The organism is Pseudomonas sp. BN415 (assembly GCF_029871195.1).
GTDB classification, from domain to species: domain Bacteria; phylum Pseudomonadota; class Gammaproteobacteria; order Pseudomonadales; family Pseudomonadaceae; genus Metapseudomonas; species Metapseudomonas resinovorans.
In genome coordinates this window covers 1-56,409 of sequence record NZ_SSOK01000005.1, presented here as the reverse complement: position 1 = coordinate 56,409, position 56,409 = coordinate 1, and the positions used below count along the sequence as shown (strand labels likewise).

Below are 56,409 nucleotides of genomic sequence, written 5' to 3'. Positions count from 1 at the left end.
CCAGCGCCGAGCAGGTTGTAACCGACAATGAGAAGCAGGCACTGCTGGCTCATCTCAAGAGCAGCCACGGCGAGCGCGTAGAAGAACCGCGCAAGATTACCCTGCAGCGCAAGACCACCACCACGCTGAGGGTTGCCGGCAGCAAGACCATCAACGTCGAAGTACGTAAGAAGAAAACGTACGTCAAACGTAGCCCCGACGAGATCGAGGCAGAGCGTCAGCGCGAGCTCGAAGAGCAGCGCGTGGCGGAGGACGCTGCTCGCCTGAAGGCCGAAGAAGAAGCACGTCTGCGCGCCGAAGAAAGTGCCCGTCGCGAAGCTGATGCGCGTGCGAAGGACGCCGTTGATCCTGCCAAGGCCGATGCCCCGGTTGCGGCTGCCGAGCCTGTTGCCACTCCGGCGACTGCCCCGGTAACTGCTCAGGTCGGTGCTGCTGCACCGGCGGCTGCTGCTGCCGCTGATCGCAAGAAGGAAGCGCCGCGTCCGGAGCGCGCTCGCGACGAGGATGATCGCCGCGACCGCAAGCACGCACAGCACCGTCCTTCTCTCAAGGAAAAGGAAAAGGTTCCGGCTCCCCGCGTTGCCCCGCGCAGTACCGAGGAGGAAAGCGATTCCTTCGGTCGTCGCGGTGGACGTGGCGGCAAATCCAAGCTGAAAAAGCGCAACCAACATGGGTTCCAGAGCCCAACAGGACCTATCGTGCGTGAAGTCAGCATTGGCGAGACCATTACAGTGGCCGAACTGGCCGCTCAGATGGCCGTCAAGGGTGCCGAAGTCGTCAAGTTCATGTTCAAGATGGGCACTCCCGTGACCATCAACCAGGTGCTCGATCGCGAGACCGCTCAACTGATCGCCGAAGAACTCGGCCACAAGGTCAAGCTGGTCAATGAGAACGCCCTGGAAGATCAACTGGCTGCGTCCCTGAAGTTTGAAGGCGAGGTGCTGACGCGTGCGCCGGTCGTGACCGTCATGGGTCACGTAGACCACGGCAAGACTTCGCTGCTGGACTACATCCGCCGTACCAAGGTGGCCAGCGGTGAAGCCGGCGGCATCACCCAGCACATCGGTGCTTACCACGTCGAAACCGATCGTGGCATGGTGACCTTCCTCGACACACCGGGCCACGCTGCGTTTACCGCTATGCGTGCTCGTGGCGCCAAGGCTACTGACATCGTCATCCTGGTGGTCGCGGCTGACGACGGCGTGATGCCGCAGACCATCGAAGCGGTGCAGCACGCGAAAGCGGCTGGTGTACCGATCGTGGTAGCGGTCAACAAGATGGACAAGCCCGAAGCCAACCCGGACAACATCAAGAACGGCCTGGCCGCGCTGGATGTGATCCCGGAAGAGTGGGGCGGCGATACGCAGTTCGTACCTGTGTCGGCCAAGGCGGGTACGGGTGTCGACGAGCTGCTTGAAGCCGTACTGCTGCAGGCTGAAGTACTGGAACTCACTGCAACTCCGTCGGCCCCTGGCCGTGGCGTTGTGGTCGAGTCTCGTCTGGACAAGGGCCGTGGCCCGGTGGCTACCGTATTGGTCCAGGATGGTACCCTGCGTCAGGGCGACATGGTTCTCTGCGGCGTCAACTATGGCCGCGTCCGCGCCATGCTCGACGAGAATGGCAAACCGGTGAAAGAAGCTGGCCCGTCCATCCCGGTCGAGATCCTCGGCCTGGACGGTACGCCGGACGCCGGTGACGACCTGACCGTGGTCGCTGACGAGAAGAAGGCCCGCGAAGTTGCCCTGTTCCGTCAAGGCAAGTTCCGCGAAGTCAAACTCGCGCGCCAGCAGTCCTCCAAGCTGGAGAACATCTTCGAGAACATGGGGCAGGACGAGAAGAAGACCCTCAACATCGTGCTCAAGTCCGATGTGCGTGGTTCTCTCGAAGCCCTTCAGGGCGCCCTGGCCGACATCGGCAACGAGGAAGTTCAGGTGCGTGTGGTCGGTGGCGGTGTCGGTGGTATCACCGAGAGCGACGCCAACCTGGCGCTGGCGTCCAACGCCGTGCTGTTCGGCTTCAACGTGCGTGCTGATGCCGGCGCGCGCAAGATCGTCGAGCAGGAAGGTCTGGACCTGCGCTACTACAACATCATCTACGACATCATCGAAGACGTTAAGAAAGCACTGTCCGGCATGCTGGGCAGCGAGGTTCGGGAGAACATCCTGGGTATCGCCGAGGTGCGCGACGTGTTCCGCTCGCCGAAGTTCGGTGCGGTTGCCGGCTGCATGGTTACCGAGGGTCTGGTACACCGCAACCGTCCGATCCGCGTTCTGCGCGACGATGTAGTGATCTTCGAAGGCGAACTGGAGTCCCTGCGCCGCTTCAAGGACGATGTGTCCGAGGTGCGTGCCGGCATGGAGTGCGGTATCGCCGTGAAGAGCTACAACGACGTCAAGGTCGGCGACAAGATCGAAGTCTTCGAGAAGGTCCAGGTGGCGCGCACGCTGTAAGTGTCGCGCTTGCCACAAGCCGGGAGCCAGGAGCTGGAAGCCATCGCTTTCTACTCCTGGCTTTTGGCTTTTTAAGTGTTCATGAGTGATACGAAATGGCTAAAGACTACAGCCGTACCCAACGCATCGGTGATCAGATGCAGCGTGAACTGGCGCTGCTGATTCAGCGTGAGATCAAGGACCCGCGCTTGGGTCTGGTGACCATTACTGCGGTGGACGTGAGCCGCGACCTGTCCCACGCCAAGGTGTTCATCACCGTGATGGGCCAGGACGACAATGCCGAGAAGGTCGAGTTGAACCGCGACATCCTCCAGGATGCCGCCGGTTTCCTGCGCATGCAGCTGGGCAAGGCCATGAAGCTGCGCAGCGTACCGCAACTGCACTTCCACTACGACGCCAGCATCCGTCGCGGTGCTGAGCTGTCGGCGCTGATCGAGCGCGCTGTGGCGGAAGATCGCAAGCACCCGGGCAACGACGAGGAGTAATGGCGTGGCCCAGGTAAAACGAATCCGCCGTAACATCAGCGGCGTGCTGATCCTCGACAAGCCGCGCGGCATGAGTTCCAACGCTGCGCTGCAGAAAGTGCGCTGGCTGCTCAATGCCGAGAAGGCCGGTCATACCGGCAGTCTCGACCCGCTCGCGACCGGCGTTCTGCCGTTGTGCTTCGGAGAGGCGACGAAGTTCTCCCAGTACCTGCTGGATGCCGACAAGGGTTACGAAACCCTGGCTCAACTAGGGGTCACTACCTCCACGGGCGATGCCGAGGGTGAAGTGATCGAGCGTCGCGAGGTGACCGTCGGTCGCGGGGATATCGAAGCGCAATTGCCGCGTTTTCGTGGCGAAATCAAGCAGATACCACCGATGTACTCGGCTCTGAAGAAGGACGGTCAACCGTTGTACAAGCTGGCGCGTGCTGGCGAAGTAGTGGAGCGCGAGGCGCGTTCTGTTACTATTGCGCGCCTGGATTTGCTGGCGTGCGAGAATAGCCAGGCAAGATTGGCCGTAGCCTGCAGCAAGGGCACCTATATCCGTACCCTGGTCGAGGATCTCGGCCAGGCCCTGGGATGCGGAGCCCACGTAGCAGAACTGCGCCGGACCCAGGCAGGCCCCTTCGGGTTGGACCAGGCGATCAGTCTGGAGACACTGGAGAAGGCCCACGCCGAAGGCGGCAACGAGGCACTGGACCAGTTCCTCCTGCCGGTCGACAGCGGATTGGAACACTGGCCGCTGATCCAGCTGACAGAGCACAGCGCCTACTACTGGCTTCACGGTCAGCCGGTGCGGGCTCCGGAAGCGCCGAAGTTCGGCATGATGCGAGTGCAGGATCATACCGGTCGCTTCATCGGTATCGGTGAAGTGAGCGATGACGGGCGCGTAGCGCCGCGTCGACTGATTCGGTCGGAATGACCGATCCGAGGATGGCTGTTAATAGGCACGGTCAATCCTCTTTTTTGAACACGGGACACAGGTCCCGGCCTATTACTCTCAGAGGAAGCCCATCATGGCACTGAGCGTTACTGAAAAAGCCCAGATCGTTAACGAGTACAAGCAAGCTGAAGGCGATACCGGTTCTCCGGAAGTGCAGGTTGCCCTGCTGACCGCCAACATCAACAAGCTGCAGGATCACTTCAAGGCCAACGGCAAAGACCACCACTCCCGTCGTGGTCTGATCCGCATGGTTAACCAGCGCCGCAAGCTGCTGGACTACCTGAAGGGTAAGGACACCACTCGTTACAGCGCCCTGATCGGTCGTCTGGGTCTGCGTCGCTAAGCGACACAGATGAGCTGGAAGCTGGAAAACCGGAAGCTGGACATCGTTCCAGCTTTCGGCTTTCCAGCTTCTGGTTTTTTAGGGGATTGAAACGGGTCCGACTCCCGACACTCCCACCATTTCCCCCAAGGCAACACAGAGAAGGAAAACACCGTGAACCCGGTAATCAAGAAGTTCCAGTTCGGTCAATCGACCGTTACCCTCGAGACTGGCCGTATCGCCCGTCAAGCCTCCGGTGCCGTTCTGGTCACCATGGACGAAGATGTCACCGTACTGGTGACTGTGGTTGGCGCCAAGCAAGCCGACCCGGGCAAGGGTTTCTTCCCGCTGTCCGTCCACTACCAAGAGAAAACCTACGCTGCCGGCCGTATACCCGGTGGTTTCTTCAAGCGTGAAGGCCGTCCTTCCGAGAAGGAAACCCTGACCTCGCGCCTGATCGACCGTCCGATCCGCCCGCTGTTCCCGGAAGGTTTCCTGAACGAAGTGCAGGTCATCTGCACCGTGGTTTCCACCAACAAGAAGACCGATCCGGATATCGCCGCCATGATCGGTACCTCTGCCGCCCTGGCCATCTCCGGCATCCCGTTCAGCGGCCCGATCGGCGCCGCTCGCGTGGCCTACCACGAAGAGACCGGCTACCTGCTGAACCCGAACTACGAGCAGCTGAAAGCCTCTGCCCTGGACATGGTCGTTGCCGGTACCGAAGACGCCGTGCTGATGGTTGAGTCCGAAGCGCAAGAGCTGACCGAAGACCAGATGCTGGGCGCCGTGCTGTTCGCCCACCAGGAATTCCAGTCCGTGATCAACGCGGTCAAGGAGTTTGCTGCCGAAGCCGGCAAGCCGACCTGGAACTGGAGCGCTCCTGCCGAGAACACCGCCCTGCTCAGCGCCATCAAGGCCGAGTTTGGCGAAGCCATCTCCCAGGCTTACACCATCACCATCAAGCAGGATCGCTACAACCGCCTGGACGAGCTGCGTGACCAGGTCATCGCCCGTTTCGTTGGCGAGGAAGACGGTCAGTTCCCGGCTGGTGAAGTGAAGGATGCCTTCGGCCTGCTGGAATACCGCACCGTTCGCGAGAACATCGTCAACGGCAAGCCGCGTATCGACGGCCGTGACACCCGCACCGTACGTCCGCTGAAGATCGAAGTCGGCGTGCTGGACAAAACCCACGGTTCCGCCCTGTTCACCCGCGGCGAAACCCAGGCCCTGGTCGTTGCCACCCTTGGCACCGCCCGCGATGCACAGCTGCTGGACACCCTGGAAGGCGAGCGCAAGGACGCCTTCATGCTGCACTACAACTTCCCGCCCTTCTCGGTGGGTGAGTGCGGCCGTATGGGCAGCGCCGGTCGCCGTGAAATCGGCCACGGTCGTCTGGCCCGTCGTGGCGTTTCCGCCATGCTGCCGAAAGGCGACGAGTTCCCCTATACCATCCGCGTGGTTTCCGAGATCACCGAATCCAACGGTTCCAGCTCCATGGCTTCCGTCTGCGGCGCCTCCCTGGCCCTAATGGACGCCGGTGTGCCGATGAAGGCCCCGGTTGCCGGTATCGCCATGGGTCTGGTCAAGGAAGGCGACAAGTTTGCCGTCCTGACCGACATCCTCGGTGACGAAGACCACCTGGGCGACATGGACTTCAAGGTAGCCGGTACCGCCAAGGGCGTGACCGCGCTGCAGATGGACATCAAGATCAACGGCATTACCGAAGAGATCATGGAGATCGCCCTGGAGCAGGCTCTGGAAGCGCGCCTGAACATCCTCGGCCAGATGAACCAGATCATTGCCCAGTCCCGCAGCGAGCTGTCGGCCAACGCTCCGACCATGATCGCGATGAAGATCGACACCGACAAGATTCGTGACGTCATCGGCAAGGGCGGCGCCACCATCCGTTCGATCTGCGAAGAGACCAAGGCCTCCATCGACATCGAAGACGATGGCAGCGTGAAGATCTTCGGCGAGACCAAGGAAGCTGCCGAGGCTGCGCGTCAGCGCGTTCTGGGCATCACCGCTGAAGCCGAAATCGGCAAGGTGTACGTCGGCAAGGTCGAGCGCATCGTTGACTTCGGTGCCTTTGTAAACATCCTGCCGGGCAAGGACGGTCTGGTGCACATCTCGCAGATCAGCGACAAGCGCATCGACAAGGTAACCGACGTGCTGCAGGAAGGCCAGGAAGTCAAAGTCCTGGTTCTCGACGTCGACAACCGCGGTCGAATCAAGCTGTCGATGAAGGACGTGGAAGCTGCCGAGGCTTCCGGCGTCTGATAACCGCCAGCCGATAAAAGAGAGGGCCCCTTGCGGGCCCTCTTTTTTTGCCAGGAGAATGGCGAACCGCCATCGTACCTGGAACAGTCATGGACAAGACGCTCTGCCAGTACCACCCCGCCCAACCCTCGACGTGGCACTGTGTGCCCTGTCAGCGTCATTTTGGCGACTGCTGCATCCCACTCAATGCCGACGCCCCGGATGACAGCCCGGCGTGTCCGCTATGTCGTAGTCAGTTGACCTTCCTCGGCGCTGCCAATACTGCCCAGCCCTTCTGGGAGCGTCTGCCTCAATTCTTCGGCTATGGCATGCAGGCGGGACCGCTGGCGTTCAGCGCGCTACTGGCCCTGGCCGGCCTGTTCATGCCGCGCTCGCTCATTCTCTGGGTTGCCCTGTTGAGTGTCGCCACCAAGTACTTCCACAGTGTCATCGAGGCCAGTAGCGAAGGCGAGCGCGAGGCGCCGAGCCTGATCAGTGCCTTCAGCGGCGAAGGCTTCTCGCTGTTCTTCAAGCAGATGCTGGTGTTCGCCATCGCCTTCGGTGCGCTCTGGCTGGCCGCGGACTTCAACAGCGAGACCCTGTTCTGGGTGGTGAACATCGCTATCGTCCTGCTGCTGCCGGCCAGCATCATCCGTTTGGCGTTGAGCAAGGAACTGGGGGCGGCGCTGAGTCCCGACCAGGTCGGCGAGGTGATCAAGGCGATGGGCTGGCGTTACCTTATTCTCTGCGCCTTCCTCTTCATCCTCTGGCAGTCTCCCGGCTATGTGGCCTGGATGCTTTCCAGCGGTCTGCCCAAGGTGGTGCTGATGCCCATCGCCACGTTCCTGTTCGGTTACTTCGGCGTGGTGATGTGCAGCATGATGGGCTACGCCGTGTTCCAGTATCAGGGCGCCCTAGGTTTCGCAATTGCTGAAGAAGGCACCCAGCAGGGACTGCCGGAGAACGAATGGCGCCGTCGCAAGGCCCTGGCCGATGCCGAGATTCGCCTGAAGGAAGGACAGAGCGACGGCGCCCTGGAAACGCTCGCCAACGCGCTGCACCGCGATCCTGATGACCTGCGTCTGAATGAGCGCTACCACCAACTGCTGTTTGGCTTGGGTGCCCAAGAGCGTTGCCTGCGCCACCTGGATCATTATCTGCCCCTGGCCGCCCGGCAGACTCCGGCCCTGGCCGCCACCGCGGTGCTCAATGCCCGCCAATTCAAGGCCGACTTCCTGCCGGCTGACGCCCTGGTCTGCGAGCAGGTCGCCGCGGCGCTGCTGGATCGCCACAAAGTGCGCGAGGGCCTGAGCCTGCTGCGCAATCTCCACCAGCGCTTCCCTGATTACCCGCACATCCCTCGCGCTTACTTGCTCGCGGCCCGTGGCTTCGCTGAGGGCCTGGGGCAATTGGAGCCTGCGCAGAAGCTGCTGGCCTATGTCCGCGCGCGGTATCCCGCCTCGCCGCTGGTCGACCAGATCAGTGCGCTAGAAACCACCATTGCGCGGTTGAGCAGCTCTGGCTGAGGATTCGGGCTTCATCGTGCAGTCTGCAAGGCGAGCGGGGAGCGAACTTGCAGACTGCATGCAGGTTGATCCTGATTGATGAGCTTATGCCTTTGTTTTTATAGGGTTTTTCTGTTCTTAGGAAGCTGGCACAGGCCTTGCGACATTCTTGGTGACCCTGCAGTCGGGAGTTTGCTGCAGATGTTCCGAAGAAGAGAGGAGACCTACCTCATGAAACAGTCTTTCACCCAGTGGACCTTTGCCGCTGTCACTGCTGCCGCCCTGAGCCTGCCGTTCGCGGCCGGCGTCCACGCAGAAACCAGCGGTCACACGATGTTGGCAGCCAGCGAGACCATGCAGAAAGCCGAAGAGGCGGTCTCCGATACCTGGATCACCAGCAAGGTCAAATCCACCTTCCTGGCCGACAAGAACCTCAGCGGCATGGATATCAAGGTTGAAACCAACCAGGGCGTGGTCGCGCTGTCCGCGACGGTGAAGACCGATGCCGAGCGTGATCTGGCCATCGAGACGACCAAGAACATCAAAGGCGTCACCGCGGTTTCCGCCGACGGCCTGAAGTCCGCCGAGTAATTCCGGGTAGATCGGGTAGGAAGACAAGGCCCCGCAGTTGCGGGGCCTTGTCGTTGGCTGCGATTAGCGCGCCAGGTGCTGCTGGTAGAGGGCCAACTGGCGGGTCTGTTCCGCTTCGGGGAAGGCTTTGCGCAGGTACTGGCCCAGCTCGCTCACGCCGCGCAGGTCCTGGCGCTGCCCCAGTTGCTTGGCCAGTTGCAGCGTCAGGCTTGGGAGCTGAGACGGCACTGGGCTTGCCTGGCAAAGCCGGCGCCAGGGCGCCAGGGCGCGGGTGCTGTCGCCGGCCTTGATCAGTCGCTGCAGTAGGTGCAGGAGCACGGCGGGGTGCTGCAGCAGGCGTTGTTGCGGGTCGGCGACATCGTCCGCCAGTTTCTGCAGCAGCGGCAGAGCGGCGGTCTGCTCCGGCAGGTTGAACAGCTGCTTCAGTACGGCAGTCAGCAGCGGCTTGTCCTGGCGGCTCTTGGCCAGCGGATAGAGGCGTTCCAGCAGTGGCAGCCGGCCGGGATAGCGTTGCAACAGGTCAAGACCACGGGGGGCGGCCTGATCAAGGGCGAAGCGACTGATCAGTTGATCCAGAGCGGCGAGCTCTCGCTTGAAGGGGGCGTCCGGGTCTTCCTTGTTCAGGTAGACCTTGTCGACTTTGATCAAGCCCGCCAGGTGTAACAACCAGGTGGCGAGGAAGCCGAAGGCGAGGCCTCCGAGGTGGGCGTAGTAGTTCACGTGATCGTCGGCCGACAGCACGCCATACAGCTCCTTGCCGAGCCAGGCGGGCAGTATCCACAGGGCGGGCGCCTTGAAGTAACCGATCAAAGGGCCGAGCCAGTAGAAGAACCTGATCTTGCGCAGGCCGTAGATGCCGATGGTCATGCCCATCAAGCCTGAGACCGCCCCCGAGGCGCCGATACCTGCTACCCAGACCGGGTCCAGGGCCCACCAGAGCAGGTGCGAGGCGAGGCCGCTGGCCAGGTAGAGGCCGAGGTAGACCCAGCGCCCCAGGGCCGCTTCCAGCGCGAAGCCGCAGATGAACAGGAAGATCATGTTGCCCAACAGGTGATCGAAGCTGCCATGCAGGAACATCGCGCCGAACAGTCCTTGAACGCTGAACTTGTTGGGGATGAAGCCGAAGCGCTGGGCGCTGATTCTGTCCCGTGCCGCCTCGGCCTTCTGTCGCGCCTGCTGCCAGTCAGGGTCAGCTTGATAGGCCGGGGAGCGGTGCAGCCAGTCCTCGAACTCCAGGTCGCGGAGGATGATGGTCGCGAGGTCCTGGCGGCGCATGGCGTCGATGGCGCGGCGCTGGTCCGCGTCGAACTTCTCGCGTTCCACCAGGTGATCGACGAACAGGGCGCGCTCTCGATTGAGCAAGCCGCCATCCAGATAGAGCTGCTGCGCCTCTTGTCCCCGCGCCTGGTCGCCGCCCTGGTAGACGATGTAGATCAGCGTATTGAGCAGGATCAGCAGCAGGGTGATGACCGGCGGTCGTCGCCAGTCCAGGGGTTGATCGGCAGGGAGAATGATCATCGCGCGCGCCTCAGTCGCGCTTGCTATCGATCTGGTTGAGGCGGCCGCCAACGAATCTCAGGTAGTAGTACATGCCGTTGCTGGGACCGTAGACCCATTCTTCCGTCTGCATCTCCTGGCGTCCGCTGCTGGTTTCCGTGTAGCCAATAAAGCTGCGCGAAGCGGGGTCGCCGCACTTGCGCTGGACCTCGACGCTACGGTCGCCGACGCTGACCAGTTTGCTTTCGCAGCGGAAGGTGCTGGCATTGGCCTCTGAGGCCAGGAGAAGGGCGGTTGCGAAGAGGCAAACGAGGGCTTTCATTTGGCGGGCATCCTGTCCTGAGGTAAACAGCCGAAGAGCCTAGCATCCAGTCTGAGAGCCTGTCAGTTGCTCCGTTTACTGCTGATATTGCGCAGGCGATTACCCTCGAAACGGAGGAACTGGTACATCCCGTTGCGCGGCCCGTAGATCCACTCTTCCACTCGCACCTCGTTGCGCATGTTGTACCTGTCGACCACCTCCCGGAAGCCCAGGTCTGCGCGGCTGACTGGCTCGCCGCACTTTTCCAGTACTTCGCTGGTCGTGTCGTCAAGGCTGATGAGGTTGCTGTTGCAGCGCAGGGTGGACGATGCCTGGGCGTTGCCCAGTGCCAGCAGCAGGGGTAGCCAGAGCAGGGGGCGGGGTTTCACGGGGATGTCCGAGTTGGTGGAGGTGTTTAAAGCCTACACCGGGTGGCCTTGTGGCGTCAGCGGCTGCGCCGTGTTTCGATGCGCACCAGGCGATTGCCCTCGAAGGTGAGGATGCTGAGCATGCCGTTGTTGGGTCCGTAGACCCACTCTTCCACGCTGAACTCGCGTCGGTCGTAGGAGCCCAGGGTGTAACCGACCAGGTCGCGATGCACCGGCTCGCCGCACTTCTGTAGGACTTCGAAGGTGCGGTCGCCGATGCTGATCAGCTTGCTGCCGCAGCGCATGGTCTCGGCCCCGGCCGGTGTGGCCAGGACGAGCGCCAGCAGGGCGAACGGCAGCGTGCGCATGGGGCCTCCTATTCACTGTCCAGATGCAGGGGCGAGATCACCTCTCCAGCCTGGTTGGGCTCCACCAGGCTGACGTCCAGCAGGAAGATGCGGTCGTCTGCGAGGCCGCCGCGATCCACCAGGTAATCCTTGATGCTGGCGGCGCGAGCTTGGCCCAACTGGCGGAGCAGCAAATCGCTCTGGGCCCAGGAAACCAGCACGGCCTCGCGCAGTTTGGCGGCGCGCTGGTCGCTGTCCAGGTCTTTCCACTCGGCCGGCGGCTGCTGCTTCAGGCGGGTGCGGTAGATACCTTCCAGCATAGGCGCCTTCTCGTCTTCCGGGACTTCGATCTGGCTGGCCTCGGTCGGAACCTTGTCGCCCCGGCGCTGGGCGATCTTGTAGTAGGTGCTCTGGAACTCCCGATTCAGGCGTTGCTCCGCCAGCAGGGGACCGTCGACGGTCTTGGCGCTGGCGCCTTCCACTTCCAGGCGCAGGGTTGGACGCTTTTTCAACGCGTCGGCCAGGGTATCCAGCGACTTCTGTGCCTCGGCGTCCAGCTCGCTGCTGCCGGCCGGGAAGGGCACCTGGCCGAGGTCTTCGCTGCTGCCGCCCACCAGCCCGGCGACAAAGTTGAACGGCGCCTGCACAGCGCGCAGCACCAGGTTGCGCAGGGTCTGCCAGACGATCGGGGCGACGCTGAATTGCGGATCGTTGAGGTTACCGGCCACTGGAAGCGAGATATCGATCTTGCCTTCGGTGTCCTTGAGCAGGGCCACAGCCAGGCGCACCGGCAGGTCGACTGCGTCGGGGCTGGAGACCTGCTCACCGAGCTGCAGCTGTTCCAGTACCAGATGGTTCTCGGCCTTCAACTGACCCTTCTCGATCTGGTAGTGCAGGTCCAGGTTCAACCTGCCCTTGCGGATGCGGTAGCCGGCGAACTTGCCGGAATAGGGCGTCAGGGTGGTCAGCTCTACACGCTTGAAGCTGGTGGCGATGTCGAGGCTGTCCAGCGGGTCGAAGGGGTTCAGGCTGCCCTTGATGGTCACTGGCGCATAGCGGTCCACTTTGCCGTTCACCGCTACCTTGGCGGGCTTGGGATTACGGTTGTCGAGGGTGCCGATTTCGCCATTGAGCTGCTGGATGGCGGTGGCGAAGTTCGGCGTCAGGCTGAAGTCGGCGAAGTTCGCCGAGCCGTCCTTGATGTCGATGCCACCGATACGAATACCCAGGGGCTTGCCGGCGGGTTCCGGTTTGGTGGGGGCGGTGGCTTGGGCGCCGGCTTCGGTAGGTTGCTTGATCACCAGGTCGCTGGCGTTGGTGGTCAGGTCTTCGTTGATGATGAAGCGCGCGTAGGGCTGGTTCAGGCTCACCTTGTCGATGTTCAGGCTGTCGCCATGCTGGTAGTTGAGGCCATCCACCAGCAGCTGCTGCCATCTGACGAAATCGCGTTCCTTGATCGTATCCAGGGTATGCAGCTGGTTGACCAGCGCCCGGCCGGTGATGCCCAGGGCCAGCGGCTCGGTGCTCTTGAGGTCGACGTTGACGTCGCTGTCGAGCATGCCGCTGCGCAGTTCCAGGCGCACGAAGGGGCTGAGGTAGGCCTGTGCGACCCGCAAATCGACGTCGCGGGTCTGCACCTGCAGCTTGGCAGTGGTCGGTTTGAGCTGGACCTGGCCAACCGCCTGCACCTTGCCCTGCTTGCCGAGTCCGGTGTCGAGGCTGAGGTTGAAGGGTGTTTCGCCGCGACTGTCGAAGTCCTTGAGGTCGAGGTTCAGCGGGCCGAGTTCCAGTTGTACCGGGTCCTTGGGTACTCGGTCGGCGAGATGGACCTTGTAGCCGCGCAGCTGGGTTTCACGCAATTTCACTACCCAGGGTTTGCCGGGTTCGTCCTTGGACTCGGCCTGGTCAGGTGCGGGCTTCTCTTCGGCCTTGGGCGCGGGCTTGGCCTCGCTGGCGAAGAGCTTCTGCCAATCGAGCTGGCCATCCGATTCTCGGGCAGCCCAGGTCTCCAGATTCTGGCTGTGGATCTTGCCGATCAGCACTTCCTGCTTGACCAGGTCCAGGGAGCTGTCGCTGACCTCCAGCACTTCCAGGTTGACCAGTGGGCGGTTGTCCGGCGCCTTGATGGCGAAGGGCGCGACCTTGATCCAGATCTTGTCCAGATTCAGCTGGGTGCCCTCGGCCAGGCTCAGCCTGTAGTCGGTGGACAGGCTCATGATGCCTTTATCCAGGACCAGGGGCACGGCGTCGCGAACATAGGGCCAGAAGGCCTTCATCTTCCCGTCAGTAATCTTCAGCTGGCCGCTGGAGGAAAATGGCACCAGGCTGATCTGGCCCTGCCAGTCGACACGACCGCCGTAGGGACCGGTGGCCACGAGCGACATTTCGGCATTGTCGTCGGGCAGGGTACTGAGGTTGTGCAACTCAAGGTTGAGGGAGTCGTAGACGAATTCGATCGGCTCGCTCGGGCGCTGGTCTTCGAAGTGCAGGCCGCCTTCGCTCAGCTCGATGCGGTCGATTCGCAACGGAAAGGGATCGCCCGCGGGCTCTTCTGGCTTGGGTTCGCTGGGCGGCAGCTTGAACAGCTGGGCCAGGTTGAGCGTCCCATCCTTGGCAAACAGCACCTCGGTGGTGGACTTGTCCAGCTCCACATCCGCCAGGTGCAGGGCATTGGACCAGAGGCTGTCCAGTTGCAGGTTGGCGTAGAGGCGCTCGAAGCCGAGATGCTCGGTCTTGTCGTCGCCGATGTGCAGGCCCCAGAGCGTCAGCTCCAGGCTGAAGGGGTTGAGCTGGATGCGTTCCAGCCGCGCGGGGACGGTGGCGTATTGGGCCAGTTGCTGGTTGGCCACCCGAAGGGCGATCCCCGGGATGATCAGAAAACCAAGCAGACTGTAGAGGGCTACGACGATCAGCAGGGCGCAGGCGGCCCGTTTCAATCCTTTGTACATGAGGCGTCAACTATCCCGGCAAAGAGTGCCTTGGATTATGGCACGGCCTCAGGGTTCCGCCTGACGGTTGGCTCTCGTTGTCGCACAGCCTTCAGAGTTGAAGAACCAGGGTCTTGAGCGGTGGGCGGCCATCGCTTGAGGGGAAGTCGGAAGCGGGTGCCAACTGCTGGCAATCGCGTACCGGTCGACCCAGTTTGCTGGCACAGCGCAGCACTTGCTCGCGCCAGTCCTCCATGGCCACTCTGGCCAGGTTGTTGCTGCACACCAGCACGCCATTCTCGGCGGTCGCCAGCAGGGCAGGCTTGAGCAGGCTCTGGTAGTCGCGTAGCAGGTCCACGGTACCGAAGGCGCTCTTGGCCCAGGCCGGCGGATCGAGGAACACCAGGTCGAACTGGCGCTGTTCCAGGCGTATGTAGCTGGGCAGGCGCTGGCCGTGGCGGCGGGCGATGGGCTGTCCGGCCAATTGGCGGATGGCAGGGAAGTAATCGGACTGGATGAAGTGCATGGGCGCCAGCTCCGGGTTCAGCGCACCATTCTCGCGGCCGACGGCCAGATTGCCCTCGGCAAAGTCCAGGTTCCAGACCTCGTTGGCGCCACCGGCGGCCGCACACAGGCCGACGCCACAGGTGTAGGCGAAGAGGTTGAGTACTGATTTCCCGGCGCTGTTGTCCTTGACCCAGCCTCGGGCGTTGCGCAGGTCGAGGAATAGCAGCGGGTCCTGGCCGGGATGGCGGCCGCGTACCCGATAGTTCAGTCCCCATTCGCGACCCACCAGGTCTTCCAGGGCTGCGGCGTCAGCCTGGTACACCGGGTCCCGGCGGTCGACGCGCGAATTGCCTTGGGAGCGGTCGTTGTAGACCAGCATCAGTTTCTCGCCGAGGAACGCGTCCACCTCGGCGGCCAGTGCTAACAGCGGCTCGCGTTCCAGTGACTGGTGGAAGCTCTGCACCATCAGCTGCGGGCCGTAGCGGTCGACGGTCAGGCCGGGGGCGCCTTCCTGGCTGCCATGGAACAGCCGGTAGCAGTCGGTGCCTTGGGCATGGAGTTCGGCCAGCAGAGGCTGACGGGCGTCGAGGGCGGCGCGCAGCGCCTGGGAGAGAGCGGAGGACATGCGCGGCGTCTCGCAAAAAGGGGCGCGCAGTTTAACAAAGCGAGTCTGCCGTGGCGCGGTGCCGGTCGAAGCGGATTGTCGCCCGACCCACCGCTAGCGGGGCGGCAGCCCCATGCGGCGGCGCGCGCGATGGACGGCACCATTGCGCATGGCCCAGCGCAGCAGCGGTGCCACCTGCCAGACCAGATCGCGTACCACGCGCCGCTGCCAGGGGTGCTGGTGCAGGCCGAGCATGGCGTTGGCCCAGTCCGGCAGCAGGTCGATTCCCGCCTGCATCATCAGGACGCCGAACGGCTTGGCCATGGCGCTGGGTGCCGGGGCACCGAGAAGGAGGCGCACCACTTCCAGGCTGCGCTCGTCGCAGAGTAGCTGTGGACGCATGGCGTCCAGGTAGTCCGCTACTTCCTGGCGGGACTTCGGTACCTCTTCGGCGCCCAGACGCTCGGCGACAAGGGCGATCTCGGCGTAGTAGCGGTCCTGGTCTTCGCCCGAGAGGTGTGGGTTGAGGTAGCGCAGGTGAGCCTTGAGAAAGCAGCTGACCTCGGCCACGTGGACCCAGGTCAGCAGGGCCGGGTCGCTGGCAGCGTAGGGCCGGCCGTCAGGGGTGGTGCCGACCACCTGCAAGTGGATGGTGCGCACCTTGTCAATCAGCCAGTCGGCGTCCTTGACCGTGCCAAAGGTGGTGCCGGAGATGAATTGGCCGGTGCGGCGCAGGCGACCGAGCATGTCCTCGCGAAAATTGGAGTGGTCCCAGACACCGGAGAGCGCCAAGGGGTGCAGCATCTGCAGAAGCAGCGCGCTGATGCCGCCGATCATCATCGAAGTGAAGTCGCCATGGACTTTCCAGGTCACCGAGTCTGGGCCGAACAGGCCAGGGTCGCCCTTGGGGTTCTCGAAGTCGAGCTGGCCGAGGGCGAGGCCGGTGAGGCCGGTGATCTGGCTTTCGATGCGGCGGCGAATGAATTCCATGGGAGAAGCGTTTCCAAGCGAAAGGCGCCAGCCCCCCGGAGGAGCTGGCGCCATGGCGGGTCTTACGGGTTCAGGCGCTTGTCGATCAGGCTCTGCACCACCGACGGGTCGGCCAGGGTGGAGGTGTCGCCGAGATTGTCCAGCTCATTGCAGGCAATCTTGCGCAGGATGCGGCGCATGATCTTGCCCGAGCGGGTCTTCGGCAAGCCCGGCGCCCACTGGATCAGCTCGGGCTTGGCGAAGCTGCCGATTTCCTTGCTGACCAGGGCCAGCAGTTCTTTCTTCAGCGCTTCGGAGGGTTCCAGACCCTTCATCGGCGTGACAAAGGCGTAGATGCCCTGGCCTTTGAGGTCATGCGGGTAACCCACCACGGCAGCCTCGGCTACGGCGTCGTGCAGCACCAGCGCGCTCTCCACCTCGGCCGTGCCGATGCGGTGGCCGGAGACGTTGATCACGTCATCCACGCGGCCGGTGATCCAGTAGTAACCGTCTTCGTCACGTCGGGCACCGTCGCCGGTGAAGTAATAGCCGGGGTAGGCGGAGAAATAGGTATCGATCATCCGCTTGTGGTCGCCATAGACGCTGCGAATCTGGCTCGGCCAACTGGCCTTGATCGCCAGGACGCCGCTTCCGGGGCCGTCGATCTCCTTGCCTTTCTCGTCCAGCAGCGCGGGCTGCACACCGAAGAACGGGCGGGTGGCCGAACCGGGTTTCAGCATCGTGGCGCCGGGCAGCGGGGTGATGAGGATGCTGCCGGTCTCGGTCTGCCACCAGGTGTCGACGATGGGACAGCGTTTGTCGCCAACCACGTTGTAGTACCACTCCCAGGCTTCCGGGTTGATCGGCTCGCCGACACTGCCGAGCAGGCGCAGGCTGGTACGGGCGGTCTTCCTCACCGGGTCTTCGCCTTCTCGCATCAGTGCGCGGATGGCGGTGGGGGCGGTGTAGAAGATGTTCACCTGGTGCTTGTCGATCACCTGCCAGAAGCGAGAGGCGTCCGGGTAGTTGGGTACGCCTTCGAACATCAGGGTGGTGGCGGCGTTGGCCAGGGGGCCGTAGACGATGTAGCTGTGACCGGTGACCCAGCCCACGTCCGCGGTGCACCAGTAGATGTCGCCATCGTGATAGTCGAACACGTACTTGTGGGTCATCGCCGCACCCAGCAGGTAGCCGCCGGTGGTGTGCAGCACGCCCTTGGGTTTGCCGGTGGAGCCGGATGTGTAGAGGATGAACAGCGGGTCTTCGGCGTCCATCCATTCCGGCGGGCAGTCTTCGCTGGCCCCGTGCAGGGCCTCGTGATACCAGAGGTCGCGTCCTTCGGCCCAGTCAATCGTGCCCTGGGTTCGCTGGACCACCAACACCGAGGACACTTTCGGACAATCCTTCAGGGCCTTGTCGACGTTCTGCTTCAGCGGGACGTACTTGCCACCGCGTACGCCTTCATCGGCGGTGATCACGGTGCGGCAGTCGGCGTCGAGGATGCGGTCGCGCAGGGCGTCAGGGGAGAAACCGCCGAACACCACCGAATGCACCGCGCCGATACGTGCGCAGGCGAGCATGGCGTAGGCCGCTTCAGGAATCATCGGCATGTAGATGCAGACCCGGTCGCCTTTCTTCACGCCACGACTCTTCAGGACGTTGGCCAGGCGTGCGACATGGCTGTGCAGCTTGCGGTAGGTGATGTGCGCGGACTCGCTGGGGTTGTCGCCTTCCCAGATGATGGCGACCTGTTCGCCGCGCCGCTCCAGGTGGCGATCGATGCAGTTGTAGGCGACGTTCAACTTACCGCCTTTGAACCACTCGGCTTCGCCCTTCTTCAGGTCGCTGTGATGCAGTTGCTCCCAGGGCTTGAACCAGGTGAGAAAGCTGGTTGCCTGCTCGCCCCAGAACAACTCGGGCTGCTCGATGGACTGCTGGTAGAGACGCAGGTAGGCATCGTTGTCGATAAGGGCGTGCTTGCGCACGGCATCTGGCACGGGGTGAAGGCTGATCTCGTACATGGCGGGGTCCTTGTTGTTGTGTAGCCGCGATGGCGACAAGGGTGCATCCAAGCCGTCACCGGGTTCAAGGGTGTCCACTGAGATTTGAACCCGAGGCCCGCCGGATCGTTCAGCGCTGCGGATACTCGAACTGGGTGGCCCCCCTGGCAGCCTCGCTGGCGACGAAGGCGGTGAGAACCGGGGCGTCGCGGTGGTGCAGGACGGAAAAGACCAGGTTCGGTAGTGCAATAACCTGCGCCCGGCGTTTGCTCCGGAGATGGGGCTAACGCCTTGCGCCTACCGACAGCGGTTCTGTCGGTAGGCGCAAGGGTTGGGGCCTACCTGCGGTCCGGTCAGGGTGGGCCTCCTGTGGGGTGACGATCAGCCGCGATGGCGCGCGCGGAAGAAGTCGATCAGGCCCTGGGTAGAGCCGTCTTCGGCTTGGGCTTCGTCCTGGCCCGTGAGGCGCGAATAGACGGCCTTGCCAAGTTCCTTGCCCAGTTCCACGCCCCATTGGTCGAAGGCGTTGACGCCCCAGAGCACACTCTGCACGTAGACCTTGTGCTCGTACATGGCGATCAGTGCACCCAGGCGGCGCGGGCTGATGCGCTCCACCACCAGGGTGTTGCTCGGGCGGTTGCCGGGCACCACCTTATGCGGCGCCAGGCGCTGCACCTCGTCTTCCGGCAGGCCCTTGGCGCGCAGTTCGGCTTCGGCCTCATCGCGCGACTTGCCGAGCATCAGGGCCTGGCTCTGAGACAGGCAGTTGGCGAACAGCCACTGATGGTGGTCGGCCACCGGGTTGTAACTGGACACGGGGACGATGAAGTCCGCCGGGATCAGTTGAGTGCCTTGATGCAGCAACTGGTGATAGGCGTGCTGGCCGTTGCAGCCGACTCCGCCCCAGATCACCGGGCCAGTGCCAGCGGTCACCGGGGTGCCGTCCTGGCGCACGCTCTTGCCGTTGGATTCCATGTCCAACTGTTGCAGGTGATCGGTGAAGTTACGCAGGTAATAGTCGTACGGCAGGATCGCGTGGCTGTGTGCGCCCCAGAAGTCGCCATACCAGACACCGAGCAAGCCAAGGATCACCGGGATGTTGCGGTCAAAGGGCGTGCTCTGGAAGTGCTGGTCCATGCTGTAGGCGCCGGACAGCAGCTCCTTGAAGTTGGAGATGCCAATGGACATGGCGATCGGCAGGCCGATGGCGGACCAGAGCGAGTAGCGACCGCCGACCCAATCCCACATGGGGAAGATGTTCTCTTCGCGAATACCAAAGGCGATAGCCGCTTCCTTGTTGCTGGATACGGCGATGAAGTGCCGGTACAGCTCTTCCTCGCTGCCGCCCTGGGCCAGGTACCAGGCGCGCGCGGCCTGGGCGTTCTTCAGGGTTTCCAGGGTGCCGAAAGACTTGCTGGAAACAATGAAGAGGGTGGTTTCGGCGTTCAGGCGGCAGGCCAGTTCGCGGAACTCGCTGCCATCGATGTTGGCCAGGTAGTGGCAACGCACGCCTTTCTGGGCGAAGGGCAGCAGCGCTTCGGAAACCAGTTGCGGGCCGAGGAAGGAACCGCCGATGCCGATGTTCACCACATCGGTGATGGGCCTCTCGGTGTAGCCGCGCCACAGGCCGTTATGCACGTAACCCACCAGCTCGGTCATCTGGTGCAGGACGCGGTGTACTTCGGGCATCACGTCGATGCCGTCGACCCGCACCTTGTCCCCAATAGGGCGGCGCAGGGCAGTGTGCAGTACCGGGCGGCGCTCGGAGGCATTGATCACGTCGCCACGAAACATGGCCTTGATGGCGTCGCCGAGCTGGGCTTCTTCCGCCAGCTTGACCAGCAGGTCCAGGGTGTCGGTACGGATCAGGTTCTTCGAAAAGTCCAGCAGCAGGCCACAGGCGCTGTGGCTGAATTGCTTGAAGCGCTCGGGGTCTTCGGCGAAGGCCTGGCGCAGGCTGAAGCCAGCAAGGTCCTGGCGATGCTGGTGGAGCGCAGCCCAGCTGGGCAATTGGGTGACATCGAGCGGCGTCAGGTGGTGATCCATGGCGTACCTGTGTGCGACGTATGAAAAAGCCCGGAAAGGTCCGGGCTTCGGGTCATGCAGCTGTCCGGTCTCAGGCGACCTGTACCGGAATCGCGTTGCTGGTGTGGCTGAGTTCGTTGCCCGGAGCCATGTACAGCATACGCGGTTTGAAATTGGCCAATTCGGCCTCGCTGTAGTGGGCGTAGGCGCAGATGATCACGCGATCACCTACCTTGGCCTTGTGAGCCGCGGCACCGTTCACCGAGATCATCCGCGAACCGTTTTCAGCGCGAATGGCGTAGGTGGTGAAACGCTCACCGTTATCGACGTTGTAGATCTGGATCTGCTCGTATTCGCGGATACCGGAGAGGTCGAGCCATTCACCATCGATGGCGCAGGAACCTTCGTAATCGAGCACGGCGTGGGTGACTTCGGCGCGGTGCAGTTTGGCCTTTAGCATGATGGCGTGCATGGCATTTTCTCGTCGTGGCGCGGGCGGCGGCTGAGTTTGCCCGAACCCCCGAGGGGGTTCAAGGCTGCGGCGGGAGTTGGTCAGGCTTGCGCTTCGAGGGTGAAGGCAAGGTTGTCGATCAGTCGGGTGTTACCCATGTAGGCGGCACCGAGGATCACCAGTTGCTGGTCCTGGCTGCCTGCGGGGCGCAGGTTCAGGGCCTCGCGGACTTCCAGGTAGTCAGGGCGAAAGCCCGCCTTGGCCAGTTCGGCCTGGCCTTCCTGTTCCAGCGCGGCGAAGTCGCGGCGGCCCGCGCGGATGGCCGAGGCCAATTGCTGCAGGGTGCGATACAGGGCAGGTGCGGCGGCGCGCTGGGCGTCGTCCAGGTAACCGTTGCGCGATGACAATGCGAGGCCATCGTCAGCGCGAACCGTGGGCTCGCCGATGATCTGGATCGGCATATTCAGGTCTCGCGCCAGCTTGCGGATCACCGCCAACTGTTGGAAGTCTTTCTCGCCGAATATCGCAAGGTCAGGCTGGACCATGTTGAACAGCTTGCTGACCACAGTGGCAACGCCTTCGAAATGGCCAGGACGGCTCCCGCCACAGAGACCCTCGGATACCAGCGGGACGTTGACGCGGGTCTGGCCTTCCATGCCGTCCGGGTACATTTCTTCCACGTCCGGGTGGAACAGCAACTGGCAGCCCGCGGCGACCAGTTGCTCCTGGTCGGCCACCAGGGTGCGCGGATATTTGGCCAGGTCTTCGCTGGGTCCGAACTGCAGTGGGTTGACGAAGATGCTGGCGACCACGAAATCGGCGCGTTGGCTGGCTTTTTCCACCAGGGCGATGTGCCCGGCATGGAGGTTGCCCATGGTCGGCACGAAACCGATGCGCTTGCCTTCGCTACGCGCACGGGCGACGGCGGCACGCAGTTCGCGGACGGTTTTAACGGTGATCATGCGGAGAATCCGTGTTCGGCGGCAGGGAAGGTAACGTCCTTGACGGCTTGTACATAGGCAGCCAGGGCAGCCTGGATGTTGGGCTGGCCTTCCATGAAGTTCTTCACGAACTTGGGCGCGCGGCCGGTGAGGGAGAGCCCCAGCATGTCGTGCAGGACCAGCACCTGGCCATCGGTGGCGCTGCCGGCGCCGATGCCGATCACCGGGATTTTTACCGACTGGGTGATTTCAGCGGCCAGCTCACTGGGTACGCATTCCAGCAGCAGCATGGCGGCGCCGGCCTGCTCGAGGGCCATGGCGTCGGCGCGCAGTTGGCGCGCCTGGGCTTCCTGGCGGCCCTGGACCTTATAGCCACCGAGGATGTTCACGGCTTGCGGGGTCAGGCCCAGATGGGCGCAGACGGGGACGCCGCGTTCGGCGAGCAGGCGGATGGGCTCGGCCAGCCAGGCGGCACCTTCCAGCTTGACCATGTGGGCGCCGGCCTGCATCAGGGCGGCGCAATTGACGAAGGTCTGTTCGAGGTTGGCGTATGCCATGAACGGCAGGTCGCTGATGATCAGCGCGCCCTGGTTGCCGCGCTTCACGGCTGCGGTGTGGTAGACCATGTCGGTCACACTGACCGGCAGGGTGCTGTCATGGCCTTGCAGGACCATGCCAAGGGAGTCGCCCACCAGCAGCACATCCACGCCGGCCTGGCAGGCAGCCTGGGCAAAGGTGGCGTCGTAGGCTGTCAGCATGGCGATTTTCTCGCCTCTCAGCTTGAGCTCTTGCAGGGTGGTCAGGGTCACATCAGGCATGAAAACGTCCTCATCGGCGCCGTTTTGCACCGGCACGGGGCAACGGGACGCTTATAGTCCCGATGGGGGGGCATGAAGTCAATTGCAGGTGTTACCGACCTGTTACGGCGTTACCGCCAGGTCGGGAAGGCGCTCGAGGCCTTCGAAGGCACAGTCGTCCAGCAGGGCCTGCAGCGGGCGTCCATCGGGCAATTGCAGGTCGCCGGCGATCTCTGCCAGGGGATAGAGCACAAAGGCGCGGGCGTGCATGTGGTAATGCGGAACCTGCAGCCTGGGCTCATCGATCTGGCGTAGGCCGAACAACAGGATATCCAGGTCCAGGGTCCGCGGACCCCAGCGCTCATCCTTGCGCACACGCCCTTGGGCGAGCTCGATGCGTTGCAGGGCGTCCAGCAGGTCCAGGGGCGCGAGGTCGGTATCCAGGGCTGCCACGGCGTTGACGTAGCGGGGTTGGTCCGGCGGGCCGAGAGGGTCGCTGGCGTAGAGCGAGGATACCGATGCGAGGCGCGTCCGGGGCAGTTCGCCCATCGCCGCGAGCGCTCCGCGTAGCTGGGTAACAGGCTCGGCGAGGTTGCTCCCGAGGCCGATGTACACGCGTTCCATGATCAATCGCCCGAGGTGCCGGGAGCGCCATCGCTGCGTGGGCCGCGCCGGCGGCGACTACCGCCACGCCTGCGGCGCTGTCCGGGGGGCTGGTCGTCCTTCGTGTTGAGCTCGCGAATCATGTTACGGCGCTGGCTGTCGCTGGCGTCCTGGTAATCGGTCCACCAGTCGCCGAGGCCATCGGTTTCTTCGCCGGCACTTTCGCGCAGCAGGAGGAAGTCGTAGCCGGCACGGAAGCGCGGGTTCTCCAGCAGCAGGTCGGCGCGTTTGCCGTTGCGGCGTGGCAGGCGTTCCTGCATGTCCCAGATTTCGCGGATCGGAATGCTGAAGCGCTTTGGAATGGCGGTGCGCTGGACCTGTTCCATGATCAAGCCGTGTGCCGCTTCCTGCATGGCCGGGATCGGTGGCATACCACGCTCCTGCAGTTGCGCGGCGCGGGCGGGCATGGCCGGCCAGAGCAAGGCAGCAAAGAGGAAGGCGGGAGTAACCGGCTTGCCCTGGCGAATGCGTTCGTCGGTGTTGATCAGCGCCTGGCGGATCAGGCGGCCGGTGTATTCCGGGTCGCGTTCCAGGGCTTCGGCGCTGGCCGGGAATAGCGGGGCGAAGAGGTCGTATTGCACCAGCAACTCGAAGGTGCGTTCGGCCTTGCCGCCGAGGAACAACTTGAGCACTTCGTCGAACAGGCGTGCCGAGGGAATCTCACGCAGCATGGGGGCCAGGCTGCGAATGGGCGCCGCGCTGTGCTTCTCGATCTCGAAGTCGAGCTTGGCGGCGAAACGCGCGGCCCGCAGCATGCGGACCGGGTCTTCTTGATAACGCTGCTCGGGTATGCCGATCAGGCGCACCAGGCGGTTGCGAATGTCGTGCACGCCATGGGCGTAGTCGAGGATGCGCTCGGAGGTCGGGTCGTAGTACAGCGCGTTGATGGTGAAGTCACGGCGCTGGGCGTCATCCTCCAGGCTGCCATAGACGTTGTCGCGCAGGATGCGGCCGCTTTCGTTGCGGGCGGCCTGGTTGCTGTCTTCTTCTTCCTCGCCTTGCGGATGATTGGCGCGGAAGGTGGCGACTTCGATGATCTCCCGACCGAACTGCACGTGGGCCAGCTTGAAGCGGCGGCCGATCACCCGGGCGTTACGGAATTCGGCGCGGACTTGTTCCGGGGTGGCATTGGTGGCCACATCGAAGTCCTTTGGACGCAGGTTCAGTAGCAGGTCGCGTACGCAGCCACCGACCAGATAGGCCTGGTAGCCGGCTTTCTGCAGGCGCTCGACGACTATGACGGCATTGCGGCTGATATCTGCACGGCGCAGCGAATGCTGATTGTTGCCCAGTACTTCGGGTGTGCTGCGCGGATGTTGGGCACGGCGAAGGGGAGAACGGAAAGACTGGAACAGCTTCTTCAGCATGGGATGCACTGTTTTGCGGAATGGACGGCCAGAAAAGGATATGGGCGCACGATGGCCGCGAATTCTAGCACTGGGAGGGGGCATGTAGAAGAAAAGGTCTGAAAGGAGTCAAAGCTACTGGGGGAGCCGAAGCTCCCCCCCAAATTGGTGCGTGCTTTGTTTTTATTGTATCGGGCTTGGTGTTTTTGTTGTTCGACCCGCTCCAGCAGGCTTTCTGCCTCTGGAAATGCCCTCCAAACGAGGGTTAATAGCAAACGGATTGCTTTGGACGCTGATGGTGCCGTGATCATTCCATGACCCAACCAGTACGGGTGCTGTCTGATGACAGTTTTATTGTTCTCGGTCTGGCTGTGGGGCAAGCCCCAAAGGCAACTCCTCTCCAAAAGAATCAGTTAGCTGCGCCTCCGCTGTTTTGTTTTTGTTGTGCTGGAGTCGATACGTCTTGTTTTTATTGTGGGGTTCAGCATTTGTTATTGTTGTTGTGTCGCAGATAAAGCAGATGCCGTGCCAACTTTTTCGATTCCTTGTAAATCAAGGGGTTGCGAGGGTGGTGGGCTGAATGGAGGGCAAAAAAAAGCCGGGTTTTCGTTACCTTTAAACCCGGCTTTGTTACGTGATGTTAGGCGGGGTAACAGCTTGGGGAACTGAATGTGTTCCCGGCTTGTCACCCTCGCCGGGCGCTCAAGGCCCGGCAGCGGCGCCCGATTTGCGGCGGGGAATGCCCAGGCGCTGACGGCGTTCCCACAGGCATTTGCGGCTGATGCCCAGCTTGCGGGCCAGCTCGGTCTCGGTCATGTGGTCCTGGTGCTCCAGCACGAAGTGCTGGAAGTAGTCTTCCAGGGACAGGTCCTCGGTCGGCTCATGAGCTGTGTTATTGGCCTGGCTCGGGGCGATGGCATCGTTGAAGTCATCGTCGTCCAGGTCGTCCAGCTCGATGTCGATGCCCAGCAGGTCCGCCGAGATATCCGGGCTCTCGCAGAGGATCACTGCGCGCTCGATGGCGTTCTCCAGTTCACGCACGTTACCCGGCCAGTTGTAGTGGCGGATTGCCTGTTCGGCGTCAGCAGCGAAGCGCAGGCTGTCGCGTCCCATTTGGGCGCACTGGCGCGCCAGGAAGGAGCGGGCGATTTCCAGCACGTCGCTACCGCGCTCGCGCAGTGCGGGCAGCTTCAGGGAGATGACGTGCAGGCGGTAATAGAGGTCTTCGCGGAACTGGCCGGTCTTGGCCAGGGTCTTGAGGTCGCGGTGGGTGGCAGCGATCAGGCGCACATCGACCTTCTGCGACTGCACGGAACCCACACGGCGAATCTCGCCTTCCTGCAGGACGCGCAGCAGGCGCGCCTGAGCTTCCAGGGGCAGTTCGCCGATCTCGTCGAGGAACAGGGTGCCGCCATCAGCCGCTTCCACCAGGCCGGCGCGGCCAGCGGTAGCGCCGGTGAAGGCGCCTTTCTCGTGGCCGAAAAGTTCGGACTCGATCAGGGTTTCCGGGATCGCCGCGCAGTTCACCGAAATCAGCGGCGCCTTGGCGCGGCGGGACAGATTGTGCAGGGCTCGCGCCACCAATTCCTTACCGGTACCGGACTCACCCTGAATCAGTACGGTGGAGTCGGTCGGGGAAACTTTGCGGATCTTGCTGTAGAGCTCGAGCATCGGCGGGCAGGAGCCGATGATGCCGATTTCGCCGTCGGCGTTGGCGGCGGCTGCCTTGTCACCGCCTCGACCGGCACTGGGGCGATCGTTCGGTGCCGACTTGGCGTCTTGGCGCTCCTTGAGAATGCGCGAAACCGCCTGGAGCATTTCGTCATGGTCGAAGGGTTTGGCGATGTAGTCCACCGCGCCCATCTTCATCGAGTCCACCGCCGAACGCAGGCTGGCGTAGCTGGTCATGATCAGCACCGGGGTGCCTTGGGCCAGCTTGATCAGCTCGGTACCGGGAGCGCCAGGCAGGCGAAGGTCGCTGATGATCAGGTCGAAACCGGGAATGCTGTAACGCTCCTGGGCTTCCTGTACGGAGCCCGCTTCGCTGACCTGGTACTGGTTGCGCTCCAGTAGGCGGCGCAAGGCCGAGCGAATGATGGTTTCGTCTTCGACGATCAGAATGTGTGGCATTAATTCGGCTCTCTAGACGGTCTCAGCTCACGGCGGATGTTGCTTCGACAAAACGAGGCAGCGTCACCCTGATTCGGGTGCCGCGCTGGTGCTCGGAGTCGGCCGGGCTTTCGATGGTTATCTGTCCATAATGCTCTTCCACGATCGAATAGACCAGTGCAAGGCCAAGGCCGGTCCCTTTCCCTGGGTCCTTGGTGGTGAAGAAGGGTTCGAACAGGCGATCGATGATCGCCTTCGGAATGCCGCTGCCTTCGTCTTCGACGACGAGGTCGACGGTGTGCTCCGAAGCTTCGCTGCGCACGCGAATGGCGCTGCCCACGGGGGAGGCATCGCGGGCATTGGACAGCAAGTTGATCAGCACCTGGGCGAGGCGCTGGGGGTCGCCTTCGACAATGTGCTGTGGATCGCAGAGGTTGAAGAAGTTCACCTCGATGCTGCGCTTGTTCAGTGAGAGCAGGCCGATGGCGTCCTGCGTGACCTCGGCCAGGCATACCGGTTCGCTGGCCTGCTGACGACCGCCAGCGTGGGCGAAGCTCATCAGCGACTGGACGATGCGAGTGACGCGTTTGGTCTGTTCAAGAATCTGGCTGCTGAGTTCTTTGATCTCGCCATCGCCCTCGCGCTCTTCGCGCAGGTTCTGCGCCAGGCAGGCAATGCCGGTGATGGGGTTGCCGATTTCGTGGGCGACGCCGGCAGCCAGGCGACCGATGGACGCCAGGCGTTCGGAGTGGACCAGCTTGTCTTCCAGTAATTGAGTGTCGGTCACATCTTCCACCAGCAGTACCAGGCCGCTGCTGCCCGGTGCCAGGGGCTCTTCGATCGCCGCCTTATGCAGGTTGAGTGCGCGGGCCTGGCCGTCCAGGGTCAGGCGCTGCTTGTGCAAGTGTTCGTCAGGGAGGTTGATGAAGCCTTCCAGCAGGCCTTTCCAGGGATCAGTGATGGTCGACAGACGCGAGCCGACGACACGCTGCGCCGGAATCTCGGTCAGTTCCTCCATGGCGCGGTTCCACATGAGGATTTCCTGGTCCTTGGCCAGGGAGCAGACCCCCATGGGCAGCTCCTGCAAGGTCTGTCGGTGGTAGCGACGCAGCGCGTCCAGTTCCGCGGCGAGGCCGGTGAGGCGCGAGTGATAGTCCTCCAGCCGGCTTTCGATGAAGTGAATGTCTTCGGTGACGTAACCCTCGCTGCCAGACTTGTAGGGCAGGAAGGTTTCCACCATGTCCTGGGCCACACTGGGTCCCATCAGGCCGGAGAGGTTGGCTTCGATGCGATCCCGCAGGCGGCGCAGGGCATAGGGGCGGCGTTCATCGAAGGGCAGGTGGAGATCGCGCAGGGCCTGTTCCACTTCCTTCTGTGCGGTCTTGGCGCCCAGGGGTTTGGCCAGTTGAGTGGCAAATTCCTGGGGCGAGCTGGCCATCAGTTCACGGCGTTGCGGCCGGCGCACGTTGTCGACCGTACAGGCTTCGGCTGCGCTGCGTTCTTCCGGGCTGGCTTCGGTGAAGAGCGAGACCAGGGTGAAGATCAGTACGTTGGCCGCCAGGGAGGCGATGGCTGCGATGTGCCAGCTGGTGTCGTCGAGTACGTAGATGGCATTGAACAGCGGTAGGTAGATACCCTGCAGGTTGCCCACCAACGGCAGCAGCATGGCGAATAACCAGACGAGGAAGCCTGCCAGCAGGCCCGCGATGAACCCGCGGCGGTTGGCGGTCGGCCAGTAGAGTACCGAGAGCGCGCCGGGCAGGAACTGCAAGGTGGCGACGAAGGCGACGATACCGAGGTTGGACAGGTCCTGCTCGGCACCCAGCAGCAGGTAGAAACCGTAGCCGGCCATGATGATGAAGGCGATCAGGGCGCGGCGGGTCCATTTCAACCAGCGGTAGATGTTGCCTTCGGCGGGTGGCTGGTAGAGCGGCAGCACCAAGTGGTTGAGGGCCATGCCGGAGAGGGCCAGGGTCAGCACGATGATCAGGCCGCTGGCGGCTGACAGGCCGCCGACGTAGGCAAGCAGGGCGAGCACCGGGTTGTCGACGGCGATCCCCAACCCCAGGGTGAAATACTCCGGGTTGGTGGTGGCGCCGAGTTTGAGGCCCGCCCAGAGGATCAGCGGGATGGCCAGGCTCATCAGCAACAGGAACAGCGGCAGGCCCCAGCTGGCGCTGACCATGGCGCGCGGGTTGAGGTTCTCGGTGAAGGTCATGTGGTACATGTGCGGCATGACGATTGCCGAGGCAAAGAACACCAACAGCAGGGTGCGCCAGGGACCTTCCTGCAGCGGTGTGTGCAGCGTGGAGAGTGCGGCCTGGTTCTGCAGCAACCAGAGCTCCAGCTCCCGCGGGCCGTCGAACACGCCATAGAGCGCGTAAAGGCCGATGCTGCCCAGGGCCACCAGTTTGACCACCGATTCGAAAGCGATGGCAAACACCAGGCCGGCGTGCTTCTCGCGGGTGGCAATGTGGCGCGCGCCGAAGAGGATGGTGAACAGGGTGATCAGGGCGCAGAAGCTCAGGGCGACGCGGTTGTGGACCGGCTCGCGGGTAAGAATGCCGATGGAGTCGGCCACCGCCTGGATCTGCAGGGCCAGCAGCGGCAGCACGCCGATGATCATGATTACCGTGGTCAGCGCGCCGGCCCAGGTGCTGCGGAAGCGGAAGGCGAAGAGGTCGGCCAGCGATGACAGCTGGTAGGTGCGGGTGATGCGCAGTATCGGATAGAGCAGTACCGGCGCCAGCAGGAAGGCACCCGATACGCCCAGGTAACTGGCGAGGAATCCGTAGCCGTACTGGTAGGCCAACCCGACGGTACCATAGAAGGCCCAGGCACTGGCATACACGCCCAGGGACAGGGTGTAGGTCAGCGGGTGACGGACGATCCAGCGCGGTACGAAGCCGCGGTCACTGAGCCAGGCCACGCCGAACAGGGCCAGGAGATAGGCAGCGCTGATCAGGATCAGCTGGGTGAGGCTAAAGCTCATCAGCATCGCGTTGACTCTGGAGAATGAAGGTCACCACGATCAGGATCAGCCACAGCAGGTAGGGGCGGTACCAGGCGCCGTTGGGGTCGATCCACCAATCCATGATGGCGGGGGAGAACAGGTAGATTCCCACCACCAGGAGCAGGACCAGCCGATAGATGTACATGCCATAAATCTCGTCGTGTCTGCCGCGATGGTAGCGAATGCCCAGAGGTGCCGCGAGTGGCTAGCGAAGCTGCGCTTCGGCCAGCGTCCGGGTGCGTGGAATTCGCCGTGCGTCCCAGTGTGCGATGCCCCAGTCCAGCACATCGCGGGGGTGGTTGTCGGCCAGTTCGGCTGGCGGCTCCTGGCCCAGGGCTCGCAGTGCGCGTACCAGCAAGGGGCCGGCGGAGTCTGCCGGCAGCGGCGGTGAACGGTAGGACTTGCCCAGCTTGTGGCCGTCCGGCTGGATGATCAGCGGCACATGCAAATAGCGGGGTTGGCTGAAGCCCAGCAGTTCCTGCAAATAGAGCTGGCGTGGGGTGGAGTCCAGCAGGTCGGCACCCCGGACAATGTCGGTAATGCCTTGCCAGGCGTCGTCCAGCACCACGGCCAATTGATAGGCATAGAGGCCGTCGCGACGACGGATAACGAAGTCGCCCACTTCCCGCGCCAGATGCTGGCGGTACTCGCCCTGTACGCGGTCGATGAAGTGGTACTCGAGCTCCGGCACGCGGATGCGAATGGCTGCGTCGAGCTGCGGGTGCTGGGCGTTGCGGCAGAAACCCGGATAGATGCCCTGGTGGCCCTCCAGCTGCTTGCGCGAGCAGGTGCAGGCGTAGGCCAACCCCATCTCGTAGAGACGGTCGATCACCTTGGCGTAGTCCTCTTGGCGGTCGCTCTGGCGAACCATCTCGCCATCCCATTCGAAACCGTAGTTTTCCAGGGTATGGAGAATCGCCGCTTGGGCACCTTCGACTTCCCGCGGCGGATCGAGGTCTTCCATGCGCAGCAACCAGCGGCCGCCGACAGCGCGGGCGTCAAGGTAGGAGGCAAGGGCAGCGACCAGCGAACCGAAATGCAGAAAGCCGCTGGGCGTAGGGGCGAAGCGCCCGATATAGGTAGGGGAGGTCATGGAACAGGACCCTGTAACGCGACGGGGCGCCGTTGGCGCCCCGCTTCGGCATCAGGAGCCGAGCTGCTTTTCCTTGATTTCCGCCAGGGTCTTGCAGTCGATGCAAAGGGTGGCGGTGGGGCGGGCTTCCAGGCGGCGGATGCCGATCTCGACGCCGCAGGAGTCGCACCAGCCGTAATCGTTGTCTTCGATCAGTTGGAGCGTTTCGTCGATCTTCTTGATCAGTTTGCGCTCGCGGTCACGGGCGCGCAGCTCGAGGCTGAACTCTTCTTCCTGGCTGGCACGGTCGGCCGGGTCCGGGAAGTTTGCGGCTTCGTCCTGCATGTGGTGCACGGTACGGTCCACCTCTTCCATCAACTCCTGCTTCCATTTGTTGAGGATGTTGGTGAAGTGAGCGCGCATGCGGTCGCTCATGTACTCCTCGCCCTTGGTCTCTTGGTAGGGCACGAAGCCACGAATCAACTGGCTGTTCTGTTGTTTTGCATTGGTGGGCATGGATGGCCGCCTCTCACTTTCTTAATCCATTGCGCAGGATTATGGTCCATCGCCGGCGACGCCGGCCCTGCGGCTGCAAGCGGGCGAACTTACCAGATCAAATCCGGGTGCGCCACTCCCCAGCGTCGTACATGCTGCAGCGTCCAGGGACCATTGGTTAGAATCCTCTCTTTGCCTTAATAAAGGAAGGCCAATGGCCCAGTCCTACAGTGCGCGCAGCCGCGCCATCGAACCCTTCCACGTCATGGCCCTGCTGGCTCGTGCCAACGAACTCCAGGCAGCGGGTCACGATGTGATCCACCTGGAAATCGGCGAGCCGGACTTCACCACTGCCGAGCCTATCGTCCAGGCCGGGCAGGCAGCCCTGGCCGCCGGGCATACCCGATACACCGCCGCTCGGGGCGTGCCGCAGTTGCGCGAAGCCATCGCTGGCTTCTACGCATCGCGCTATCGGTTGAACATAGACCCTGATCGCATTCTCATCACCCCCGGCGGTTCCGGAGCGCTGTTGCTGGCCAGCAGCCTGCTGGTAGATCCCGGGCGGCACTGGCTGCTGGCCGACCCCGGCTACCCCTGCAACCGTCACTTCCTGCGCCTGGTGGAAGGTGGTGCGCAGCTGGTGCCGGTGGGCCCTGAGACCCGCTATCAATTGACCCCGCAGCTGGTCGAACGGCACTGGGACGCCGACAGCGTGGGTGCCCTGGTCGCCTCGCCGGCCAACCCGACCGGCACCGTGCTGCACGCCGACGAGCTGGCGGCCCTGTCTCAGACCCTCAAGGCTCGCGGTGGCCATCTGGTGGTGGACGAGATCTACCACGGCCTGACCTATGGCATGGACGCCAGTAGCGTGCTGGAAGTGGATGACGACGCCTTCGTGCTGAATAGCTTTTCCAAGTATTTCGGTATGACCGGCTGGCGACTCGGTTGGTTGGTGGCGCCGCCGGACGCAGTGCCCGAGCTGGAGAAACTGGCGCAAAACCTCTATATCAGTGCGCCCTCAATGGCCCAGTACGCCGCCCTGGCCTGCTTCCAGCCGCAGACCCTGGAAATCCTCGAGCAGCGTCGCAACGAGTTCGCCCGTCGTCGCGATTACCTGTTGCCGGCCCTGCGTGAGCTGGGCTTCCGCATCGCCGTAGAGCCGGAAGGTGCCTTCTATCTCTATGCGGACATTTCCGCCTTTGGTGGCGATGCCTACGCCTTCTGCCGTCATTTCATCGAAACCGAACATCTGGCCTTCACGCCGGGCCTGGACTTCGGTCGCAATCATTCCGCTCAGCATGTGCGCTTCTCCTATACCCAGAGCCTGCCGCGTCTGGAGGAGGCCGTGCAGCGCCTGGCTCGCGGTCTGAAGACCTGGTCCGGTCAATGAGGTTCGCCCCGGCCCTGGAGGAGGGCAGGCTGCTCAAGCGTTACAAGCGCTTTCTCGCGGATGTAGAAACGTCATCAGGGGAGCAGTTGACCATTCACTGCCCCAATACCGGCTCGATGCTGAACTGCATGAGCGCGGGCTGCCGGGTCTGGTTCAGTCGCTCCAACAATCCCAAGCGCAAGTTGCCCGGTACCTGGGAAATCGCCGAGACGCCCCAGGGTCGCCTGGCCTGCGTCAATACCGCACGGGCCAATGCCCTCGTGGAAGAGGCGCTGCAGGCCGGCATTATCAGTGAGCTGGCGGGCTTCAGCGCCCTCAAGCGTGAAGTGGGCTATGGGCTGGAAAACAGCCGCGCCGATTTCCGTCTCGATTACCCCGCCGGTCCGGCCTTCATCGAGGTGAAGAGCGTCACCCTGGGCTTCGATGGCACGCCGGTCGCAGCATTCCCTGACGCTGTGACCCAGCGTGGCAGCAAGCATTTGCGTGAGTTGGCCGTGCTGGCGCGAGAGGGCGTGCGCGCTGTGCAGCTCTATTGTGTGAATCTTTCGGGTGTCGATGCGGTGCGTCCAGCCGAGGAGATCGACCCGGCTTATGCGGCAGCCCTGCGTGAGGCAGTTGCTGTGGGTGTGGAAGTGCTGGCTTATGGGGTGGCGCTGACGCCGGAAGAAGTTCGCGTCTGTCGTCGTCTCGAGGTGAAGCTCTGAGGCTCAGGCGTCGATGAGCAACCAGATGCCGTCGGCGTCTTCGCGGCAGTCCAGAGGTTGCAGCATGTCGCCGGCGCAGGGGCCGGTCACGCATTCGCCCGACTCGATCAGGAACAGCGCGCCGTGGGTGGCGCACTGGATCAGGCTGCCGCTGTGATCGAGGAACTGACCTGGCACCCAGTCGAGCGGAATTCCCCGGTGCGGGCAACGATTCTCATAGGCGTGAATCTGCCCATGCCGGCGCACCAGCAAGAGTTTCAGACCATCAACGACAAAGCCCCGACTCTGGCCTTCGGCCAGTTCAGAGGGGCGGCAAAGCAGGATCATCGGCATCTCCACGGCAGGCGTGCATTATCGCGCGCCACCGTGGCTTGCCAAGAGGGGCACATCCGTGTGCTGAAAGGAATCAGATCTCCCAGACCAGGTTGACCGAGGCGTTGCGGCCTGGCTGGGTGTAGCGGCCCAAGCTGCGGCTGTTGGCGTCCAGACCCTGGACGTCGCCCCACTGCCAGTACTCCTTGTCGGTCAGGTTGAACAGGCCGGCGTTCACCGAGAGGGCATCGGTGACCTGCCACCAGGTGTTCAGGTCGAGGGTGCCGTAGCCCGGCGTGGCGAACTGCTCATTGATGCGCACGCTGGCATTGTTCGACTGATCGATGCGGTCCTTGGCCGTGACCAGGGTCCAGGACAAGTCGCCACCGAACTTGCCGGTCGGTTCGGCGTAGCCCAGACCAATGACTGCCTTGAGCGGATCAATGCTGTTGATTGGCGCACCCGTCTCCTCATTCTTGCCGCGGGCATAGGCGATGGTGCCGAGCAGGCGGGTGCCAGCGGGCAGGCCAAAGCTGCCGAGGAAGAGTTCGCCCTTGGCCTCGGCGCCGCGAATGGTCACCTTGTTCAGGTTTTGCGACTGGAACGTAAGCAGATTGTCGCCAGTCGGGTCCGGGATGGTCACCTGTTCGATGAAGTCTTCGTAGCGGTTGTAGAACAGCGCCACCCCGAAGCTGCCGCTGTTGTACTTGCCGCGCAGGCCGATTTCGTAGCTGTCGCTGGTTTCTGGTTTCAGGCGAGTATTGGCGACGGTCTGGTAACCCATCCCGGCGTTGACGAATTCACCGAAGATGTCCACAGGCTCCGGTGCCTTGAAGCCCGCGGCGTACTGGCCATAGAGGCTGTGGGCGTCGTCCAGGCGGTAGGTGACACCGAGCTTGGGCGAAAGCGCGTGGTCGTTGAAGTCCGACGGGTTTCGATCAACCGGGTTGCTATTCAGGTACTCCGGCGTCACATCCGGCTTGAGTTCGTAGTAGTCGTAGCGCAGGCCCGGTAACAGGGTCCAGCGGCCGATCTCGATGCTGTCCTGTGCGAACAGGGCGTACTCGTGGGTGACCGGATCGGGGAAGTCGCTCAGCGGGAAAGTCTCCGCACCGAAGGCCGGCGGAAGCGGTTGCCCAGTGCTGACGCGGGTCTCGTTGCCCTTGCGCAGGTCGTTGCTTTCGAGGCGCTTCAGGTCGACGCCGTAGATCAGATGGTGCTGGGTGTTACCGAGCTCGAAGTGTTTGTCCAACTGGCCATTGAAGGACCAGAGCTTCTCTTCGTATACCGAATCGCGGGTGCGCAGGCGCTCGAAGGCCGAGGTGGGCGGTACCGGGTTGCGGTTGAAGGCGACCCAGCTGTAGCGGCTCTGCTCGGTCTGTTGGCGGATCTTGCTGTCCTGGTGGTTGAGCTGCCATTTCAGCTGATCGGCGAAGGCGTTATCGAGTTCCAACCGGTGCTCCAGGCTGATGCGCTCGCGGTCGGTGCTGTCGGTGGCATTGCTGGCCGCGATCAGGGCATTGCTGAACATGCCGCCGCCCAGGGATGTGGAGGTGAGGGTCGAAGCCTCGCTGAGCACGCGGGTGTCAACGTCGTCCTGAAAGCGCTCGTAGCTCAGCTGCAGGCGATCATTACCGGCGTAGTTCCAGCCGATCTTGGCCAACAGGTTGTCGGTGGTGAAGTCCTGCGGGTTGGCTTCCTCACGTCCGGCACCGAGGCCGCCGCGGCCGCCGAAGGTCTCGGTTTCGTCGCCACTGCGACGACCCATATGGAGTACGCCGTCAAGCGAGCCCTGGCGGGCAGCGAAGGTGGCGCTGCGCAGCCAGCTGTTGTCGGCGCTGCTGTAACCCGTCTTCAGTCGGGCATAAGCGTCATCACCTTCGTCCAGGTAGTCCGCAGCATCCTTGGTCAGGAAACTCACCGCGCCGCCGATGGCATCGCTGCCGTATAGCGAAGATGCCGGGCCGCGGATGATCTCCAGCTGCCTGACGATGTCCGGGTCGATGTAGTTGCGCTGGGCGTTGAGGAAGGGGCCGAAGTTGAAGGCATCCGGCACCGAGACTCCGTCCACCTGGGTCAGCACGCGGTTGCCACCGATGCCTCGGATGGTGAAGCCGGAGAGACCGAAGCGGCTGCCGGTGCCACTCACCGATACCCCTGGTTCGTAGCGCACCAGGTCGCGGATGTTGTTCACGTTCTTCTGGTCGATGTCGCGTTCGGTCTGCACCGAGACCGTGCTTGGCACCTGGTCGAGACGCTGCTCGCTGCGCGTGGCGGTGACGGTCATGGTGTCGAACTGCGTGGCGGCCTTTTCAGCTGCCAGGGCCAGGGACGGGCAAAGCAACAGCAGAGCGAGCCCGGATCGACGGGCAATGGGTGGACGCAGCGCCATGGGCACTCCCGATTTCAGAGGCGCACCAGCAGCCGACTTTTGCGCCCTTTCAGCGATTTTCGCTTTCTTGTGGGCTTGTTGGTCAGGTCCTACTGATGATCGCAGGTTGATATCGGAACGGCACGTTAATGTCATTGACTTGCAAATGCAAATAACAATTAAATGCATTTAAGAAAAAATGCTGGACAAACAAATGCCGCGCTTCCCCTGCTATTTCAGCCTGTCTATGGCCATGCACGTCAGCGTGGGCTGGCTCCTGCATGACATGCGGGAAGCGGCGAGTGGTGTTCCGAATACGCCAGTTCCGATCATGATCCAGCTAGTAAGCCCTGATCCGCCGCCACTGCCGGCCCCGCTGCCGGTTAAGCCAGCAGCGGCGCCTGCCAAGCCCGCTCAACCGGCCAGGTCGCAGCAGGTAGTGCCCAGGCCGGTGGTGGAGAGCAAGCCGAGGTCGGAGGCAGCCCGTGCGGTTGCGCGGGCAGAATCAGCCACACCACGGCCCAGCCCGCCTGCCAAACCCAGGCTGATTGCGGCAACTGCTGCGTCCCGCTCTGTCGAAAGGCCGTCGGCCACCAGCGTCCCGGTTGTGAAGCCAGCGGTTACCGAGGTGTTCAGCCACGAGCCGGCGTTTCTCACCCCGCCCAAGCCGCCGATTTATCCGGCCCAAGCGCGGCGCCGCAATCAGCAGGGCCTGGTCCTGGTTGAGGTGCGGTTGGATGCCCACGGCCTGCTGCGGGAAATCAAGCTGCTGCGTTCGTCCGGCGTCGAAAGCCTGGACCGTTCGGCCCTCGATGCTGTCGCCGCCTGGCGCTTCATTCCAGAGACTCTGAACGGCCAGCCGGTGCCCAGCCGCGTACACATTCCAATTGAATTCGCCCTGTCGGCGAGTCGCTGAACTACAAAGGAGCCTCAGATGAGCCTACAAAATCTGCCCGCTAGTGCGGGTTCCCCCCTCTACCTCGAATGGCAGGCACTGCGCGCCGAACAGCCACGCCTGCGTGCCCGGGATGCGGCCCTGCGACTGTCTGTCAGCGAGGCCGAACTGACCACCAGCCGCCTCGGCGTCGACACGGTGCGTCTGCGCACGGACTGGGTCAACTTGTTGCCTGCCCTGGGTGAGCTGGGCTACATCATGGCGCTGACCCGCAATGAGCATTGCGTGCATGAGCGCAAGGGCTACTACCGCGAGGTTTTGGTAGCCGCCAACGGGCAAATGGGCCTGGTGGTGTCAGCCGACATTGATCTGCGCCTGTTCATGGGGGGCTGGGCCAGCGCCTTTGCAGTGGCCGAAGAAACCCCTCGCGGCACCCAGCGCAGCATCCAGGTCTTCGACCAGCAGGGCACGGCGGTGCATAAGGTATACCTCACTGACGACAGCGACCTGGCCGCCTGGGAACCGCTGGTAGAGCGCTTCCGTGCCGAGGAACAGAGCGCCGAACTGGATTTCTTGCCGCAACCCGAGGCGGTGCAGGCCAAACCTGATGCCGAGATCGACGTCGTGTCCCTTCGCGAAGGCTGGGCGACGCTGAAGGACACCCATCACTTTTTCGCCCTGCTGAAGAAGTACGGTGCTGAACGCACCCAAGCCCTGCGTCTGGCGGGCAACCAATGGGCGGAGCAACTCGATACCGCCGAGCTGCCGCGCCTGATGGAGGAGGCGGGTGCGCGCGAAGTTCCGATCATGGTGTTTGTCGGCAACCGTCATTGCATTCAGATCCACAGCGGCAGGGTCAGCAATCTGAAGTGGGTGGATACCTGGTTCAATGTGCTCGACCCGGAGTTCAACCTGCACCTGCAGACTGCCGGGGTTACTGAGCTGTGGCGGGTGCGCAAGCCCAGCACAGATGGCGTGATCACCAGTTGGGAAGCCTTCGACGCGCAAGGGCAGTTGGTCGTGCAATTGTTCGGCGTCCGCAAACCCGGTATTCCTGAGCTGGAAGACTGGCGAGCACTGGCGGAAAGCGCGCCGGCTCTCTGATTCCGAGCCAGCAGGGGGCTTGTCGTGCCCCGGTCCAGGCTAACACTCGGTGAAAACAGGGCGTTGGCATTTCCCGCATTCAGCGATGGAGTTGTTTTCGATGCGTCTAGTTGTCGGTCTGGCCAGCCTCTGTGCGGGCCTTTTGTTCTCCCAACAGGCCGCTGCGGCCGAGCCCCTTCCCCAGCGCTGGGTCAGCGCCGGCGGGTCGGTCAGCGAGTGGGTGGTGGCCCTGGGCGGGCAGGAGAAGTTGGTGGGCGTGGATACGACCAGTCAGCATCCCGATTCATTGAAGGCGCTGCCCAGTATCGGCTACCAGCGGCAACTGGCGGCAGAAGGCATTCTCTCGCTACGTCCCGACATCCTGATCGGGAGCGAGGAAATGGGTCCGCCACCGGTGCTGGCGCAGGTCGGCGCGGCGGGTGTGCGTATCGAGCGCCTGTCCTCGACCGCCGACCTCGCTACCTTGGAACAGAATCTCAAGCTGATCGGGAGCCTGTTGGGCGACGAGGCGCGCGCCGGCCAGGCCTTCGCCGCCTATAGCCAGCGCCTGCAGCGTCAGGCGGAATGGGTCGCCAAAGTCCTGCAGGCCCAGAAGGCGCCGCGGGTGCTCTTCTTGCTGGGCCACGCGGGCAGCAGCCCGATGGCCGCGGGGAGAGACACCGCTGCGGCCTGGTTGATCGAGCGGGCCGGAGGGCTGAACCTGACGCACCACCATGGCTACAAGGCGATTTCCAGCGAAGCGCTGGCCGCACTTGATCCTGATGTGGTGGTGATCGCCGATCGCCGTCTGGACGGTGATGCCGCTCGTGACGCCTTGCTCCAGCAGAACCCGGCTCTGGCCGCCACCCGTGCGGCGCGCGACGGTCGTCTGCTCAGCCTGGACCCGACTCTGCTGGTAGGTGGACTGGGACCGCGATCGCCTGATGGCATAGCCGCGCTGTCTGCAGGCTTCTATCCTTCGGCTCCGGCCCTGACCGAGAAAAGCCTGAGCCAGCCATGACTGCATCTCTTCACTCCCGCCCACTGTTCATCGCCCTGGTCGTCGTGCTGCTGTTAGCGCTTTGGCTGTCGCTGGCGCTGGGGCCGGTCAGCCTGCCACTGGGCGAGACCGTACGCGCGGCAATGCGCCTGGCTGGCCTGCCGTTATCCGGTGAAGGGCTGGAGCAGGCCGAGTTGATCCTTGGGCAGATACGCCTCCCACGCACCCTGCTCGGGCTTGCGGTGGGCGCCGTGCTGGCGTTGTCCGGCGTTGCCATGCAGGGCTTGTTTCGCAACCCGCTGGCTGACCCAGGGCTGGTTGGGGTATCCAGCGGCGCAGCATTGGGAGGGGCTGTGGCCATTGTCGGTGGCACCGCGTTGGGTGGATTGCCAGAGGCTTTTGCCCCCTACCTGCTGTCCATTTTCGCCTTTGCCGGCGGGCTGGCCGTGACGTTGCTGGTCTATCGCCTGGGGCGTCACGACGGGCAGACCAGTGTGGCGACCATGCTGCTCGCCGGGATTGCCCTGACCGCACTAGCCGGGGCGGTGATCGGCCTGTTCACCTACCTGGCCGATGACGCCACTCTGCGCAGCCTGACCTTCTGGAACATGGGCAGCCTCAACGGTGCCAGTTATTCGCGGCTCTGGCCGCTGCTGATCGTGACCCTGTTCGTGGTGTTCTGGCTGCCACGTCGGGCCAAGGCACTGAATGCCTTGCTGCTGGGGGAGTCCGAGGCCCGTCACCTGGGCTTCGATGTGGAGCGACTGAAGCGCGAGCTGGTGTTCTGCACTGCCCTGGGTGTGGGGGCTGCGGTGGCGGCGGCGGGGTTGATCGGTTTCATCGGCCTGGTTGTGCCGCACCTGGTACGCCTGGTTGCCGGGCCGGATCACCGGGTCCTGCTGCCGGCTTCGGCTCTGGCCGGGGCTAGCCTGCTGCTGCTGGCCGACCTGGCGGCACGCCTGGTACTGGCGCCGGCCGAACTGCCCATCGGCATCGTCACGGCAATGATAGGTGCGCCGTTCTTCCTCTATCTGCTGGTGCGAGGTCGCCCCTGATGCTGTGCGCGGAACAACTGGACGTGTTGCGAGGCAGCAAACACGTACTCGCAGGCGTCGATCTGGCGCTGCAGCCTGGCGAGGTGCTTGGGGTACTCGGCCCCAATGGCGCCGGCAAGAGCACCTTACTAGGTGCCTTGTGTGGTGAGGTACCGGCTGCCTCGGGAGCGGTCAGCCTGGATGGCCGTGCCCTGGGCGACTGGAACGGGCCGCAGCGTGCGCGACGCCTGGCCGTGCTGCCACAAAGCTCGACCCTGAACTTTGCGTTCCGCGTCGAGGAGGTCGTGGCCATGGGGCGCATGCCTCACGACACCGGACGAGAACAGGATGCCGAAGTCGTCGCGCAGGCGTTGCACGCGGCGGATGCCAGCCACTTGGCCGGTCGCAGCTATCTGGCGCTCTCCGGTGGTGAGCGTCAGCGCGTGCACCTCGCACGGGTGCTGGCGCAGCTCTGGCCCGGGGGCAGCGGGCAAATACTGCTGCTGGACGAACCCACCTCGATGCTTGACCCGCTGCACCAGCACACCACCTTGCAGGCCGTGCGGGCGTTTGCCGAGCGTGGCGTGGCAGTGCTGGTGATTCTTCATGACCTGAACCTGGCCGCGCGCTACTGCGATCGGCTGCTGTTGCTCGCCGATGGTCGCCCCTATGTGATGGGTACGCCGGACCAGGTACTCCAAGCCGAGCCGCTCAAGGCCGTGTTCGGCCTGGAGGTGCTGGTGCAGTGCCATCCGGAACGCGGCCATCCCCTGATCGTTGCACGTTGATCGAACAAGGATTTTCCATGCGTCTTCTCCTGCTTCCCCTCTTCGGCTTGCTGGCCGCCTGCCAGAGCCTGCCGCCACTGCCCGAGTGGCAGAGTCCCGAGGGCCGGGATAACCCTGAACTGGGCGTGATCCGAGACATGCGCAGCGGCGAACAATTGACCCCGGAGCAACTACTGGAACGGCTTGCCACCCAGTCCCGAGTGCTGGTCGGCGAGCAGCACGACAACCCGGACCATCATGCCCTGCAGCTCTGGCTGCTGCAGGGGCTGGAAGCTCGCCGGCCCCAGGGCAGTCTGTTGTTGGAAATGCTCGAGCCCGAACAGCAGGCCAAGGTGGATGCTGTGCGCAAGAGCTCACTGCCGGCCGATCTGTCCCAGGCCCTGGCCTGGCAGAAAAACTGGAACTGGGAGCTTTATGGCCCGATCGTCCGTCATGCCCTGGCTCAACCCTATCCGCTGCTCGCGGCCAATCTCGACCGCAGCGAAATCAAGCGCATCTACAAGGAGCGTCCAGTCCTGCAGGGTGAGCAGTCCACCGCGGAGACGGTGCGCGGGCCGCTGCTGGAGCAAATCCGGGAGTCCCACTGCGGACTGCTGCCGGAATCCCAGATGCCGGCAATGCTTGCGGTGCAGCAGCAACGCGACCGGCGCATGGCGGAACGGTTGTTGGCGGCGCCCACCCCGGCAGTGCTGTTCGCTGGGGCTTTCCATGTGCGTCGTGATCTGGGAGTGCCTTTGCACTTGGCCGACCTGGGCAAGGCCGAGGGGAATGCGGTGTTGATCTTCTCGGAGGTGGGTAAACCGGTGGAGCAGGGTGCGGCCGACTACGTCTGGTACACCGCCGCTTTGCCGCCCATCGATCACTGCGCGGGTATGCGCCAGAAACTTCCGGCCGCGCGCTTGGCGCCGACAAGCAGGTTGCATTCGGATTTGCTGAATCACAGGTAAAAAAAGACCCGGCAATTTGCCGGGTCTAAAACCGTGATTAGCCTGATGAGGAGATAACCTGAAGAGTCCGACTGCTTGGTCTCCCAGCTTACCGGCTGATCTCGCGATCAGTTGCGCTAATAATAAGCATTCGTATTTACAAGTCAAGCGTCGGTTCGCCTTTTCCTTTTCGTCTCGTTTGTCGGCCCCTGTAAAGCAAAAAACCCGGCTTTGCGCCGGGTTCATGCGGAGGTCAAACCCTTTCGGGGGACAACCGCAGCTGGGTGACCTCTTTATTCAGCAGGTCAATGCGCCGCGCCATGCTCTCGATCAGGCTGTGAGCAATGCGCGGATTGCTTTGCATCAGGCTGAGGAACTGCTCCTTGGGAATCACCATCACGGTGCAGGGCTCACTGGCCACTACCGTGGCGCTACGCCGTTCCCGGGTGAATACCGCCATGGCTCCGAAGATCTCATCCTTCTGGACATCGCCCACCTTCTGTCCATCGACGAAGGCCTCCGCATGGCCCTCGATGATGATGAAGACATGGTCAGCCTCGTCTCCCTGGTGGATAAGCTCCTCTCCCGCGGGAAAGTGCTGGAAACCGGTGGAGGGGCGTACGTCCGGTTGCTTTAAGCGAGCGACGGCATCCGAGAGTAGGGCGGTATGGCCTACCAGGTACTGGATGAACAGTTCCTGGCGCTTTTCGTTGCCATAGATGTGTTTGAACACCTCGTTACGGCTGAACGGCATCAGGCTGATGGGTTCGTCACTGCTGTAGCGGCAGGAAGGCAGGTCGATGCCCTGACGCAGGCCGACCAGGTCGCCCTCCTGCAGGTAGAAAAGGGGACGTTCATCGACGATGGCGTGGATCAGGCCGTTTTCGATCAGGAACAACTGGTTGGCAGGCAGCAATGGTGAGAGGTCTTCGACTTGTTCCAGGCGTACCGCGGGGCCGCTTGGTTCCAGACCATCGAGCAGCTGCCCGGGGATGCTCTGCAGTCTGTTGATCAGCTGGTCGGCGTAGGCCGGTTGCTCCCCGAGTAGGTACATGGCAGTAATTCCTTGAACTGACTGGAATGGCGTCGCACACGAAGGTCCCTGAAACAATAGGGACCTAGGCCTTGCTCGTAAATCTCTCTTGGCGGAGGTTGTGAGCTAGCTCTTGTTGTGGACGCCCGGAGTGTCCAGTTGGTGGTTCAATTCTGCCTTGTGGCCGGGTGTCAGGTCGTTCCAGTGGACGTCCAACAGGGCGCCCTCGATGGCATAGAGCAGCACTTTGGAGGCTCTGAAACCGCGTGCCCGAACGGCCTTGTAGGCACTGACGGCACCGAGCCGGCGCAGGTCCGAAGCGCTGTGTATGCCGACGGCATGCAGCCATTGTGCTGAAGTCTTGCCCAGGTTTTTCATGTGTTGCAGTTCGTCGTTCATCGAGCCTCCTTGCGATGGAATGGGCACGAGAGGGACAGTGCTGTGGATAAGTGTAGCGGCCATTCGCAGTGCGTGGCCTTGTGCTATCGCTGCATCCTCGCGCGCTCCCTGCACGGAAAACGATCACTGCTGATGCGATAGGGGGCATTCCTGTTCGCGCCTACCGGGCACGAGCATTACCTGGCCAGTGAGAAAGTGTCGGCGAATGGGAGATGGACTCCGGCTGCTCGGCTGAGAGTGACTCAGCCGGCAGTATAGAAGCCGCGACGGATGTTGCCCGGCGCGATGGAGGCGGGGTCAGATACCTGGCAGGTGCTGGCGGATGAGCTCCACCAGGCCGTCCAGACTGGCCGCCTGGTTGGTGTCGATGCGCTTGCTCTGGAGCAGTTCGCTTGCATCCAGGGGCTCGCGGCTGGCCAGTTGTGCGCGTACCACGTCCATGGTGGCATCGGACGGGTCGGCGCCCTGGGCTTGGCGTTGCGCCAGCCAGACTTCGATCACCGCTTCTGGTGCGTGGCAGTCGAGGATCAGGAAGGGTGTACCGGTTTCTTCGGCGACCTTGCGCGCGGCCTGGCGTTGTTCCTGTTTGAGGAAGGTGGCGTCGAGGACCACGGGGAATCCGGCATGTAGCGCGACCTCCGCCAACTGGTTCAGGCGCTCGTACGTGGCGATGCTGGCGTTCGCGTCATAGATGCCGCTCTGCAGGCCTTCGATGCCTTGCAGCTGTTCGCCGAACAGGCGCTTGCGTTCGACGTCCGAGCGCAGGCGTATGGCGCCCAGGGCTTCCACCAGACGCAGCGCTACATGGCTCTTGCCCGAGGCGGATACACCACAGGTGATGACCAGGAAGGGCGAAGGGATGGCGCTGTAACTTTCAGCCAGACCGGCATAGTTACGGTATTGGCGGACGGTGGCGGCCTTCTGCACTGCGTCGGCCTGGTGGGCCAGGCTGAACAGGGCGATCTTGGCACGCACAAGGGCACGATAGGCCTTGTAGAAGTTGAGCAGTTCCAGGCCTTGGTAATCGCCGGTGAGCTCCAGGTAGTGGCTGACCAGGCGACGGGAAAGGGACTTGAGCCCTCGATCCTCCAAGTCCATGGCGATGAAAGCGATATCGGCGTAGACGTCAGTGAAGCGGAAGGGCTCGTTGAATTCGATGCAGTCGAACACCACGACTTCATCGTTGATCAAAGTGGCATTGCCCAGGTGGATGTCTCCGTGACACTCACGAATGAAGCCTTCCTGCTTGCGTCGCGCCAGCAGTGGCTTGAGCCGCTCGTGGCTGCTTTCAGCCCAGGCCGCCAGCGCGTCCAGCTGTTGCAGGTCGGCCTTTTCGCTCAGCAGCGGACGGATCTGCTCGAAGTTCTGGCGAACCGGCATCATGACAGCATCAGGAGTGCCCAGCGGGTGGTCGATGGTCACTTTCGGAGCGGCCAGGTGGAAGCTGGCGATCCGCTCGGCCAACGCATCGATGTGGGCTGGGCTCAGCTCGCCACGGGCCTGCAGCGCGCTGAGCAGGTTTTCCTGCGGGAACTGGCGCATCTTGAGCACATACTCGATGGCCGGGCCCTCTCCTCCGATCTGCGGGGATTCGACGCTGCCGGTGATTGGCAGTACTTCCAGGTAGAGGTCGTGGGTCAGGCGCTGATTGAGGCGCAGCTCTTCTTCGCAGAAATGCCGACGGTCTTCGAGGTTGGTGAAGTCGAGGAAACCGAAGTTCACCGGCTTCTTCACCTTGTACACGTAGCTGCCGGTCAGCAGTACCCAGGATATATGCGTCTCGATCACCTGGAACCCGTCCACCGCGTGGGGGTATAGGGCGGGATTCTGCAGGGCGGCTAGCAGGGACTGGCTCACGGGCATTCCTTGTTCTGTCTCTGTGGAAGGCCGGCATTATCGCCTCTGTGCGCCGGCCTGCAAACCGTCAGGGCGTGCCTGTTGGCTGTGGATAAAGTGCGTATAATGCGCCGCCATGACACGTCCACGATCCCCCAAATCCCGCTCAAAACGCCGTTCTAGCGGCCTTCGCCCATGGCTGGGCTGGGCCTTCAAACTGGGTCTCGTAGGCCTGGTGGTGCTGGCCGGTTTCGCTATCTACCTCGATGCCGTGGTGCAGGAGAAATTCTCCGGCAAGCGCTGGACGGTGCCGGCCAAAGTCTATGCCCGTCCACTGGAGCTGTTCGTCGGGCTGAAGCTGTCCAAGGACGACTTCCTGAAGGAACTGGACGCCCTGGGCTATCGCCGCGAGAGCCTGTCCAATGGCCCGGGTGCCGCTTCGGTGTCGGGTAACAACGTCGAGCTGAACACCCGCGGCTTCCAGTTCTATGAAGGCGCCGAGCCGGCCCAGCGTGTGCGCGTGCGTTTCTCCGGCGACTACGTGGCAGGCCTGACCCAGGCCAGCGGCGCCGATCTGGCAGTGGCCCGCCTGGAACCCCTGCTGATCGGAGGTCTCTATCCCGCCCACCATGAAGATCGCGTGCTGATCAAACTGGACCAGGTGCCGGCGTACATGGTGGAAACCCTGGTAGCGACCGAAGATCGCGAGTTCTTCAACCACCACGGCGTGTCGCTCAAGTCCATCGCCCGTGCCTTCTGGATCAACGCAACCGCCGGCGAGCTTCGACAGGGCGGGAGTACCCTGACCCAGCAGTTGGTCAAGAACTTCTACCTGACCAGCGAGCGCAGCATCTCCCGCAAGGCCACCGAAGCCATGATGGCCGTGCTGCTGGAACTGCATTACGACAAGCGTGAAATCCTCGAAGCCTACCTCAACGAGGTGTTCCTTGGTCAGGATGGCCAGCGCGCCATCCATGGCTTCGGCCTTGCCAGCCAGTACTTCTTCAGCCAGCCGCTGGCGGAGCTCAAACTGCACCAGATCGCTTTGCTGGTGGGTATGGTCAAGGGACCGTCCCACTACAACCCGCGTCGATTCCCAGAACGCGCGCTGGAGCGCCGCAATCTGGTGATCGATCTGCTGGCCGAGCAGGGTGTGGTCACCCCAGAGGAGGCGGCTGCCGCCAAGCAGAAGCCGCTTGGCGTGACACAGCGCGGCAGTCTGGCTGACAGCTCCTACCCAGCCTTCCTCGACCTGGTGAAGCGCCAGTTGCGTGAGGACTATCGCGAGGAAGACCTCACCGAAGAGGGGCTGCGCATTTTCACCAGCTTCGACCCCATTCTGCAGTCCAAGGCGGAAACCGCACTGAGCGAAACCCTGAAGCGCCTTTCCGGGCGCAAGGGCGTGGATCAGGTGGAATCGGCCATGGTCGTGAGCAATCCGGAAACCGGTGAGATCCAGGCGCTGATCGGCAGCCGACAGCCACGCTTCGCTGGCTTCAACCGCGCGGTGGATGCGGTCCGGCCCATCGGTTCGCTGATCAAGCCGGCCGTGTACCTCACTGCTCTGGAGCGCCCGAGTCAGTACACCCTGACCAGTTGGGTTGCCGACGAACCCTTTTCTGTGAAGGGGCAGGATGGCCAGGTGTGGCGTCCGCAGAACTACGATCGCCGCGCCCACGGCACCATTTACCTGTATCAGGGGCTGGCCAATTCCTACAACTTGTCGACCGCCAAGCTCGGCCTGGAACTGGGCGTGCCTAATGTGCTCAAAACCCTAGAGAGGCTGGGTGTTTCCCGCGAGTGGCCGGCTTATCCCTCGATGCTCCTCGGCGCTGGCGCGCTGAGCCCGATGGAAGTGGCGACCATGTACCAGACCCTGGCCAACGGTGGTTTCAATACGCCGTTGCGGGGGATTCGTAGTGTGCTGACTGCCGAGGGTGAGCCGCTCAAGCGCTATCCCTTCCAGATCCAGCAACGCTTCGATCCGGGTGCCATCTATCTGGTGCAGAACGCCATGCAGCGAGTCATGCGCGAAGGTACTGCGCGGTCGGTGTACAGCCAGCTGCCATCGTCCCTGACACTGGCGGGCAAGACCGGCACCACCAACGACTCGCGGGACAGCTGGTTCGCCGGCTTCAGTCAGGATCTGCTGGCAGTGGTCTGGCTGGGGCGCGATGATAACGGCAAGACGCCGCTGACCGGCGCCACCGGTGCGCTGCAGGTCTGGACCAGCTTCATGCGCAAGGCCGATCCGCTGCCACTGGATATGCCGATGCCGGACAACGTGGTGCAAGCGTGGATTGACCCGCACAGTGGTCAGGGGTCGGACCCGAGTTGCCCGGGCGCAGTCCAGATACCCTACATTCGTGGCAGTGAACCTGCCCCTGGCGCAGCTTGCGGCATGGGCGCACCCGTGGACTCGGTCATGGACTGGGTTCGTGGTTGGATGCAATGAACCGAGAGGATGAAAAGTGAGTAAAGCCTGGATTCCCGCCCTTGCGGCAGCTGCCCTGCTGGCAGGTTGTGCCACCCCGCAGCGAGGCGCCATTCCCGTGGTTGACTCCGGTGCGCCCTTGTCCGAATTAGAGCAGGGAACCTCCAACCGTGGTGGCTACAATCAGGCGCCCGCCGCCCCGCGCAGCGTGCCCGAAGATTCCGGCGTGGTGGTGATGGTGCCCGGTGCCGCCTCCGGCGCACCCATTGCGGCGCCGGCGTCCAGCGCGCCCATCAGCGGCAGTATTACCAGCGGCGGAATTACCCCCGGTCCAATCACCACTGGCCCGGCAGCGACGGCACCTAGCGCACCAGCCTATGGCTCGCCCAGCTATGGCTCTTCGAGCTATAGCGCGCCAGCGCCCATCGCTCCAAGCGGTATTCCCAGCAATGGCGGTGGATTGGCCGCCGACGAGCAGCTCGATGGCCCGGTGCTGGCGCTGCTGACCACTGCCCAGCAGCAACAGGGCGGTGGTGACTTGAATGGCGCCGCCGCCAGCCTGGAGCGTGCCCAGCGCATTGCGCCGCGTGAGCCCCAGGTGCTCTATCGCCTGGCTGAAGTGCGCCTGGCCCAGGGGGATGCGGCACAGGCTGAACAGTTCGCACGTCGCGCCATGACCTATGCCAATGGTCGGCCGGCTCTGCAAGCCAGTCTGTGGGACCTGATCGCACGTTCCCGCGACCGCCTGGGCGATCCGTCCGGCGCGGCGCTTGCGCGTGAAAAGGCCAAGGTCAATCTCTAATGGACCCGCGTTGCGTCGAAGTGGCTGACCAGCTCCTGCTCATCGAGCGGGAGTTACGCGGTCTTGGCTGGTGGGCAGAGGTTTCGCCCAGTGCGGATGCCTTGGCCAGTCAGGCGCCGTTCTGCGTGGACACGCTGGCCTTCGAAGAGTGGCTGCAGTGGATTTTCCTGCCCCGTATGAAGGTCATTCTGGAGAATGACCTGGAGCTGCCTCATGCATCTGGCATCCGCACCATGGCGGAAGAGGCTTACCGGGAGCGGCTCACGGAGGTGAGTGCGTTGCTCGACGCTTTGGGCGCTTTCGACCGGCTGATAGGTGGAACGAACTGAGGCACTGCCTCAGTTGCAGTTCTCGCTGATGGCTTTTTCGGCCTCTTTCATCCGGGACTGTCGCTCTTCCTCGCTCAGGCGGCGCACTTCCCCATTCACTTCGGCGCGTAGTCGCGGATTGTTCTGTAGTTGCGCCAGATTGGTGCGTATGTTTTCGCAGTACTTACGACGCTCCGCTTCCTGAGTCGCGACTTCCGCCTTCACTTTTTCGTCGATGGCCTTCTGGTCGCCCACTGGCTTGCTCTCGGGCAGCGGCGTCGCTGGCTGAGCGATTTCTCTGTCCAGACGCGGCAGGGCAGGGCGCGGCTTTGGCACTGAGGTATTCACGCTGGTGGCTTCCTGGCCTTCAGGCGGCTGGGCGCCAAAGTGGGTGACACCCTGGGCGTCCACCCATTTGTAGACCTGGCCAGCCATGGCGGACGAGCTCAATGCTAGCAGCAGGCTGGCGGCAAGAATCATGCGGGGCATGCGGTTTCCTTCTGATGGCGGAGAATCCTGCGCTAACTATAACCAAAAGCCGCCAGCCTTGATCCTGCGTCGCGTCACAGCAATCCATGCAAGATTCCGCAACGGATTACTTGACTTGTCCCGCGCTAATCCGAAGAATCCAGGGTTCGCTGTTCCAGTGGGCCGGCCGCAAGTCGGAAGCTGTAGCAGTCGATGAGGTGCACACCCGCGCCGACCTGTAACACCCGCAACGCGTTACCTCGCGCTGGGTGGGAAAGCCCCGCAACAACTCTCAGGGGCCGACCCGATGCTTGTTCAGTCAGCAGCTGACGTAGTCGGCGACCACCAGTCGCTCACGCGCTGCCTGCAAGCAAACCTATTCAGGCCGTCCGGTCGCGGGCGGTTATCTGGCGTTCTAGAGGTGAAAAACGTGGAGCTTTTATCTGGCGCTGAAATGGTCGTCCGCTCGCTGCGTGACGAAGGCGTTAAGTACATCTATGGGTACCCGGGTGGTGCCCTCCTGCATATCTACGATGCCCTGTTCAAAGAAAACGATGTGACCCACATCCTGGTCCGTCATGAGCAGGCTGCTACCCATATGGCTGACGGTTACGCCCGCGCCACCGGCAAACCCGGTGTCGTGCTGGTGACCTCCGGCCCTGGCGCAACCAACGCCATCACCGGTATCGCCACTGCCTACATGGACTCCATCCCGATGGTGATCCTGTCCGGTCAGGTGCCCAGCAACATGGTCGGAACCGATGCCTTCCAGGAAACCGACATGGTCGGTATTTCCCGCCCGATCGTGAAGCACAGCTTCATCATCAAGCATCCCTCGGAAATTCCCGAGGTGATCAAGAAGGCCTTCTACATCGCCCAGTCCGGCCGTCCTGGCCCGGTCGTGGTCGATATTCCGAAGGACATGGGCGATCCGACCCAGAAGTTCGAGTACAGCTATCCGAAGAAGGTCAAGCTGCGTTCCTATAGCCCCGCAGTTCGTGGACACTCCGGTCAGATCCGTAAGGCTGCCGAGATGCTGCTGGCCGCCAAGCGCCCGATCCTGTACGCCGGCGGCGGCGTTATCATGGGTAACGCATCCGAGCAGCTCACCGAGCTGGCCAAGATGCTCAACCTGCCGGTCACCAACACCCTGATGGGGCTGGGCGCTTTCCCGGGTTCCGATCACCAGTTCGTTGGCATGCTCGGCATGCACGGTAGCTACACCGCCAACCTGGCGATGCACCACGCCGACGTGATCCTGGCCGTTGGCGCGCGTTTCGATGACCGCGTCATCAACGGCGCCGCCAAGTTCTGCCCGAACGCCAAGATCATCCATATCGACATCGACCCGGCTTCGATATCCAAGACCATCAAGGCCGATATCCCGATCGTGGGACCGGTGGACAGCGTGCTGTCCGAAATGGTCGCCATCCTCAAGGAAATCGGCGAGACCCCGAACAAGGATACCGTCGCGGCCTGGTGGAAGCAGATCGATGAGTGGCGCGCTGGTGGCGACCTGTTCCCCTATGACAAGGGCGACGGCAGCATCATCAAGCCGCAGAGCGTGATCGAGACACTCTGGGAAGTGACCAAGGGCGATGCCTACATCACCTCCGACGTAGGTCAGCACCAGATGTTCGCGGCCCAGTACTACCGCTTCAACAAGCCCAATCGCTGGATCAACTCCGGTGGTCTGGGCACGATGGGCTTCGGCTTCCCGGCGGCCATGGGCATCAAGCTGAACTTCCCGGAAACCGATGTGGCCTGTGTTACTGGCGAAGGCAGTATCCAGATGAACATCCAGGAGCTGTCCACCTGCCTGCAATACGACCTGCCGGTGAAAATCGTCAACCTGAACAACGGTACGCTGGGCATGGTCCGCCAGTGGCAGGACATGCAGTACAACAGCCGTTACTCGCACTCCTACATGGAATCGCTGCCTGACTTCGTCAAGCTGGCCGAAGCCTATGGCCACGTCGGCATTCGCGTGACCGATCCGAAGGATCTGAAGGCGAAGATGGAAGAGGCGTTCTCGCTGAAGAACCGTCTGGTGTTCCTCGACATCCAGGTCGACTCCAGTGAACACGTCTACCCGATGCAGATTCGGGATGGCGCCATGCGTGACATGTGGCTGAGCAAGACGGAGCGGACCTGAACATGCGACACATCATTTCCCTGCTGCTGGAGAACGAGCCGGGCGCGCTGTCCCGCGTGGTTGGTCTCTTCTCTCAGCGCAACTACAACATCGAAAGCCTGACCGTGGCTCCGACCGAAGACCCGACCCTGTCGCGTCTGACCCTGACCACCATTGGGCACGATGAGGTGATCGAGCAGATCACCAAGAACCTCAACAAGCTGATCGAAGTGGTCAAACTGGTGAACCTGTCGGAGAGCGCCCACATCGAGCGCGAACTGATGTTGGTCAAAGTCAAGGCTACCGGCGCCCAGCGCGCCGAGGTCAAGCGCACCACCGATATCTTCCGTGGCCAGATCGTCGACGTGACTTCCAGCGTCTACACGATCCAGCTTGCGGGCACTAGCGACAAGCTGGACAGCTTCATCCAGGCCATCGGCACCAGTTCGATCCTGGAAACTGTACGCAGTGGCGTCACCGGGATTTCCCGTGGCGACAAAGTGCTGACCATCTGATCTCGGTCATGAAAAAACCCCGCCTGGTGCGGGGTTTTTTATGGCCTGGATTTTACTGGCGGCGATTCCAGAAGGCTGCGATCAGCGGGGCTTTGAGGCGTTTTTCCAGGGCGAACAGGCCGATGTCGTAGGCGGCCAATGGCGGCTGGATATCGTAGATGCGGATGCGTTCGGTCAGTGGGCTGTTGTCGAGTACGATTTGCGGAACCACGCCGATACCGAACCCCAGGCTCACCATGCTGACGATGGCCTCGTTGCCGCTTACCTGGGCATAGATGCGCGGCTTGATGCCGTGGCTTTTCAGCCAGCGGTCGGTCCGGGTCCGGGCCAGGCCTTCTTCCGAGAGAATCATCGGCACGTCCTTCCAGCTCTGCGCCGAGGGCTGCCTCAATTGTTCTTCTGTCAGAAGTTGCGGTGACTGTGGACCGATGAAACACAGCTCCGAGCGAGTAATCGACTGGAAGTCGACGCCGACAGGCAGGTTGTCGGGTCGGGCACCGATGGCAAGATCCTCCAGCCCTTGTTGCACCCGCTCGACAGCCTTTGCGGGATCGCCGGTGTGCAGCTTCATTTCGATGCGGGGGTAGTCCAGGCGGAAGCTGCTCAGGATGTCGTACAGGAAGCTGTAGCTCGCCGTCACCGAGCAATACAGGGAAAGTTCGCCGTGCAGGTCTAATTGGTCCTGCATGAGTTGTTGGCGGATGGCGTGCCAACCGCTCATGGCCTCGCTCGCGTATTCGCGGAACTGATGCCCTTCGCGGGTCAGTTGGACCGAGCGACTGTCGCGCACGAACAGCGGTGCGCCGAGTTCATCCTCGAGTTGCTTGATGCTGCGACTGAGCGCGGAGGGGCTGACATGCTGCTCGCGGCTGGTTTTGCCGAAGTGCAGGTTGTCTGCCAGGGAAAGAAAGAGCTTGAGGGAATGGTTGTCCATGAGCGTTTCGAATATTGGCACATTGCGTTGCGAATATATCATTTTACGCAATGGAATAGATCGCTTAATGTGTCCTTGTCGCGGTGCACGCACCCCATCCCTTTCGTTATAAAAGAGTCCGGAACATGAAAGTTTATTACGACAAAGACTGTGACCTCTCGATCATCCAGGGCAAGAAAGTTGCCATCATCGGTTACGGTTCCCAGGGCCATGCTCATGCCTGCAACCTGAAAGATTCCGGTGTCGACGTAACCGTCGGCCTGCGCGCTGGCTCTGCCACCGTTGCCAAGGCTCAAGCCCATGGTCTGACCGTCAAGAGCGTGCCTGAAGCCGTTGCCGCCGCCGACCTGGTGATGATCCTGACCCCGGACGAGTTCCAGTCCAAGCTGTACAAGGAAGAAGTCGAGCCGAACCTGAAGAAGGGTGCCACCCTGGCCTTCGCCCACGGCTTCGCCATTCACTACAACCAGGTCGTACCGCGTGCGGACCTCGACGTGATCATGATCGCGCCGAAAGCACCGGGCCACACCGTTCGCTCCGAGTTCGTCAAAGGTGGCGGCATCCCTGACCTGGTAGCCATTTACCAGGACGCTTCCGGCAACGCCAAGAACGTCGCTCTGTCCTACGCTTGCGGCGTAGGCGGCGGCCGTACCGGCATCATCGAAACCACCTTCAAGGACGAGACCGAAACCGACCTGTTCGGTGAGCAGGCTGTTCTGTGTGGCGGCTGCGTAGAGCTGGTGAAAGCCGGTTTCGAAACCCTGGTAGAAGCCGGTTACGCGCCGGAAATGGCCTACTTCGAGTGCCTGCACGAACTGAAGCTGATCGTCGACCTGATGTACGAAGGCGGCATCGCCAACATGAACTACTCGATCTCTAACAACGCCGAGTACGGTGAGTACGTAACCGGTCCGGAGGTCATCAACGCTGAATCCCGTCAGGCCATGCGCAACGCTCTGAAGCGCATCCAGGATGGTGAGTACGCGAAGATGTTCATCCAGGAAGGTGCCTCGAACTACGCTTCGATGACTGCCTACCGTCGCAACAACGCCGCTCACCCGATCGAGCAGGTCGGTGAGCGTCTGCGTGCGATGATGCCGTGGATCTCTGCCAACAAGATCGTCGACAAGACCAAGAACTAAGGTCTTATCCCGATCAGAAAGAACGCGGCCTTGGCCGCGTTCTTTCATTATGGCGCCGGGGTTCTGGTATAAAGCCTGTTTGCCGGGCGGCGCATTCCTGAGCCCGTCCACCACATTCCGTACTCGTTGCAAGGATGTTGTTCATGAGTGAACGTCCCGAAGAGCCGAACCAGTCCACCGATAACGACAGCCTGCTGCCGATCGACGAGCACGTCGAGGAAGGCCAGGATTCGGAAGGGCGCAAGGTCCGGCATCGTGGTATCTACCTGCTGCCCAACCTGTTCACCACCGCCAATCTGTTCGCCGGCTTCTACGCCATCGTCAACGCCATGAACGGTAATTTTTCGGTGGCGGCCGCTACCGTGTTCGTTGCCATGGTGCTGGATAGTCTCGACGGTCGAGTGGCCCGCCTTACCAATACGCAGAGTGCCTTCGGTGCCGAGTACGACTCCCTGTCGGACATGGTCGCCTTCGGCGTTGCCCCGGCGCTGTTGGCCTTCGAATGGGCGCTGAGCGGCCTGGGCAGTGTCGGCCTGACTGTTGCGTTCATCTACGTGGCAGGTGCTGCGCTGCGTCTGGCGCGTTTCAACACCCAGATCGGCAAGGTGGATAAGCGCTACTTCATTGGTCTGGCCAGCCCCGCGGCTGCTGGCGTCGTGGCTGGCACTGTCTGGGCCTTCAGCGATTTCGGTATCAAGGGCTCAAACATGTCGTTCATCGTTGCCCTGCTGGTCGCCCTGGCTGGCATGTTGATGGTGAGCAACATCAGGTTCTATAGCTTCAAGGATCTGGACTTGAAGGGGCGCGTACCTTTCGTGGCCATCCTGATCGTCGTGCTGGCCTTCGCGGTGGTGTTCAGCGATCCGCCGCGTATCCTCCTGCTGATCTTCCTGGCTTACGCCGCATCCGGCCCGGTGCAATACTTGCTCCAACTGCGTCGTCGCAAGCAGGTCGAGTGATGTAATTTCCTCGCGGCTCCGCAGTCTACTGGGCATCCTTGCCCGAGTTGCGGAGCCGCCATGCTGATCCAGATCCCCCCATCGTCCGTGTGCCGCGAGCACGAAGTTACGCCCGAATCCGTCTATCTCTCCCGACGCCAACTGCTTTCCGCAACGGGTGGCCTGTTGGCCATGGCTTCGTTGCCGCTCCATGCCCGGGAAGCATCGGCCTATCCCGACGTTGAGGCTGCCCAGGCGCCGGTCTGGTTCAGCGAGAAGCTCGCGACTACCCATTGGCAGGCCGTTACTCCGGCGGATGAAGCGATAACTCCGTTTCAGGATGCAACCCACTACAACAACTTCTACGAGTTCGGAACCAACAAGGGCGACCCAGCGCGTTACGCGGAGAAGATGCAGGTCGAACCCTGGACGGTGCGTATCGATGGTGAAGTGGGTAAGCCTGGCACCTACTCGGTGGAGGACCTGGTCAAACCCCGAGGTCTGGAAGAGCGCATCTATCGGCTTCGTTGTGTCGAGGCCTGGTCCATGGTCATTCCTTGGCTGGGTTTCCCCTTGGCGGATTTGCTCAAGCGTGTGGAGCCAACCAGCAAGGCCAAGTTTGTCAGCTTTGAGACCCGTCTCGCGCCAGAGGAGATGGCGGGAGTGCGATCCGGTTTCTCCCTGATCGATTGGCCCTATGTAGAAGGTTTGCGCCTGGATGAGGCGATGCATCCGCTGACCCTACTTACTGTGGGGATGTATGGTCGCGTGCTGCCGAACCAGAATGGCGCGCCGCTCCGTCTTGTAGTGCCATGGAAGTACGGATTCAAGAGCATCAAGTCCATCGTGAGGATAAGTCTGGTCGGCGAGCAGCCTCCTACTACTTGGCAATCCATCGCCCCGGAGGAATATGGCTTCTATTCGAACGTCAATCCTGAAGTGGATCATCCTCGTTGGAGCCAGGCCCACGAACGACGCCTTCCCAGTGGGCTGTTCAGCCCGAACATCGTGCCGACTCGTATGTTCAACGGCTATGACGAAGTGGCCAGCCTTTATGACGGGCTGGATTTAAGGAAGTACTACTAATGCGGTTCAATCTCTGGAGGCTGTTCGTATTTCTGGTGGCGCCGATTGCTGTTGGCCTGTGGCTTTATGAGGCCTGGATTTTCGCGTTGGGGCCGGACCCGGGCAAAGTACTGGTCGATCGTCTGGGGCTGGGGGCTCTCTGGTTGCTGCTCATTACCCTGTCCATGACGCCGTTACAGAAGCTGACTGGCTGGGGAGGGTGGATTGCTGTTCGCCGGCAACTCGGGCTCTGGTGCTTCACTTATGTAGTGCTGCATATCACTGGCTATGCCGTGTTCCTTCTCGGTCTCGATATGCAGCAACTGATAATCGACCTCGGCAAACGGCCTTACATATTCGTGGGTGCCTTGGGTTTCACTGGATTACTGGCGTTGGCGGTCACCTCCAACCGCTTCAGCATCCGCCGGCTGGGTAAGCGCTGGAGGCAGTTGCACCGTCTGGTCTACGCCATCCTGGCGATTGCGTTGCTGCATATGCTCTGGGTCGTGCGGGCGGACATGGCCGAGTGGGCCGGATACGCGACGGCTGGCGCTGTTCTGATGCTGCTGCGGTTGCCGATGGTGGAACGGTTTTTGCCCAAGGTTTTCGAGATGTTCAGACGGCATGAAAAAAACCTTTCAAATAAGTGTTGACGGCAAAATCTGCATCCCTATAATGCGCACCTCTTCCGGCGCAGTCGCCAAGCAAAACTCCTTGTAGATCAATGAGTTAAGCGGTTGGCGAAGGTGTCGGGAGGTTCCGCTTCGCAAGGTTCGCCGGTGGCGAATGAAGTTGGAAAGGAGGTGTTGACAGCGTGATTGAGCGCTGTAGAATGCGCCTCCCGCTGACGAGAAGAGAGATCGGATCGAAGGCGCAAGCGGTTGAGTAGAAAAGAGATTTTCGAAAAA

General features: G+C 62.5%; 50 protein-coding genes and 1 pseudogene (1 of these 51 only partly in view). 24 read left to right on the top strand and 27 right to left on the bottom strand.

Translation table 11 applies throughout. The annotated features are described in order from the left end of the window. From infB to E8F20_RS01140, 7 genes are all read left to right on the top strand, one after another. On the top strand, nt 1-2,450 hold the 3' portion of the coding sequence (infB, locus tag E8F20_RS01170; protein WP_280282069.1) for a translation initiation factor IF-2. The gene continues 94 nt to the left of window position 1, outside the view; only the last 2,450 of its 2,544 coding nucleotides appear in the window; its start codon lies beyond the left edge, outside the window; it ends in the stop codon at nt 2,448-2,450. Between the two features lie 95 nt (nt 2,451-2,545). Then, on the top strand, nt 2,546-2,935 hold the full coding sequence (gene rbfA, locus E8F20_RS01165; RefSeq protein ID WP_028630014.1) for a 30S ribosome-binding factor RbfA: 390 nt from the start codon (nt 2,546-2,548) through the stop codon (nt 2,933-2,935). 4 nt (nt 2,936-2,939) lie between these two features. Further along, on the top strand, nt 2,940-3,857 hold the full coding sequence (truB, locus tag E8F20_RS01160) for a tRNA pseudouridine(55) synthase TruB (protein WP_280282068.1): 918 nt from the start codon (nt 2,940-2,942) through the stop codon (nt 3,855-3,857). Between the two features lie 94 nt (nt 3,858-3,951). Next, nucleotides 3,952-4,221 carry a 30S ribosomal protein S15 gene (gene rpsO, locus E8F20_RS01155; protein ID WP_111260160.1) on the top strand — a complete coding sequence of 90 codons (270 nt, stop codon included), beginning with the start codon at nt 3,952-3,954 and terminating at the stop codon, nt 4,219-4,221. A gap of 153 nt (nt 4,222-4,374) precedes the next feature. Further along, nucleotides 4,375-6,483: a polyribonucleotide nucleotidyltransferase gene (gene pnp, locus E8F20_RS01150; protein WP_280282067.1), complete on the top strand. Its 2,109-nt coding sequence runs from the start codon at nt 4,375-4,377 to the stop codon at nt 6,481-6,483. Between the two features lie 89 nt (nt 6,484-6,572). After that, on the top strand, nt 6,573-7,988 hold the full coding sequence (locus tag E8F20_RS01145) for a hypothetical protein (protein WP_280282066.1): 1,416 nt from the start codon (nt 6,573-6,575) through the stop codon (nt 7,986-7,988). A gap of 210 nt (nt 7,989-8,198) precedes the next feature. After that, on the top strand, nt 8,199-8,558 hold the full coding sequence (locus E8F20_RS01140) for a BON domain-containing protein (RefSeq protein ID WP_280282065.1): 360 nt from the start codon (nt 8,199-8,201) through the stop codon (nt 8,556-8,558). A 63-nt stretch (nt 8,559-8,621) separates the two neighbouring features. Here E8F20_RS01140 and E8F20_RS01135 read toward each other — a convergent pair whose 3' ends face one another. From E8F20_RS01135 to dksA, 19 genes are all read right to left on the bottom strand, one after another. Further along, nucleotides 8,622-10,076 (bottom strand): rhomboid family intramembrane serine protease, encoded by a 1,455-nt coding sequence (locus tag E8F20_RS01135; RefSeq protein ID WP_280282064.1) that lies wholly within the window; start codon nt 10,074-10,076, stop codon nt 8,622-8,624. A 10-nt stretch (nt 10,077-10,086) separates the two neighbouring features. Beyond that, entirely contained in the window at nt 10,087-10,377 is a 291-nt protein-coding gene (locus E8F20_RS01130; protein ID WP_280282063.1) for a DUF2845 domain-containing protein, read from the bottom strand. Between the two features lie 62 nt (nt 10,378-10,439). Continuing rightward, nucleotides 10,440-10,745 (bottom strand): DUF2845 domain-containing protein, encoded by a 306-nt coding sequence (locus tag E8F20_RS01125; protein ID WP_280282062.1) that lies wholly within the window; start codon nt 10,743-10,745, stop codon nt 10,440-10,442. Nucleotides 10,746-10,801: 56 nt separating this feature from the next. Continuing rightward, on the bottom strand, nt 10,802-11,092 hold the full coding sequence (locus E8F20_RS01120) for a DUF2845 domain-containing protein (RefSeq protein WP_280282061.1): 291 nt from the start codon (nt 11,090-11,092) through the stop codon (nt 10,802-10,804). Between the two features lie 8 nt (nt 11,093-11,100). Then, nucleotides 11,101-14,019: a DUF748 domain-containing protein gene (locus E8F20_RS01115; RefSeq protein ID WP_280282060.1), complete on the bottom strand. Its 2,919-nt coding sequence runs from the start codon at nt 14,017-14,019 to the stop codon at nt 11,101-11,103. 91 nt (nt 14,020-14,110) lie between these two features. Then, a complete protein-coding gene (locus tag E8F20_RS01110; RefSeq protein ID WP_280282058.1) occupies nt 14,111-15,130 on the bottom strand; it encodes a class I SAM-dependent methyltransferase in 1,020 nt (339 codons plus the stop codon). Between the two features lie 93 nt (nt 15,131-15,223). Next, nucleotides 15,224-16,099: an oxygenase MpaB family protein gene (locus E8F20_RS01105; protein ID WP_280282057.1), complete on the bottom strand. Its 876-nt coding sequence runs from the start codon at nt 16,097-16,099 to the stop codon at nt 15,224-15,226. A 62-nt stretch (nt 16,100-16,161) separates the two neighbouring features. Beyond that, nucleotides 16,162-18,099: an acetate--CoA ligase gene (gene acs / locus E8F20_RS01100; protein WP_280282056.1), complete on the bottom strand. Its 1,938-nt coding sequence runs from the start codon at nt 18,097-18,099 to the stop codon at nt 16,162-16,164. 360 nt (nt 18,100-18,459) lie between these two features. Then, a complete protein-coding gene (pgi, locus tag E8F20_RS01095; RefSeq protein WP_280282055.1) occupies nt 18,460-20,124 on the bottom strand; it encodes a glucose-6-phosphate isomerase in 1,665 nt (554 codons plus the stop codon). Between the two features lie 70 nt (nt 20,125-20,194). Then, on the bottom strand, nt 20,195-20,575 hold the full coding sequence (gene panD, locus E8F20_RS01090) for an aspartate 1-decarboxylase (protein WP_028630028.1): 381 nt from the start codon (nt 20,573-20,575) through the stop codon (nt 20,195-20,197). A gap of 80 nt (nt 20,576-20,655) precedes the next feature. Beyond that, nucleotides 20,656-21,516, bottom strand: a complete 861-nt coding sequence (gene panC / locus E8F20_RS01085; RefSeq protein WP_280282054.1) for a pantoate--beta-alanine ligase — start codon at nt 21,514-21,516, stop codon at nt 20,656-20,658. Next, nucleotides 21,513-22,313: a 3-methyl-2-oxobutanoate hydroxymethyltransferase gene (gene panB / locus E8F20_RS01080; protein ID WP_280282053.1), complete on the bottom strand. Its 801-nt coding sequence runs from the start codon at nt 22,311-22,313 to the stop codon at nt 21,513-21,515. The genes panC and panB overlap by 4 nt, the downstream gene beginning before the upstream one ends. 102 nt (nt 22,314-22,415) lie before the next feature. Next, nucleotides 22,416-22,916: a 2-amino-4-hydroxy-6-hydroxymethyldihydropteridine diphosphokinase gene (gene folK, locus E8F20_RS01075; RefSeq protein WP_280282052.1), complete on the bottom strand. Its 501-nt coding sequence runs from the start codon at nt 22,914-22,916 to the stop codon at nt 22,416-22,418. A 2-nt stretch (nt 22,917-22,918) separates the two neighbouring features. Further along, nucleotides 22,919-24,322 carry a polynucleotide adenylyltransferase PcnB gene (locus tag E8F20_RS01070; protein ID WP_280282051.1) on the bottom strand — a complete coding sequence of 468 codons (1,404 nt, stop codon included), beginning with the start codon at nt 24,320-24,322 and terminating at the stop codon, nt 22,919-22,921. A 681-nt stretch (nt 24,323-25,003) separates the two neighbouring features. Then, nucleotides 25,004-26,431, bottom strand: coding sequence for a sigma-54 dependent transcriptional regulator (locus E8F20_RS01065; protein WP_280282050.1), 1,428 nt, complete (start codon nt 26,429-26,431; stop codon nt 25,004-25,006). A 22-nt stretch (nt 26,432-26,453) separates the two neighbouring features. Next, the gene (locus E8F20_RS01060; RefSeq protein ID WP_280282049.1) at nt 26,454-29,408 is read right to left on the bottom strand and encodes a sensor histidine kinase; all 2,955 of its coding nucleotides are present in this window, start codon (nt 29,406-29,408) and stop codon (nt 26,454-26,456) included. Further along, nucleotides 29,392-29,568 carry a hypothetical protein gene (locus E8F20_RS01055; protein ID WP_003095129.1) on the bottom strand — a complete coding sequence of 59 codons (177 nt, stop codon included), beginning with the start codon at nt 29,566-29,568 and terminating at the stop codon, nt 29,392-29,394. The genes E8F20_RS01060 and E8F20_RS01055 overlap by 17 nt, the downstream gene beginning before the upstream one ends. A gap of 60 nt (nt 29,569-29,628) precedes the next feature. Further along, complete coding sequence (gluQRS, locus tag E8F20_RS01050; RefSeq protein WP_280282048.1) at nt 29,629-30,516, bottom strand: tRNA glutamyl-Q(34) synthetase GluQRS; 888 nt, start codon at nt 30,514-30,516, stop codon at nt 29,629-29,631. Between the two features lie 51 nt (nt 30,517-30,567). Next, nucleotides 30,568-31,011, bottom strand: a complete 444-nt coding sequence (gene dksA, locus E8F20_RS01045) for an RNA polymerase-binding protein DksA (protein ID WP_028630036.1) — start codon at nt 31,009-31,011, stop codon at nt 30,568-30,570. A gap of 193 nt (nt 31,012-31,204) precedes the next feature. Between dksA and E8F20_RS01040 the strand changes: the two genes are divergently transcribed. Together E8F20_RS01040 and sfsA are read left to right on the top strand one after the other, a co-directional pair. After that, nucleotides 31,205-32,380, top strand: a complete 1,176-nt coding sequence (locus tag E8F20_RS01040; protein WP_028630037.1) for a pyridoxal phosphate-dependent aminotransferase — start codon at nt 31,205-31,207, stop codon at nt 32,378-32,380. Then, the gene (gene sfsA / locus E8F20_RS01035; RefSeq protein ID WP_280282047.1) at nt 32,377-33,084 is read left to right on the top strand and encodes a DNA/RNA nuclease SfsA; all 708 of its coding nucleotides are present in this window, start codon (nt 32,377-32,379) and stop codon (nt 33,082-33,084) included. Before E8F20_RS01040 ends, sfsA begins: the two co-directional genes overlap by 4 nt. Before the next feature lie 3 nt (nt 33,085-33,087). Here sfsA and E8F20_RS01030 read toward each other — a convergent pair whose 3' ends face one another. Both E8F20_RS01030 and E8F20_RS01025 read right to left on the bottom strand, forming a co-directional pair. After that, complete coding sequence (locus E8F20_RS01030) at nt 33,088-33,411, bottom strand: Rieske (2Fe-2S) protein (protein WP_280282046.1); 324 nt, start codon at nt 33,409-33,411, stop codon at nt 33,088-33,090. Nucleotides 33,412-33,490: 79 nt separating this feature from the next. Next, complete coding sequence (locus tag E8F20_RS01025) at nt 33,491-35,788, bottom strand: TonB-dependent hemoglobin/transferrin/lactoferrin family receptor (RefSeq protein WP_280282045.1); 2,298 nt, start codon at nt 35,786-35,788, stop codon at nt 33,491-33,493. 607 nt (nt 35,789-36,395) lie between these two features. On the opposite strand from E8F20_RS01025, the gene E8F20_RS01020 reads away from it, so the two are divergent. From E8F20_RS01020 to E8F20_RS00995, 6 genes are all read left to right on the top strand, one after another. After that, the gene (locus E8F20_RS01020) at nt 36,396-36,683 is read left to right on the top strand and encodes an energy transducer TonB (RefSeq protein WP_280282044.1); all 288 of its coding nucleotides are present in this window, start codon (nt 36,396-36,398) and stop codon (nt 36,681-36,683) included. 18 nt (nt 36,684-36,701) lie between these two features. After that, nucleotides 36,702-37,766 carry a ChuX/HutX family heme-like substrate-binding protein gene (locus tag E8F20_RS01015; protein ID WP_280282043.1) on the top strand — a complete coding sequence of 355 codons (1,065 nt, stop codon included), beginning with the start codon at nt 36,702-36,704 and terminating at the stop codon, nt 37,764-37,766. Between the two features lie 100 nt (nt 37,767-37,866). Further along, nucleotides 37,867-38,766, top strand: coding sequence for an ABC transporter substrate-binding protein (locus E8F20_RS01010; RefSeq protein ID WP_280282042.1), 900 nt, complete (start codon nt 37,867-37,869; stop codon nt 38,764-38,766). A gap of 50 nt (nt 38,767-38,816) precedes the next feature. After that, entirely contained in the window at nt 38,817-39,800 is a 984-nt protein-coding gene (locus tag E8F20_RS01005; RefSeq protein WP_280282092.1) for an iron ABC transporter permease, read from the top strand. After that, nucleotides 39,800-40,567 carry a heme ABC transporter ATP-binding protein gene (locus E8F20_RS01000; protein ID WP_280282041.1) on the top strand — a complete coding sequence of 256 codons (768 nt, stop codon included), beginning with the start codon at nt 39,800-39,802 and terminating at the stop codon, nt 40,565-40,567. The genes E8F20_RS01005 and E8F20_RS01000 overlap by 1 nt, the downstream gene beginning before the upstream one ends. 17 nt (nt 40,568-40,584) lie before the next feature. Beyond that, nucleotides 40,585-41,514 carry a ChaN family lipoprotein gene (locus tag E8F20_RS00995; RefSeq protein WP_280282040.1) on the top strand — a complete coding sequence of 310 codons (930 nt, stop codon included), beginning with the start codon at nt 40,585-40,587 and terminating at the stop codon, nt 41,512-41,514. Nucleotides 41,515-41,746: 232 nt separating this feature from the next. Here the strand turns inward: E8F20_RS00995 and E8F20_RS00990 are convergent, their stop codons facing one another. The 3 genes from E8F20_RS00990 to E8F20_RS00980 form a co-directional block, all read right to left on the bottom strand. Beyond that, nucleotides 41,747-42,547 (bottom strand): cyclic nucleotide-binding domain-containing protein, encoded by an 801-nt coding sequence (locus tag E8F20_RS00990; protein WP_280282039.1) that lies wholly within the window; start codon nt 42,545-42,547, stop codon nt 41,747-41,749. 105 nt (nt 42,548-42,652) lie between these two features. Further along, a complete protein-coding gene (locus tag E8F20_RS00985; protein ID WP_280282038.1) occupies nt 42,653-42,925 on the bottom strand; it encodes a TfoX/Sxy family protein in 273 nt (90 codons plus the stop codon). 297 nt (nt 42,926-43,222) lie between these two features. Next, entirely contained in the window at nt 43,223-44,782 is a 1,560-nt protein-coding gene (locus E8F20_RS00980) for a bifunctional aminoglycoside phosphotransferase/ATP-binding protein (RefSeq protein ID WP_280282037.1), read from the bottom strand. A gap of 115 nt (nt 44,783-44,897) precedes the next feature. On the opposite strand from E8F20_RS00980, the gene mrcB reads away from it, so the two are divergent. Genes mrcB through E8F20_RS00965 form a run of 3 tightly spaced genes read left to right on the top strand, consistent with a single transcriptional unit; the run spans nt 44,898 to nt 48,326 of the window. Beyond that, nucleotides 44,898-47,216, top strand: coding sequence for a penicillin-binding protein 1B (mrcB, locus tag E8F20_RS00975; RefSeq protein ID WP_280282036.1), 2,319 nt, complete (start codon nt 44,898-44,900; stop codon nt 47,214-47,216). A gap of 16 nt (nt 47,217-47,232) precedes the next feature. Continuing rightward, nucleotides 47,233-47,997 (top strand): tetratricopeptide repeat protein, encoded by a 765-nt coding sequence (locus E8F20_RS00970; protein ID WP_280282035.1) that lies wholly within the window; start codon nt 47,233-47,235, stop codon nt 47,995-47,997. Beyond that, a complete protein-coding gene (locus E8F20_RS00965; protein ID WP_280282034.1) occupies nt 47,997-48,326 on the top strand; it encodes a YqcC family protein in 330 nt (109 codons plus the stop codon). The genes E8F20_RS00970 and E8F20_RS00965 overlap by 1 nt, the downstream gene beginning before the upstream one ends. Before the next feature lie 9 nt (nt 48,327-48,335). Here E8F20_RS00965 and E8F20_RS00960 read toward each other — a convergent pair whose 3' ends face one another. Continuing rightward, nucleotides 48,336-48,794, bottom strand: coding sequence for a DUF4124 domain-containing protein (locus E8F20_RS00960; RefSeq protein ID WP_280282033.1), 459 nt, complete (start codon nt 48,792-48,794; stop codon nt 48,336-48,338). 409 nt (nt 48,795-49,203) lie between these two features. Here E8F20_RS00960 and E8F20_RS00955 point away from each other — a divergent pair, with 409 nt between their 5' ends. After that, complete coding sequence (locus tag E8F20_RS00955; RefSeq protein ID WP_280282032.1) at nt 49,204-50,928, top strand: acetolactate synthase 3 large subunit; 1,725 nt, start codon at nt 49,204-49,206, stop codon at nt 50,926-50,928. Nucleotides 50,929-50,930: 2 nt separating this feature from the next. After that, nucleotides 50,931-51,422, top strand: coding sequence for an acetolactate synthase small subunit (gene ilvN / locus E8F20_RS00950; protein ID WP_028630051.1), 492 nt, complete (start codon nt 50,931-50,933; stop codon nt 51,420-51,422). Between the two features lie 52 nt (nt 51,423-51,474). Here ilvN and ilvY read toward each other — a convergent pair whose 3' ends face one another. Further along, a complete protein-coding gene (ilvY, locus tag E8F20_RS00945; RefSeq protein WP_280282031.1) occupies nt 51,475-52,356 on the bottom strand; it encodes an HTH-type transcriptional activator IlvY in 882 nt (293 codons plus the stop codon). 83 nt (nt 52,357-52,439) lie between these two features. On the opposite strand from ilvY, the gene ilvC reads away from it, so the two are divergent. From ilvC to msrQ, 4 genes are all read left to right on the top strand, one after another. After that, complete coding sequence (gene ilvC / locus E8F20_RS00940; RefSeq protein ID WP_280282030.1) at nt 52,440-53,498, top strand: ketol-acid reductoisomerase; 1,059 nt, start codon at nt 52,440-52,442, stop codon at nt 53,496-53,498. A 143-nt stretch (nt 53,499-53,641) separates the two neighbouring features. Continuing rightward, complete coding sequence (gene pssA / locus E8F20_RS00935) at nt 53,642-54,457, top strand: CDP-diacylglycerol--serine O-phosphatidyltransferase (RefSeq protein WP_028630053.1); 816 nt, start codon at nt 53,642-53,644, stop codon at nt 54,455-54,457. A 60-nt stretch (nt 54,458-54,517) separates the two neighbouring features. Next, entirely contained in the window at nt 54,518-55,522 is a 1,005-nt protein-coding gene (gene msrP, locus E8F20_RS00930; protein WP_280282029.1) for a protein-methionine-sulfoxide reductase catalytic subunit MsrP, read from the top strand. Further along, entirely contained in the window at nt 55,522-56,154 is a 633-nt protein-coding gene (gene msrQ / locus E8F20_RS00925; protein WP_280282028.1) for a protein-methionine-sulfoxide reductase heme-binding subunit MsrQ, read from the top strand. The genes msrP and msrQ overlap by 1 nt, the downstream gene beginning before the upstream one ends. Nucleotides 56,155-56,222: 68 nt before the next feature. Here the strand turns inward: msrQ and E8F20_RS00920 are convergent. Continuing rightward, a pseudogene (locus E8F20_RS00920) lies at nt 56,223-56,409 on the bottom strand (hypothetical protein); the annotation flags it as partial.

What these genes read in the sequence shown, in the direction of transcription:
- rbfA (WP_028630014.1), top strand. Translation starts at nt 2,546, where the DNA reads ATGGCTAAAGACTACAGCCGTACCCAACGCATCGGTGATCAGATGCAG.
- rpsO (WP_111260160.1), top strand. Translation starts at nt 3,952, where the DNA reads ATGGCACTGAGCGTTACTGAAAAAGCCCAGATCGTTAACGAGTACAAG.
- E8F20_RS01145 (WP_280282066.1), top strand. Translation starts at nt 6,573, where the DNA reads ATGGACAAGACGCTCTGCCAGTACCACCCCGCCCAACCCTCGACGTGG.
- E8F20_RS01140 (WP_280282065.1), top strand. Translation starts at nt 8,199, where the DNA reads ATGAAACAGTCTTTCACCCAGTGGACCTTTGCCGCTGTCACTGCTGCC.
- E8F20_RS01135 (WP_280282064.1), bottom strand. Translation starts at nt 10,076, where the DNA reads ATGATCATTCTCCCTGCCGATCAACCCCTGGACTGGCGACGACCGCCG.
- E8F20_RS01130 (WP_280282063.1), bottom strand. Translation starts at nt 10,377, where the DNA reads ATGAAAGCCCTCGTTTGCCTCTTCGCAACCGCCCTTCTCCTGGCCTCA.
- E8F20_RS01120 (WP_280282061.1), bottom strand. Translation starts at nt 11,092, where the DNA reads ATGCGCACGCTGCCGTTCGCCCTGCTGGCGCTCGTCCTGGCCACACCG.
- E8F20_RS01115 (WP_280282060.1), bottom strand. Translation starts at nt 14,019, where the DNA reads ATGTACAAAGGATTGAAACGGGCCGCCTGCGCCCTGCTGATCGTCGTA.
- E8F20_RS01110 (WP_280282058.1), bottom strand. Translation starts at nt 15,130, where the DNA reads ATGTCCTCCGCTCTCTCCCAGGCGCTGCGCGCCGCCCTCGACGCCCGT.
- E8F20_RS01105 (WP_280282057.1), bottom strand. Translation starts at nt 16,099, where the DNA reads ATGGAATTCATTCGCCGCCGCATCGAAAGCCAGATCACCGGCCTCACC.
- acs (WP_280282056.1), bottom strand. Translation starts at nt 18,099, where the DNA reads ATGTACGAGATCAGCCTTCACCCCGTGCCAGATGCCGTGCGCAAGCAC.
- pgi (WP_280282055.1), bottom strand. Translation starts at nt 20,124, where the DNA reads ATGGATCACCACCTGACGCCGCTCGATGTCACCCAATTGCCCAGCTGG.
- panD (WP_028630028.1), bottom strand. Translation starts at nt 20,575, where the DNA reads ATGCACGCCATCATGCTAAAGGCCAAACTGCACCGCGCCGAAGTCACC.
- panC (WP_280282054.1), bottom strand. Translation starts at nt 21,516, where the DNA reads ATGATCACCGTTAAAACCGTCCGCGAACTGCGTGCCGCCGTCGCCCGT.
- panB (WP_280282053.1), bottom strand. Translation starts at nt 22,313, where the DNA reads ATGCCTGATGTGACCCTGACCACCCTGCAAGAGCTCAAGCTGAGAGGC.
- folK (WP_280282052.1), bottom strand. Translation starts at nt 22,916, where the DNA reads ATGGAACGCGTGTACATCGGCCTCGGGAGCAACCTCGCCGAGCCTGTT.
- E8F20_RS01070 (WP_280282051.1), bottom strand. Translation starts at nt 24,322, where the DNA reads ATGCTGAAGAAGCTGTTCCAGTCTTTCCGTTCTCCCCTTCGCCGTGCC.
- E8F20_RS01065 (WP_280282050.1), bottom strand. Translation starts at nt 26,431, where the DNA reads ATGCCACACATTCTGATCGTCGAAGACGAAACCATCATTCGCTCGGCC.
- E8F20_RS01060 (WP_280282049.1), bottom strand. Translation starts at nt 29,408, where the DNA reads ATGCTGATGAGCTTTAGCCTCACCCAGCTGATCCTGATCAGCGCTGCC.
- E8F20_RS01055 (WP_003095129.1), bottom strand. Translation starts at nt 29,568, where the DNA reads ATGTACATCTATCGGCTGGTCCTGCTCCTGGTGGTGGGAATCTACCTG.
- gluQRS (WP_280282048.1), bottom strand. Translation starts at nt 30,516, where the DNA reads ATGACCTCCCCTACCTATATCGGGCGCTTCGCCCCTACGCCCAGCGGC.
- dksA (WP_028630036.1), bottom strand. Translation starts at nt 31,011, where the DNA reads ATGCCCACCAATGCAAAACAACAGAACAGCCAGTTGATTCGTGGCTTC.
- E8F20_RS01040 (WP_028630037.1), top strand. Translation starts at nt 31,205, where the DNA reads ATGGCCCAGTCCTACAGTGCGCGCAGCCGCGCCATCGAACCCTTCCAC.
- sfsA (WP_280282047.1), top strand. Translation starts at nt 32,377, where the DNA reads ATGAGGTTCGCCCCGGCCCTGGAGGAGGGCAGGCTGCTCAAGCGTTAC.
- E8F20_RS01030 (WP_280282046.1), bottom strand. Translation starts at nt 33,411, where the DNA reads ATGATCCTGCTTTGCCGCCCCTCTGAACTGGCCGAAGGCCAGAGTCGG.
- E8F20_RS01025 (WP_280282045.1), bottom strand. Translation starts at nt 35,788, where the DNA reads ATGGCGCTGCGTCCACCCATTGCCCGTCGATCCGGGCTCGCTCTGCTG.
- E8F20_RS01015 (WP_280282043.1), top strand. Translation starts at nt 36,702, where the DNA reads ATGAGCCTACAAAATCTGCCCGCTAGTGCGGGTTCCCCCCTCTACCTC.
- E8F20_RS01010 (WP_280282042.1), top strand. Translation starts at nt 37,867, where the DNA reads ATGCGTCTAGTTGTCGGTCTGGCCAGCCTCTGTGCGGGCCTTTTGTTC.
- E8F20_RS01000 (WP_280282041.1), top strand. Translation starts at nt 39,800, where the DNA reads ATGCTGTGCGCGGAACAACTGGACGTGTTGCGAGGCAGCAAACACGTA.
- E8F20_RS00995 (WP_280282040.1), top strand. Translation starts at nt 40,585, where the DNA reads ATGCGTCTTCTCCTGCTTCCCCTCTTCGGCTTGCTGGCCGCCTGCCAG.
- E8F20_RS00990 (WP_280282039.1), bottom strand. Translation starts at nt 42,547, where the DNA reads ATGTACCTACTCGGGGAGCAACCGGCCTACGCCGACCAGCTGATCAAC.
- E8F20_RS00985 (WP_280282038.1), bottom strand. Translation starts at nt 42,925, where the DNA reads ATGAACGACGAACTGCAACACATGAAAAACCTGGGCAAGACTTCAGCA.
- mrcB (WP_280282036.1), top strand. Translation starts at nt 44,898, where the DNA reads ATGACACGTCCACGATCCCCCAAATCCCGCTCAAAACGCCGTTCTAGC.
- E8F20_RS00965 (WP_280282034.1), top strand. Translation starts at nt 47,997, where the DNA reads ATGGACCCGCGTTGCGTCGAAGTGGCTGACCAGCTCCTGCTCATCGAG.
- E8F20_RS00960 (WP_280282033.1), bottom strand. Translation starts at nt 48,794, where the DNA reads ATGCCCCGCATGATTCTTGCCGCCAGCCTGCTGCTAGCATTGAGCTCG.
- ilvN (WP_028630051.1), top strand. Translation starts at nt 50,931, where the DNA reads ATGCGACACATCATTTCCCTGCTGCTGGAGAACGAGCCGGGCGCGCTG.
- ilvY (WP_280282031.1), bottom strand. Translation starts at nt 52,356, where the DNA reads ATGGACAACCATTCCCTCAAGCTCTTTCTTTCCCTGGCAGACAACCTG.
- pssA (WP_028630053.1), top strand. Translation starts at nt 53,642, where the DNA reads ATGAGTGAACGTCCCGAAGAGCCGAACCAGTCCACCGATAACGACAGC.
- msrP (WP_280282029.1), top strand. Translation starts at nt 54,518, where the DNA reads ATGCTGATCCAGATCCCCCCATCGTCCGTGTGCCGCGAGCACGAAGTT.
- msrQ (WP_280282028.1), top strand. Translation starts at nt 55,522, where the DNA reads ATGCGGTTCAATCTCTGGAGGCTGTTCGTATTTCTGGTGGCGCCGATT.